Annotated in this window: 54 protein-coding genes and 2 tRNA genes (1 of these 56 cut by a window edge); 14 read left to right on the forward strand and 42 right to left on the reverse strand. The window is 66.1% G+C overall.

What is annotated here, in order from left to right; all coding sequences use genetic code 11:
- The 4 genes from infB to rimP all read right to left on the reverse strand — a co-directional run.
- Positions 1-2,815: translation initiation factor IF-2 (infB, locus tag AC5RWT_RS02430; RefSeq protein WP_494078995.1), on the reverse strand; the 2,815-nt coding region annotated here is incomplete at its 3' end.
- Positions 2,816-2,977: 162 nt separating this feature from the next.
- Entirely contained in the window at positions 2,978-3,334 is a 357-nt protein-coding gene (locus tag AC5RWT_RS02435) for a YlxR family protein (RefSeq protein WP_494078996.1), read from the reverse strand.
- 76 nt (positions 3,335-3,410) lie between these two features.
- Complete coding sequence (nusA, locus tag AC5RWT_RS02440) at positions 3,411-4,394, reverse strand: transcription termination factor NusA (RefSeq protein WP_493939729.1); 984 nt, start codon at positions 4,392-4,394, stop codon at positions 3,411-3,413.
- A gap of 1 nt (position 4,395) precedes the next feature.
- Positions 4,396-5,010 carry a ribosome maturation factor RimP gene (gene rimP, locus AC5RWT_RS02445; RefSeq protein ID WP_494078997.1) on the reverse strand — a complete coding sequence of 205 codons (615 nt, stop codon included), beginning with the start codon at positions 5,008-5,010 and terminating at the stop codon, positions 4,396-4,398.
- Between the two features lie 190 nt (positions 5,011-5,200).
- Between rimP and AC5RWT_RS02450 the strand changes: the two genes are divergently transcribed.
- Positions 5,201-6,187: a DUF4439 domain-containing protein gene (locus AC5RWT_RS02450; RefSeq protein WP_494078998.1), complete on the forward strand. Its 987-nt coding sequence runs from the start codon at positions 5,201-5,203 to the stop codon at positions 6,185-6,187.
- A gap of 8 nt (positions 6,188-6,195) precedes the next feature.
- Positions 6,196-7,161: an aminoglycoside phosphotransferase family protein gene (locus tag AC5RWT_RS02455; protein ID WP_494078999.1), complete on the forward strand. Its 966-nt coding sequence runs from the start codon at positions 6,196-6,198 to the stop codon at positions 7,159-7,161.
- Positions 7,162-7,180: 19 nt separating this feature from the next.
- Here the strand turns inward: AC5RWT_RS02455 and AC5RWT_RS02460 are convergent, their stop codons facing one another.
- The 8 genes from AC5RWT_RS02460 to dxr all read right to left on the reverse strand — a co-directional run bounded on the left by AC5RWT_RS02460 (position 7,181) and on the right by dxr (position 16,865).
- Positions 7,181-7,981 carry a sulfite exporter TauE/SafE family protein gene (locus tag AC5RWT_RS02460; protein ID WP_494079000.1) on the reverse strand — a complete coding sequence of 267 codons (801 nt, stop codon included), beginning with the start codon at positions 7,979-7,981 and terminating at the stop codon, positions 7,181-7,183.
- A complete protein-coding gene (locus tag AC5RWT_RS02465) occupies positions 7,978-9,777 on the reverse strand; it encodes a proline--tRNA ligase (RefSeq protein WP_494079001.1) in 1,800 nt (599 codons plus the stop codon). Before AC5RWT_RS02465 ends, AC5RWT_RS02460 begins: the two co-directional genes overlap by 4 nt.
- 152 nt (positions 9,778-9,929) lie before the next feature.
- Complete coding sequence (locus AC5RWT_RS02470) at positions 9,930-10,778, reverse strand: GNAT family N-acetyltransferase (protein ID WP_494044801.1); 849 nt, start codon at positions 10,776-10,778, stop codon at positions 9,930-9,932.
- A 28-nt stretch (positions 10,779-10,806) separates the two neighbouring features.
- A complete protein-coding gene (ispG, locus tag AC5RWT_RS02475; RefSeq protein WP_494079002.1) occupies positions 10,807-11,973 on the reverse strand; it encodes a flavodoxin-dependent (E)-4-hydroxy-3-methylbut-2-enyl-diphosphate synthase in 1,167 nt (388 codons plus the stop codon).
- 93 nt (positions 11,974-12,066) lie between these two features.
- Positions 12,067-12,357, reverse strand: a complete 291-nt coding sequence (locus AC5RWT_RS02480; protein WP_494044799.1) for a YciI family protein — start codon at positions 12,355-12,357, stop codon at positions 12,067-12,069.
- Positions 12,358-12,391: 34 nt separating this feature from the next.
- Entirely contained in the window at positions 12,392-14,125 is a 1,734-nt protein-coding gene (locus tag AC5RWT_RS02485) for a hypothetical protein (RefSeq protein WP_494079003.1), read from the reverse strand.
- A 176-nt stretch (positions 14,126-14,301) separates the two neighbouring features.
- Positions 14,302-15,654 carry a M50 family metallopeptidase gene (locus AC5RWT_RS02490; protein ID WP_494044797.1) on the reverse strand — a complete coding sequence of 451 codons (1,353 nt, stop codon included), beginning with the start codon at positions 15,652-15,654 and terminating at the stop codon, positions 14,302-14,304.
- Entirely contained in the window at positions 15,651-16,865 is a 1,215-nt protein-coding gene (dxr, locus tag AC5RWT_RS02495; RefSeq protein WP_494079004.1) for a 1-deoxy-D-xylulose-5-phosphate reductoisomerase, read from the reverse strand. The genes AC5RWT_RS02490 and dxr overlap by 4 nt, the downstream gene beginning before the upstream one ends.
- Before the next feature lie 486 nt (positions 16,866-17,351).
- On the opposite strand from dxr, the gene AC5RWT_RS02500 reads away from it, so the two are divergent.
- Positions 17,352-17,549: a transcriptional regulator gene (locus tag AC5RWT_RS02500; RefSeq protein ID WP_494079111.1), complete on the forward strand. Its 198-nt coding sequence runs from the start codon at positions 17,352-17,354 to the stop codon at positions 17,547-17,549.
- Here the strand turns inward: AC5RWT_RS02500 and AC5RWT_RS02505 are convergent.
- The 7 genes from AC5RWT_RS02505 to AC5RWT_RS02535 form a co-directional block, all read right to left on the reverse strand.
- Positions 17,546-18,364 carry an HpcH/HpaI aldolase/citrate lyase family protein gene (locus tag AC5RWT_RS02505; protein ID WP_494079005.1) on the reverse strand — a complete coding sequence of 273 codons (819 nt, stop codon included), beginning with the start codon at positions 18,362-18,364 and terminating at the stop codon, positions 17,546-17,548. The genes AC5RWT_RS02500 and AC5RWT_RS02505 overlap by 4 nt on opposite strands.
- On the reverse strand, positions 18,361-18,954 hold the full coding sequence (locus AC5RWT_RS02510; protein WP_494044788.1) for a MaoC family dehydratase: 594 nt from the start codon (positions 18,952-18,954) through the stop codon (positions 18,361-18,363). The genes AC5RWT_RS02505 and AC5RWT_RS02510 overlap by 4 nt, the downstream gene beginning before the upstream one ends.
- Positions 18,951-19,604, reverse strand: a complete 654-nt coding sequence (locus AC5RWT_RS02515; RefSeq protein WP_494079006.1) for a CoA transferase subunit B — start codon at positions 19,602-19,604, stop codon at positions 18,951-18,953. The genes AC5RWT_RS02510 and AC5RWT_RS02515 overlap by 4 nt, the downstream gene beginning before the upstream one ends.
- Before the next feature lie 12 nt (positions 19,605-19,616).
- Positions 19,617-20,396, reverse strand: coding sequence for a CoA transferase subunit A (locus AC5RWT_RS02520; RefSeq protein WP_494079007.1), 780 nt, complete (start codon positions 20,394-20,396; stop codon positions 19,617-19,619).
- A gap of 74 nt (positions 20,397-20,470) precedes the next feature.
- On the reverse strand, positions 20,471-21,634 hold the full coding sequence (locus AC5RWT_RS02525; RefSeq protein ID WP_494079008.1) for an acyl-CoA dehydrogenase family protein: 1,164 nt from the start codon (positions 21,632-21,634) through the stop codon (positions 20,471-20,473).
- Positions 21,635-21,636: 2 nt separating this feature from the next.
- Positions 21,637-23,706: an acetyl/propionyl/methylcrotonyl-CoA carboxylase subunit alpha gene (locus tag AC5RWT_RS02530; RefSeq protein WP_494079009.1), complete on the reverse strand. Its 2,070-nt coding sequence runs from the start codon at positions 23,704-23,706 to the stop codon at positions 21,637-21,639.
- The gene (locus AC5RWT_RS02535; protein ID WP_494079010.1) at positions 23,703-25,307 is read right to left on the reverse strand and encodes a carboxyl transferase domain-containing protein; all 1,605 of its coding nucleotides are present in this window, start codon (positions 25,305-25,307) and stop codon (positions 23,703-23,705) included. Before AC5RWT_RS02535 ends, AC5RWT_RS02530 begins: the two co-directional genes overlap by 4 nt.
- Positions 25,308-25,479: 172 nt before the next feature.
- Here AC5RWT_RS02535 and AC5RWT_RS02540 point away from each other — a divergent pair, with 172 nt between their 5' ends.
- Both AC5RWT_RS02540 and AC5RWT_RS02545 read left to right on the forward strand, forming a co-directional pair.
- Positions 25,480-26,100: an SACE_7040 family transcriptional regulator gene (locus tag AC5RWT_RS02540; protein WP_494044782.1), complete on the forward strand. Its 621-nt coding sequence runs from the start codon at positions 25,480-25,482 to the stop codon at positions 26,098-26,100.
- Positions 26,101-26,135: 35 nt separating this feature from the next.
- The gene (locus tag AC5RWT_RS02545) at positions 26,136-26,603 is read left to right on the forward strand and encodes a GNAT family N-acetyltransferase (protein ID WP_205754357.1); all 468 of its coding nucleotides are present in this window, start codon (positions 26,136-26,138) and stop codon (positions 26,601-26,603) included.
- Positions 26,604-26,674: 71 nt separating this feature from the next.
- Here AC5RWT_RS02545 and AC5RWT_RS02550 read toward each other — a convergent pair whose 3' ends face one another.
- From AC5RWT_RS02550 to pdhA, 3 genes are read right to left on the reverse strand one after another with little or no spacing between them, the layout of a single operon-like run.
- Complete coding sequence (locus AC5RWT_RS02550) at positions 26,675-28,147, reverse strand: dihydrolipoamide acetyltransferase family protein (protein ID WP_494079011.1); 1,473 nt, start codon at positions 28,145-28,147, stop codon at positions 26,675-26,677.
- Positions 28,148-28,151: 4 nt separating this feature from the next.
- Positions 28,152-29,159: an alpha-ketoacid dehydrogenase subunit beta gene (locus AC5RWT_RS02555; RefSeq protein ID WP_494079012.1), complete on the reverse strand. Its 1,008-nt coding sequence runs from the start codon at positions 29,157-29,159 to the stop codon at positions 28,152-28,154.
- On the reverse strand, positions 29,156-30,280 hold the full coding sequence (gene pdhA, locus AC5RWT_RS02560; RefSeq protein WP_494079013.1) for a pyruvate dehydrogenase (acetyl-transferring) E1 component subunit alpha: 1,125 nt from the start codon (positions 30,278-30,280) through the stop codon (positions 29,156-29,158). Before pdhA ends, AC5RWT_RS02555 begins: the two co-directional genes overlap by 4 nt.
- Before the next feature lie 189 nt (positions 30,281-30,469).
- Here pdhA and AC5RWT_RS02565 point away from each other — a divergent pair, with 189 nt between their 5' ends.
- Complete coding sequence (locus AC5RWT_RS02565; protein WP_494079014.1) at positions 30,470-30,946, forward strand: Lrp/AsnC family transcriptional regulator; 477 nt, start codon at positions 30,470-30,472, stop codon at positions 30,944-30,946.
- 128 nt (positions 30,947-31,074) lie between these two features.
- Positions 31,075-32,160, forward strand: a complete 1,086-nt coding sequence (gene ald / locus AC5RWT_RS02570) for an alanine dehydrogenase (protein WP_494044777.1) — start codon at positions 31,075-31,077, stop codon at positions 32,158-32,160.
- A gap of 96 nt (positions 32,161-32,256) precedes the next feature.
- Here the strand turns inward: ald and AC5RWT_RS02575 are convergent, their stop codons facing one another.
- Positions 32,257-33,882, reverse strand: a complete 1,626-nt coding sequence (locus tag AC5RWT_RS02575; RefSeq protein WP_494079015.1) for a monocarboxylic acid transporter — start codon at positions 33,880-33,882, stop codon at positions 32,257-32,259.
- A complete protein-coding gene (locus tag AC5RWT_RS02580) occupies positions 33,879-34,247 on the reverse strand; it encodes a DUF485 domain-containing protein (RefSeq protein ID WP_494079016.1) in 369 nt (122 codons plus the stop codon). The genes AC5RWT_RS02575 and AC5RWT_RS02580 overlap by 4 nt, the downstream gene beginning before the upstream one ends.
- Before the next feature lie 178 nt (positions 34,248-34,425).
- On the opposite strand from AC5RWT_RS02580, the gene AC5RWT_RS02585 reads away from it, so the two are divergent.
- From AC5RWT_RS02585 to AC5RWT_RS02600, 4 genes are read left to right on the forward strand one after another with little or no spacing between them, the layout of a single operon-like run.
- A complete protein-coding gene (locus AC5RWT_RS02585; protein ID WP_494079017.1) occupies positions 34,426-35,640 on the forward strand; it encodes a histidine kinase in 1,215 nt (404 codons plus the stop codon).
- Between the two features lie 54 nt (positions 35,641-35,694).
- On the forward strand, positions 35,695-36,417 hold the full coding sequence (locus AC5RWT_RS02590; RefSeq protein ID WP_494079018.1) for a LytR/AlgR family response regulator transcription factor: 723 nt from the start codon (positions 35,695-35,697) through the stop codon (positions 36,415-36,417).
- Positions 36,414-36,893, forward strand: coding sequence for a hypothetical protein (locus tag AC5RWT_RS02595; protein ID WP_494079019.1), 480 nt, complete (start codon positions 36,414-36,416; stop codon positions 36,891-36,893). The genes AC5RWT_RS02590 and AC5RWT_RS02595 overlap by 4 nt, the downstream gene beginning before the upstream one ends.
- Entirely contained in the window at positions 36,890-38,404 is a 1,515-nt protein-coding gene (locus tag AC5RWT_RS02600) for a sodium/solute symporter (protein WP_494079020.1), read from the forward strand. The genes AC5RWT_RS02595 and AC5RWT_RS02600 overlap by 4 nt, the downstream gene beginning before the upstream one ends.
- A 40-nt stretch (positions 38,405-38,444) precedes the next feature.
- Here the strand turns inward: AC5RWT_RS02600 and AC5RWT_RS02605 are convergent, their stop codons facing one another.
- From AC5RWT_RS02605 to rpsB, 6 genes are all read right to left on the reverse strand, one after another.
- Positions 38,445-39,035, reverse strand: coding sequence for a DivIVA domain-containing protein (locus AC5RWT_RS02605; protein WP_452037938.1), 591 nt, complete (start codon positions 39,033-39,035; stop codon positions 38,445-38,447).
- Positions 39,036-39,132: 97 nt separating this feature from the next.
- Positions 39,133-40,059 carry a phosphatidate cytidylyltransferase gene (locus AC5RWT_RS02610; RefSeq protein ID WP_494044770.1) on the reverse strand — a complete coding sequence of 309 codons (927 nt, stop codon included), beginning with the start codon at positions 40,057-40,059 and terminating at the stop codon, positions 39,133-39,135.
- Positions 40,059-40,616 carry a ribosome recycling factor gene (gene frr / locus AC5RWT_RS02615; protein ID WP_494044769.1) on the reverse strand — a complete coding sequence of 186 codons (558 nt, stop codon included), beginning with the start codon at positions 40,614-40,616 and terminating at the stop codon, positions 40,059-40,061. Before frr ends, AC5RWT_RS02610 begins: the two co-directional genes overlap by 1 nt.
- 94 nt (positions 40,617-40,710) lie before the next feature.
- Entirely contained in the window at positions 40,711-41,451 is a 741-nt protein-coding gene (gene pyrH / locus AC5RWT_RS02620) for a UMP kinase (protein ID WP_127511776.1), read from the reverse strand.
- A gap of 171 nt (positions 41,452-41,622) precedes the next feature.
- Positions 41,623-42,462 carry a translation elongation factor Ts gene (gene tsf / locus AC5RWT_RS02625; RefSeq protein WP_494044768.1) on the reverse strand — a complete coding sequence of 280 codons (840 nt, stop codon included), beginning with the start codon at positions 42,460-42,462 and terminating at the stop codon, positions 41,623-41,625.
- A 118-nt stretch (positions 42,463-42,580) separates the two neighbouring features.
- Positions 42,581-43,519: a 30S ribosomal protein S2 gene (gene rpsB, locus AC5RWT_RS02630; protein ID WP_494044767.1), complete on the reverse strand. Its 939-nt coding sequence runs from the start codon at positions 43,517-43,519 to the stop codon at positions 42,581-42,583.
- 377 nt (positions 43,520-43,896) lie between these two features.
- Here rpsB and AC5RWT_RS02635 point away from each other — a divergent pair, with 377 nt between their 5' ends.
- Complete coding sequence (locus tag AC5RWT_RS02635; protein WP_494044766.1) at positions 43,897-44,406, forward strand: M23 family metallopeptidase; 510 nt, start codon at positions 43,897-43,899, stop codon at positions 44,404-44,406.
- On the opposite strand, the gene AC5RWT_RS02640 is transcribed toward AC5RWT_RS02635, so the two are convergent.
- Entirely contained in the window at positions 44,403-45,593 is a 1,191-nt protein-coding gene (locus tag AC5RWT_RS02640; protein WP_494044765.1) for an acyl-CoA dehydrogenase family protein, read from the reverse strand. The two genes, AC5RWT_RS02635 and AC5RWT_RS02640, sit on opposite strands and share 4 nt — an antisense overlap.
- Before the next feature lie 629 nt (positions 45,594-46,222).
- On the opposite strand from AC5RWT_RS02640, the gene AC5RWT_RS02645 reads away from it, so the two are divergent.
- Positions 46,223-46,498 (forward strand): hypothetical protein, encoded by a 276-nt coding sequence (locus AC5RWT_RS02645; RefSeq protein WP_494079021.1) that lies wholly within the window; start codon positions 46,223-46,225, stop codon positions 46,496-46,498.
- A 168-nt stretch (positions 46,499-46,666) separates the two neighbouring features.
- Here the strand turns inward: AC5RWT_RS02645 and AC5RWT_RS02650 are convergent.
- The 5 genes from AC5RWT_RS02650 to AC5RWT_RS02670 form a co-directional block, all read right to left on the reverse strand.
- Positions 46,667-46,740 (reverse strand) — tRNA-Ile (locus AC5RWT_RS02650).
- Positions 46,741-46,804: 64 nt separating this feature from the next.
- On the reverse strand, positions 46,805-48,001 hold the full coding sequence (locus AC5RWT_RS02655; protein ID WP_494044763.1) for a glycosyltransferase: 1,197 nt from the start codon (positions 47,999-48,001) through the stop codon (positions 46,805-46,807).
- Between the two features lie 55 nt (positions 48,002-48,056).
- Positions 48,057-48,971, reverse strand: a complete 915-nt coding sequence (locus tag AC5RWT_RS02660) for a DMT family transporter (RefSeq protein WP_494079022.1) — start codon at positions 48,969-48,971, stop codon at positions 48,057-48,059.
- A 42-nt stretch (positions 48,972-49,013) separates the two neighbouring features.
- The gene (locus AC5RWT_RS02665; RefSeq protein ID WP_494044761.1) at positions 49,014-49,643 is read right to left on the reverse strand and encodes a CDP-alcohol phosphatidyltransferase family protein; all 630 of its coding nucleotides are present in this window, start codon (positions 49,641-49,643) and stop codon (positions 49,014-49,016) included.
- Positions 49,644-49,731: 88 nt separating this feature from the next.
- Positions 49,732-50,514: a phage holin family protein gene (locus AC5RWT_RS02670; RefSeq protein WP_494079023.1), complete on the reverse strand. Its 783-nt coding sequence runs from the start codon at positions 50,512-50,514 to the stop codon at positions 49,732-49,734.
- 202 nt (positions 50,515-50,716) lie between these two features.
- On the opposite strand from AC5RWT_RS02670, the gene AC5RWT_RS02675 reads away from it, so the two are divergent.
- Positions 50,717-52,138, forward strand: coding sequence for a GH1 family beta-glucosidase (locus AC5RWT_RS02675; protein ID WP_494079024.1), 1,422 nt, complete (start codon positions 50,717-50,719; stop codon positions 52,136-52,138).
- Between the two features lie 46 nt (positions 52,139-52,184).
- Here AC5RWT_RS02675 and AC5RWT_RS02680 read toward each other — a convergent pair.
- The 6 genes from AC5RWT_RS02680 to glnT form a co-directional block, all read right to left on the reverse strand.
- A tRNA-Asn gene (locus tag AC5RWT_RS02680) sits at positions 52,185-52,257 on the reverse strand.
- A 167-nt stretch (positions 52,258-52,424) separates the two neighbouring features.
- Positions 52,425-53,759 carry an FMN-binding glutamate synthase family protein gene (locus tag AC5RWT_RS02685; protein ID WP_494079025.1) on the reverse strand — a complete coding sequence of 445 codons (1,335 nt, stop codon included), beginning with the start codon at positions 53,757-53,759 and terminating at the stop codon, positions 52,425-52,427.
- Positions 53,759-54,469: a glutamate synthase gene (locus AC5RWT_RS02690; protein ID WP_494079026.1), complete on the reverse strand. Its 711-nt coding sequence runs from the start codon at positions 54,467-54,469 to the stop codon at positions 53,759-53,761. The genes AC5RWT_RS02685 and AC5RWT_RS02690 overlap by 1 nt, the downstream gene beginning before the upstream one ends.
- A complete protein-coding gene (locus AC5RWT_RS02695; protein WP_494079027.1) occupies positions 54,457-55,287 on the reverse strand; it encodes a class II glutamine amidotransferase domain-containing protein in 831 nt (276 codons plus the stop codon). The genes AC5RWT_RS02690 and AC5RWT_RS02695 overlap by 13 nt, the downstream gene beginning before the upstream one ends.
- A 162-nt stretch (positions 55,288-55,449) precedes the next feature.
- A complete protein-coding gene (locus tag AC5RWT_RS02700; protein ID WP_494079028.1) occupies positions 55,450-56,598 on the reverse strand; it encodes an ammonium transporter family protein in 1,149 nt (382 codons plus the stop codon).
- A gap of 42 nt (positions 56,599-56,640) precedes the next feature.
- Positions 56,641-57,394: the 3' portion of a type III glutamate--ammonia ligase gene (gene glnT, locus AC5RWT_RS02705; protein WP_494079029.1), read on the reverse strand. 644 nt of this gene lie beyond the right edge of the window; 754 of the gene's 1,398 nt are visible here — the last part of the coding sequence; the start codon falls outside the window, past its right edge; its stop codon occupies positions 56,641-56,643.

A 57,394-nucleotide genomic window follows, 5' to 3' on the forward strand; every position in this document is an offset into this window, starting at 1 on the left:
GGTCGTTGAACGACCCAAGTCCGATACCACATTCGAATCCTTCGCGGACCTCGGTCGCGTCGTCCTTGAACCGCTTGAGCGAATCGACGGTGAGGTTGTCACCGATGACCTTGCCATCGCGGGTGACTCGCGCCTTGGAGTTACGGCGGATGGTGCCCGAGCGGACGATGGAGCCGGCGATGTTTCCGAACTTGGAGGAACGGAAGATCTCGCGGATCTCGGCGGTGCCGAGCTGCGCCTCTTCGTACTCCGGCTTCAGCATGCCCTTGAGCGCCAGCTCGATGTCATCGATGGCCGCGTAGATGACCGAGTAGAAGCGCATGTCCACGCCTTCACGCTCGGCCAGTTCGGCCACCCGCTCGGCGGGCTTGACGTTGAAGCCGATGATGATGGCGTTGTCCACCGTCGCCAGGTTGACGTCGTTCTGCGTGATCGCGCCGACACCGCGGTGGATAACCCGCAGCTGGACATCCTCGCCCACATCGATCTTGAGCAGCGAGTCTTCCAGGGCCTCCACGGCACCGGACACGTCGCCCTTGAGGATGAGGTTGAGGGTATCGACCTTGCCCTCGGCCACAGCCTTGTCGAAGTCCTCCAGGCTGATGCGCTTGCGGCGCTTGGCCAGCGCAGCGTTGCGGTCCGCGGCTTCACGCTTCTCGGCGATCTGGCGGGCGGTGCGCTCGTCGTCGGTCACCAAGAAGGTGTCGCCGGCGCGCGGCACCGTGGACAGGCCCAGCACCTGGACCGGACGCGACGGCTCGGCATCGGTGACCGATGCACCGTCCTCGTCGAACATGGCGCGCACACGGCCGTGGGCGCTGCCGGCAACGATCGCGTCGCCCACCCGCAGCGTTCCGGACTGGACCAGCACGGTTGCCACCGCGCCGCGGCCCTTGTCCAGGTTCGCCTCGATCGCGATACCGCGGGCGTCCTTGTTCGGGTTGGCCCGGAGGTCCAGGGCGGCATCCGCGGTCAGCAGCACGGCCGAGAGCAGGTCGTCAATGTGCAGGCTCTCGCGGGCCGACACGTCGACGAACATGGTGTCGCCACCGTATTCCTCCGGAACCAGTCCGTACTCGGTCAGCTGGCCACGGATCTTCTCCGGGTTGGCGCCGTCCTTGTCGATCTTGTTCACCGCGACGACGATCGGCACGCCGGCCGCCTGCGCGTGGTTCAGGGCTTCAACGGTCTGCGGCATGACGCCGTCGTCCGCGGCCACCACCAGGATGGCGATGTCGGTGACCTTCGCGCCGCGGGCACGCATGGCGGTGAACGCCTCGTGGCCCGGGGTGTCGATGAAGGTGATCTTGCGCTCACGGTCATCGTGCTGGAAGTCGATCTGGTAGGCACCGATGTGCTGGGTGATGCCGCCGTGCTCGCCTTCGCCCACCTGGGTGTTGCGGATGGCGTCCAGCAGGCGGGTCTTACCGTGGTCGACGTGGCCCATGACCGTAACAACGGCCGGGCGCTTCTCCAGATCATCTTCGCCCTCGGCCTCAAGCTCTGCGTCGAGGTCGATGTCGAACGAGTCAAGCAGTTCGCGCTCTTCGTCCTCCGGGGAGACAACCTGGATCTTGTAGCCCAGTTCCACGCCCAGCAGTTCGAAGGTGTCTTCGTCCAAGGACTGGGTGGCCGTGGCCATCTCGCCCAGGTGGAAGAGCACGGTGACCAGCGCTGCCGGATTCGCCTCGATCTTGTCGGCGAAATCGGTGATCGAGGAGCCGCGGCGCAACCGGACAACGGTGCTGCCGTCGCCGCGGGGTACCGAGACACCGCCCAGCGACGGTGCGCTCATCTGCTCCAATTCCTGGCGCTTGGCGCGCTTCGACTTGCGCTGCTTGCCGCGCCCGGCGCCTCCCTTGCCGAAGGCACCCTGGGTACCGCCGCGACCGCGGCCTCCCTTGCCGAAGCCACCGCCGGCCGGCGCTCCACCGGCACCCGGACGGCCCGGGGCGCTGCCCGGGGCACCCGGACGGCCGGGAGCACCACCGCGGCCGGCCGGGGCCGGGCGCTCGGTGCGGTTAGGCATCATGCCGGGAGTCGGACGGGCACCACCGGGTCCACCACCGGGACGCGGAGCACCCGGGCGGGGTGCGCCCGGACGCGGTGCACCCGGACGAGGTGCGGCGCCGCCGGGACGGGGCGCAGCCGGACGCGGACCGCCCTGGCCTGCGGCAGGACGCGGCCCACCCGGACGCGGCATGCCCTGCGAGGTGGCAAACGGGTTGTTGCCTGGACGCGGTGCGCGCTCGGCATCCCGGTCGCCGCCACGGCCGCGGGGCATGCCCTGCGAGGTGGCGAAGGGATTGTTGCCCGGGCGCGGGCCGCCGGGACGCGGAGCACCCGGACGCGCAGCGGCGGGGCCGCCGGGACGCGGAGCGGCAGAGGCGGGCTTTGCTGCCGGAGCTTCAGCCGGCGCCGGAGCTTCAGCCGCTGCGGCAGCAGGAGCTGCCGGAGCCGGCTTGGCCGATTCTGCTGCCGGAGCCGGTGCTGCGGGGGCAGCCGGAGCCGGTGCTGCGGGGGCAGCCGGAGCCGGTGCTGCGGGTGCAGGTGCTGCCGGAGCCGGCGTTGCCGGGGCTTCCGGTGCTGCCTTCGCAGCGGGCTTCGCGCCGGGTTTGGGTGCTGCCTTGGGGGCTGCCGGCTCACTCTTCGGAGCGGCAGCGGGGAAGGCGTCGCGAAGCTTCTTCACGACGGGGGCCTCAATGGTGGATGAGGCGGAACGGACGAATTCGCCCAGTTCCTGCAGTTTGGACACTGCGTCTTTCGAGGTAATACCGAGCTCTTTTGCCAGCTCGTGTACGCGGACCTTGGCCACATTTCTCCTGTCTCGGTCCGCACGAGGCAGGGCTGCCGGGCACGAACCGTCTATTTCTTGCTGCGGCTTTCAGCAGAATCGGCTGAAATACCGCGGGCAGAGCACAATGAAGTACTCATCACTTGGCACTCATCGGGTTTCCATCAGTTTTCTGACCCGCTTTCAGGTTGGACGGTTGGGGTGACGAGGGCCGGCCGTGGTGGCGGCCTCGTCGTGAGCACGGAGCTGATCCACAACGGCACTGCTGTCGACATTGGCCCGGAAGGCCCTGCCGAAGGCACGCCGTTTGACTGCCAGCTCCACACATTCCGGTTCGCGGTGCATCCAGGCACCGCGTCCGGGCCTGCGGCGAACAGGATCGACGACGACGGTGGCAACACCACCGATTTCCTCGACTGCCAGCCGCAGCAGAATGGCCTGGTCTTCCCGGCGCCGGCAGCCTATGCAGGTCCGCTTCGGCGGCACGGCCTCGTGGGCACGCGCCTGCATGGGTTTGTGACTGTCGGGAAACCCGGCCATGGATATTCTACCGCTTCCAGTGCCCGGCCAACGAACCGGGCGTGTTTCAGGCGCGTGGCCTGGTTGGTCTTGGCTTCTACCGCCGTTGTTCTGCGGTGGCAGCGTCCGACACGATGTCGATCCGCCAGCCCGTCAGTTTAGCGGCAAGCCGGGCGTTCTGCCCTTCCTTGCCGATGGCCAGGGAGAGTTGGTAGTCCGGCACCACAACGCGTGCGGAACGGCTCTCGGCATCCGTAATGGTCACCGAGCTGACGCGCGACGGCGACAGCGCGCTGGCGATGAACGTCGCCGGATCCTCGCTGAAGTCCACAATGTCGATCTTTTCGTCGTGCAGCTCGGTCATCACGGCCCGCACGCGGGAACCCATTTCGCCGATGCAGGCACCCTTGGCATTCAGCCCCGGCACATTGGCCTTGACGGCGATCTTGGTCCGGTGTCCGGCCTCGCGGGCGAGGGCAACAATCTCCACGCTCTTGTCCGCGATCTCCGGTACTTCAAGTTCGAAGAGCTTGCGTACCAAGCCGGGGTGCGAACGGGACAGCGTGATCGACGGGCCCTTCATGCCGCGGTGAACATCCACCACGTACGCACGCAGGCGGGTGCCGTGCAGGTAGCTCTCTCCCGGCACCTGTTCGGGCGGCGGCAGGAGTGCTTCGACTGTGCCAAGGTCCACCTGGACCATGTGGGGGTTGTGGCCCTGCTGGATCAAACCGGAGACCAGTTCGCCCTCCTTGCCGCGGAAAGCGCCCAGGACGTTGTCGTCTTCGGCGTCGCGCAGACGTTGCAGGATGATTTGCCGCGCTGTGCTGGCGGCGATCCGGCCGAAACCACTGGGCGTGTCGTCGAATTCACCGACCACGGTGCCGTCGTCGTCCAGCTCTGCGGCCCAGATGGTGACGTGTCCGCTCTTCCGGTCCAACTCGGCACGGGCCCGCTCGATCGACCCCGGGGACTTGTGATAGGCCACCAGCAGGGCCTGCTCGATCGTGGGGATCAGCAGGTCCAGCGGAATTTCGCGTTCGCGCTCAAGCAGCCGCAGGGCGCTCATATCGATATCCATCTCAGGCCTCCTCCTCGTTCGCCAGCTCGCCGTCGGCCTCGCCAGCCAATTCTTCGTCCAACCGCGCAAACTCCACTTCCACCTTGGCGGAGCGGATGTTCGCGAATTTCACCTGGACCGGTTCCCCGGGGCGGGGCTTCATGCCCTTTTTCGGTGCTTCTTCCGTCTGCACGGTCACGCCGTCGCCGCCGACTTCCAGCAGGCGGCCGGTGATGTCGTCACCGGCTACCAGCTTGACCTTGACCAGTCTGCCCACGTTCCGGCGCCAATGGCGCGGCTGCGTCAGCGGCCGGCTGAGGCCCGGCGACGAGACTTCCAGACTGTAGGGCCGGCCGTCGTCCTGCGGGTCCTCGTCCAGGGTCTTGGAGAGAGTCTGTGAAACTTCGGCGATAGCGTCCAGTCCGACGCCGCCGGTCTGGTCCTCAGGCAGGTCAACGATGACGTGGATGGTCCGGAGCGCTCCGGCAACCCGGATCTCCACGTCCTCAAGGAACAATCCGTGGGATGCCACGGCCTGTTCCAGCAGCTCTTTCAGGCGTGCGGCCTCCGCGAACGTGTCGGTACCGGTTTTCCCTCCGGTAGTGGGCACGCCGCCGTGATTGCGCCGCTGGGCCATGCTGTCTCCCTGTTCTGGTGAGTCTGACTTCTAGACTAGCGACTTTACCGTGACTGGTGGCCTCCCGCCGCCAGCTGCCGCTCCCGGCCGTGCAGCGGAAGCCAAAGCCGTGACATCATCGTCAGTTGTGGGATCTACTTCAAGGCGCCGGGACGGCGGACTATCCACGCCATCCCGGGCATGGCGACGGGTGCCGTTGTTGGTGCTCACCGCGGCGATCGTGGTCAGCACCGGCACCGTGGTGGCGAGCATCACCGCTTCCGCGCCACCGCCGAGCACCACCGAGCAGGCACGCCTGGACGCCTTGGCGGGAATTGAGGGCCTGGCGGCTGCCTTTGAGGAGCACGACGACGGCGACTCCCCCACCGCTGCCCTGCTCCACAGCCAAGCCGACCTGCTGACGCTGACCACGTCGTGGCCCTCGGGTTCCCCTGCTGCCGCGGGGAGCACCGGAGATCCTTCTCCCGCAGACTCTGGCGCACCGTCGGCGACGCAGCAGCCCGGCGCGGAAGACTTGGCCGAGCTGGCCGGTGGCCTGCTCGCCGACGCTCGAGAGGCCGATCCAGGACTCGCCCGGCTGCTTGCGTCGATCGGTTCCGCCCTCTATGCCCAAGCGCAGACGCTGCCCGGCGGAACCGATGTGGCCCAGCCATGGGAAGATCCGGAGATACCGCTGGAGCCGGCCGGTTGTCCCGCGGCGGCCCCTGGGGATGGTGAAAGCGGGTCGGCAACGCCCGCTGCGCCGACGACGGCGGAGGCTGTTGCCCGCGTCGTACTCAGCCAGGAACGCTTGGTCTACGCCTATGAAACGGCGTTGCCGCGCCTGGCCGGCGCGGAACGTGGGGCTGCCGCTGCCCGGCTGGCCGCCCATACCGCATTGGCGGAACACTGGCGATCGCTGGCGGTGGCCGAGTGCCTTGACCTGCCGTTGCCCGAACCGGTGTATGCCCTGGGCAGCAAGTTCGCCAGCGACCCGCTGCCGGCACTCCAGGATGCGGAGGGCGCCGCCCTCGCCCCACTGGCCGACCTGGTCTCGCTCAGCGACGGAACGGTCCGGGAACACGCGGTGGCTGGCCTTGCCGAGGCCACCACGGAACTGGCGGCCTCAACCGGCGTGGTTCTGCCCGCACCGGGACTGGACGACGAACTGCTGGCTGCTCCCTCCGCCGCCCCATGAACGCCGACGTGGACCTACCCCCGGGACTGCGCCGCAGCGCGGCCGGTTCCGCTGCCGGCCGGGAATGGCTGCGGGGCTTCAACGACCTCCATGCCGAGGCCATGCGGGACTGGAACCTGCAGCCCGCGCCCGGCGGTCCGTGGTTCGGCCAAACGGCGGCAGTCTTCCCCGTGCTGGCGCCCGATGGTTCTTCCGCCGTCCTGAAGCTGACCCTTCCGCATCCAGAGGCCGACCGCGAAGCCATGGCCCTCCGGCTCTGGGACGGACGCGGCGCCGTCCGGCTGTTGGCCGAACGCGGCCCCTTCGTGCTGTTGTTGGAACGCCTCGATGCCGGCCGGCCGCTCTCAACAGTGGCGCTGGATGAGACCATCGGCATCTGGGGCGGACTCGTCCGGCAATTGCAGCGGCCTCGAGCTTCCAGCCCGGCAGCCAGCTTCGATCAGGTGTCGGCCTTGGCGGAAGAATGGACAGACACTCTCCCGGCCCGCTGGCTGGAGCTGGGCAAGCCGTTCCCGACCTGGCTGATGGAGTGTGCCCTGGAAGTCTGCCAGGTCCGCGGCAGCGTTGGCCGGCGCGAGGACCGCGACGTACTCCTGCACAGCGACCTGCACTATGGGAACATCCTGGCCCGCCTCGATTCCCCGGACCGTTTTGCCGCCATTGACCCCAAGCCGCTGGTCGGCGAAGCCGAATTCGCCGTCGCGCCGATGCTCTGGAACCGGATCCCAGAGTTGTCCGCCGCCGATCCCGGGCGCCACCTCGACAGCCGGTGCGTGGATCTGGCCAAGGCGGCCGGACTGGACCCGGACACCGCCCGGGAATGGGCCGTGGCGCGTGAAGTGGATAATGCCCTGGACTACCTGCAGCACCGCGCGACCGGCGACGCCGCGCGGTCGCTCTGGGTCGCCTCCACGCTGGCCGGCAGCACCCTGCCGGATCTGCCGGCGGCGCACGCCTTGCCGGCACCGGCCTGAGCCGCCGGGCTGCCGCTGCTTATCGGCCGAGCACGTTCTCCTGCAGCACGTCGTAGCCGAGCTTGAGGATCAACGCGGCGACGACGAACAAGAAGACCACCCGGATGAACTTGCTGCCCTGGGTGACGGCCATCCGGGCACCGACATAGCCCCCGGCCATGTTCACCAGGCCCAGCACCAGTCCGAGTCCCCACAGCAGCGCGCCGCTGGGCAGGAAAAAGGCCAAGGCGCCGAGGTTGGTCGCCATGTTGACGATCTTGGCTTTTGCGCTGGAGGCCAGGAAGTTATAGCCGAGCAGCGCCACCATCGCGATGATCAGGAATGAGCCGGTGCCGGGCCCGATCAGGCCGTCATAGAAACCGATGACCAGGCCGATTCCCGCGGCAGCACCCAGGTGCCGGGCGCCCTTGTACCGCAGCTGCGTCAAGGTCCCGGCCGTCGGTCGCAGCGCGGTGAAGACGGCCACCGCAATCAGCGCCACGACGATGATCGGCTTGAAGACCTCGGCCGGCAGGACGGTGGCCACGATGGCGCCGCCGAAACTGCCCAGCAGCGCTACGCCCGCCATCGGAAGGGCCGTTTTCAGGTCGGGATGCGCCCTGCGGTAATACGTGACCGCGCTGGTGGTGGTGCCGAAGATGGACCCCATCTTGTTGGTGGCCAACGCCTGGACGGGGCTGATCCCCGGGACCAGCAGCAGGACCGGCAGCTGGATCAGGCCGCCGCCTCCCACCACGGCGTCCACCCAGCCCGCAGCAAAGCCACCCACCACCACGAGGGCGAGGGTGGCCAGCTGCAGTTCTTCGAGTCCGGACGTCACTTCCCGGCGAGGGCGACCAAGTGCATCGCCGCCATGCCCACCGGCACGTTTTCGGCCTGGCCGGTGGCCCGGTCCTTTACTTCGACCACGCCGTCGGCCAAGCCTCGGCCGACCACCACGATGGTGGGTACGCCGATCAGTTCGGCATCGGAGAACTTCACGCCCGGGGACACCTTGGGCCGGTCGTCGTAGATGACCTCGACGCCGGCCTCGGACAGCTCCTCGGCCAGCTTGTTGGCCGCCTCGAAGATGTCCTCGCCCTTACCGGTGGCGACAATGTGCACCTGTGCCGGGGCCACGTTGCGGGGCCAGACCAGGCCCTTGTCGTCATGGTTCGCCTCGGCCAGGGCCGCCACCGCTCGGGTGACGCCGACGCCATAGGACCCCATCGTCACCGTGGCCAGTTTGCCGTTGCGGTCCAGCACCTGCAGCCCCAGCGCCTCGGCGTACTTGCGGCCGAGCTGGAAGATGTGGCCCATTTCGATACCGCGGGCCGCCTCCAGCGGGCCGGAACCGTCGGGGGCCGGATCTCCTTCACGGACTTCGACGGACTCGATAATGCCGTCCCAGCCGAAGTCGCGGCCGGCGACCAGCCCGAACACGTGCTTGCCGTCCAGGTTCGCGCCGGTGATCCAGCGCGAGCCCGACACCACCCGGGGGTCCACCAGGTAGAGCAGCCCGGTGGCGGACTCGGTTCCCAGCAACGGGGCGTCCGCGCTGTTGCCCGGACCGATGTACCCCTTAACCAAGCCGGGGTGCTGCTTCAGGTCGTCCTCCGAGGCAGCCTCGACCTCGACTTCCCCACCCATCGGCAGGAAGGAGCCGATGTTCGCCTCAACGCGCTTGAGATCGACGGCGCGGTCGCCGGGCACCCCGATGACCACGATGGTCCGCTCGCCGGTGGGCAGTTTGACCGCCAGGACCACGTTCTTCAACGTGTCCGCGGCCGTCCACTCCCCCTCCGCGCGCGGGGCCAACTGGTTGGCCGCGGCCACCAGGGTCTCGATGGTCGGCGTGTCCGGGGTGTCCTTGACCTCGGCGGCCGGTGCGTCGGCATAGTCGATCGGCTCCGGCGCCACGGTGGCGACGGCCTCCACGTTGGCTGCGTAACCGCCCGGGGAACGGACGAAGGTGTCCTCACCGACCACGGTGGGATGCAGGAACTCCTCGCTCTTGGACCCTCCCATGGCGCCGGATGTCGCCCTGACGGTGACGACTTCCAGGCCCAGCCGCTCGAAGATTCTCAGGTAGGCGCGGCGGTGCGCGTCGTAGCTGATGTCCAGGCCCTCGTCGTCGATATCGAAGGAATAGGAATCCTTCATGATGAACTCGCGGCCGCGCAGCAGGCCGGCGCGGGGCCGGGCCTCGTCGCGGTACTTGTTCTGGATTTGGTACAGGGTGACGGGCAGGTCCTTGTACGAGGAGTACAGGTCCTTGACCAACAGGGTGAACATTTCCTCGTGCGTCGGTGCCAGCAGGTAGTCGGCGCCCTTGCGGTCCTGCAGGCGGAACAGACCCTCACCGTATTCGGTCCAGCGGTTGGTCGCCTCGTACGGTTCGCGCGGCAGCAGCGCCGGGAAGTGCACCTCCTGGGCGCCGATGGCGTTCATTTCCTCGCGGACGACCGCCTCCACCTTGGCCAGCACCTTCAACCCCAGCGGCAGCCAGGAATAGATGCCGGGGGCGGCACGGCGGATGTAACCGGCGCGCACCAGCAGCTTGTGGCTGGCCACCTCGGCGTCGACCGGGTCATCGCGCAGGGTGCGCAGGAACAAGCTGGACAGGCGAAGAACCACTGCAGGAATCCGTTTCTCAAGGCTTGGGCCAGCCGGCCCGCGAAAACAACTGCCTTCTAATCTACTGGCTCCGTGCGCATGCTTGCGACAGCCCGCGGCCGTAAGGCAGCTGCCGGCGGATCCTTGACGCGGTGTGGCGGCAGGAACCCGGTCTAGAACAACACGGTGGCGAAGGTGCCGACCTGCCGGAAACCGACCGATGTGTAGGCGGCCATCGCCCGGTGGTTGTAGTCATTGACGTACAGGCTGGCGACGGGGGCGTATTTCCGCGACAGTTCGACGACTGCGGCCATGCACCCGGCGGCCAGGCCCTGGCCGCGGTAGTCGGGGTTCACCCAGACGCCTTGAATCTGCACGGCGGCGGCGCTGACGTTGCCCAGTTCTGCCTTGAAGACCACCTGCCCGTGGCCGTCCCGGCGGATGAGCGAGTGGCCCTTCCGGATCAGGGTGGCCACGCGCTGGCGGTAGTGCTGGCCGCCTCCGGTCAGCGGCGAGTATCCGACTTCTTCCTCGAACATTGCCACGCAGGCGGGCACCAGCACGTCAAAATCGTCCTCGGTGGAGAACCGCACCTGCGGGTCGGCGGGCACGGCCGGGGTGCCCCGCAGTTCGAGCAACGGCTGGTTGGGGCGGACGTCGAAGGCCCGCGGATGCGCGTGCCGGAACGAAGACCAGATGCCCAGCACGCCTTCTGCCGGGCCGAAAATCGAGGACATGCGGCGGTTGCCGGCGGCCAGATGGGCGCCCAGCCGCGCGCCTTGTTCGGCGTCCAGCCCGACCGGGACCGCGTTGACCCCCGCCCAGCAGGCTCCGGTGAGGGCACCGCCGTCGTACATCCCCAAAATCTGGGCCCCGGACGGGGTGGGGCCGGCGGTTCCGGCGGACTCCAGATGGGCAGCCAGAAAAACGTTGGCTACCGGATCGGCGCGCACCAGCTCCCAGAGCGACTCGGTGTCCGCATGCTCCAGCGGCCGGATCCCGGCATACGGATCGGCGGGCACGGCACCGGCCGCACCCGCTGCCTCTCGGCTAGCTGACGTTAACCACGGGGCTACCCTTGACAGCATTTTCGCCATCGGAGTCACCCATTTCCTCGGCAATCCTCATTGCTTCTTCAATGAGTGTCTCAACAATCTGGTCTTCCGGAACAGTCTTGATGACCTGGCCCTTCACGAAAATCTGGCCTTTCCCGTTTCCGGAAGCTACGCCCAGATCGGCTTCGCGGGCTTCACCCGGCCCGTTGACCACACAGCCCATGACGGCGACCCGCAACGGCACTTCCATGCCCTCGAGACCGGCGGTGACCTCGTCGGCCAGCTTGTACACGTCCACCTGCGCGCGGCCGCAGGACGGGCAGGAAACAATCTCGAGTTTGCGCTCGCGCAGGTTCAGCGACTGCAGGATCTGCAGGCCAACCTTGATCTCTTCAACCGGCGGGGCGGACAGCGACACGCGGATGGTGTCGCCGATGCCCCGCGAGAGCAGCGCGCCGAAGGCGGTGGCGGACTTGATGGTTCCCTGGAACGCGGGGCCGGCCTCGGTGACGCCAAGGTGCAGCGGCCAGTCGCCGCGTTCGGCCAGCAGTTCGTACGCGCGGACCATGACTACCGGGTCGTTGTGCTTGACCGAAATCTTGAAATCGTGGAAGTCGTGTTCTTCGAACAGCGAGGCTTCCCAGACGGCGGACTCCACCAGGGCCTCCGGGGTGGCCTTGCCGTACTTTTCCATCAGCCGCGGGTCCAGTGAGCCCGCGTTGATGCCGATCCGGATGGAGGTGCCGGCGGCCTTGGCGGCGGCGGCGATTTCCTTGACCTGGTCATCGAACTTGCGGATGTTGCCCGGGTTCACCCGGACCGCCGCGCACCCGGCGTCGATGGCGGCGAAGACGTACTTGGGCTGGAAGTGGATGTCCGCGATCACCGGGATCTGGGACTTCTTCGCGATGATCGGCAGGGCCTCGGCGTCATCGGCGCTGGGGCACGCCACCCGGACGATGTCACAACCCGACGCCGTCAGTTCGGCGATCTGCTGCAGGGTGGCATTGATGTCAGTGGTCGGCGTGGTGGTCATCGACTGCACGCTGATCGGCGATTCCGAGCCGACCCCGACCGAACCGACCTTGATCTGCCGGGTCTTCCGGCGCGGTGCCAGGACAGGCGGTGGTGAAGCTGGCATTCCAAGATTGACCGAGGTCAAAACGTCCTCCATGTGCCGGTCGGCAGTTGCTGAACAGATTTCATTATCCCCCTCGCGGCACGGCGATGGCACATGCGGCGGGGGTGGTGTGGATCATGCGTAGTCGGCGAACGCGCCGGTGACGGGCGCCCATTCGGTGATTTTCAGTCCGGAGACAAAGTTGTTGACGTTGAACGGATCCTGCTTCAGTTCATCGAGCAGGCTGTTTTCGCTCTCGGCGGTGAAGATCAGCAGCGCGCCGGTGCCGTCCGCATAGGGCCCCGAGGCCAGCAGGCGGCCCTGGTCCACGAAGCTTCCCAGCCAGGCGCGGTGGGCCGGACGGTGCTCGTCCCGGCCGGCCTCCGAATCGGGGGCATACACGTATTCAACGGCGAAAACACTCATGGCCTTCACCTTACCCGGCGCCGGATGGCGGACGTTACTGATAGGAAACGAACCAGGGCGCCGGCTTCACCTCGGTGTAGGTGCGCTCGGGGCTGAACGTTGGGGTGTCCTCGTCGTAGAAGTTCTTCCAGCCCATCCGGATATTCTTCGGCAGGTCATGGCGGAGCGCCCGCCAGGTCTCCATCTTTTGGCCGGGATTGCCATGGCCGTCGGCGTGCAGCACCATGGCCAGTTCCGGGTGTCCGGTCTCCAGCTTCTGCCGGTCCGAGATCATCTGGTACTGGAACTGGTGCAGGATCAGCACCTTCTGGGGAAGCGAGTTTTTCCGGGTCAGCTCCGCCAGCCAGTCGCTGACCTTGTTGATCTCGGCGGCGCTGACCGATCCGATCTGCTCCATGTGCCGCTCCCCCTTGCCCAGCCGCCATTCCGGATCCAGCGCGAGTCCCACATGCGGTTCCTTCAGCAGGTCCGCATACAACTTGGCCTGGGCCAGGAAGTCCGATCGCCCGGGCTGCAGGTCCAGCACCACGTACACCCCTGCTTTGCCGGCGGCATCGATCCAGGGGCGCAGTTCGTCCACATCCGTCTCCGCCGAATAGTCGCCGTCCTTGCCGGCCGACGAAGAGGCGATCGTGGCGATGATTTCGAACGCCGGAACCACCGGTTCCTTGCTGTGCGGCTGGTAGCGCTTGGCCAGTTTCTTGGCGCGCTGGACGGACTCCTTGATGCCTTGTTCGCCGAGCGCGCCGAGGGCGGGTCCCGCGGGATGTCCGTACAGCGCCACCATCCGCCGCGAGGGGAACACTAGTTGGCCCCCGCCTGGTAGTTCCGGCACTTCCAACGCCGCCTGGACCCGGCGGCCAAACGTGTCATTGTTCCCGAAAGCTTTGCCGATGCCGAGCACCCGACGATCCGGCTCTGCGCGGAGGAAATCGATGGTCGCGCTGCTCTGCCGCGGATCCGCTTTCGGGTCCTCGAAGACGCGGGCGCCGGCCGCCTCTGCTACCGCCAGCGTGGCCGGATAGTCCTGCTCGCCGTCCCGATCGATCAGCACCGAGGCGGCCGCTGGCTCCGCCGCGCCGTCGGGCAGGTTGAGTTCTCCGTCCGGCGGCAGGACCTCAACACCCGGCAGCAGGGCGGCCCACCCGGTGATGCCGCCGTCGGAACCGGTACCGGACCCGGCAGCTGCGGCGGAGGTGGAGCCGGAAGCGGAGGCTGAGGCGGCGCCGGAGGTGGAGGAATCGCCGTCCGGCGAGCTGGCGGCAGCGTCATCCGCCGCACTGCTGGGGTTGGCGGCGGGATCCGCCGGCGGCTGCCCAAAGACCTTGACCTGGCGCACGCCAAGCCGCTCCAACTCGCTTTCCAGGCCCTCGCCGGCCAGCAGCAGTGGCACGCCCAGCGGCACCGACTCGGCCTCTGCGGCAGCTACCGCCTTGGCATCGTCCGCCGCGGCCACGAACGCCACCGGACTGGAAGCGAACAACGCCTGGCTGGCGGCCAGTGAGGCTTGCGCATCGGAGCCAGGAATGACCTGAGGTTCGGCTGCTGCCGTGTTCAACTGCACCCGGCCCGGGGCAGCAGCGCTCGACGCGGCTGGCGAGCCCGACCCCGGTGCTGCGTCCGGAACGGTGCAGCCCGCCAGGGCCACGGCCACTGCCAGTGCTCCGGCGACGCCGGCCCCGACCCGTGTTCGGCCGTGCGCCTTGGCCGACCGGATGGCGGACCGGTGGCTCGGTTCGGTACGGACTGTCCGCTGTGCTGCGCTCACGGAGTGTGGCTCCCTTCGCCGGTTCGGGCCAGTCTAACCACGGCTGCCCGGCCACCCCAGCCCCATGACGGCGCGCCACGCGGCCGGGGCGGCAATCGCCGTCGTCGTTCAGCAGGGCAGCGTTCGGCGGGTCAGCATGACGGCGCGTCCTCAGCCCGGTGGTTGCCGTGCAGGCGTCAACCGAAGATATTGACCGGTTTGACGATGTCCGCGTAGATCAGCAGCGCGCCCATGCCCATCATCACCACCGCCACCACGTAGGTCAGCGGCAGCAGCTTGGCAATGTCCACCGGTCCCGGATCCGGGCGGCGGAACAACTTGGCCACGCCCCGGCGCACGGCTTCCCAGAGCGCGCCGGCCACGTGGCCACCGTCCAGCGGCAGCAGCGGGATCAGGTTGAACACGAACAGGGCCAGGTTGACCGAGCCGACCAGTCCGATCAGGGTGGCGGCCCGCGCCTCGAACGGAATTTCATGCATCGAGCTGATCTCGCCGGCAATCCGGCCCACGCCCACCACGCTCATTGGCCCGTTCGGGTCGCGGGGAGCATCGCTGAAGGCGGCTTCGGCCACGTCGGCCAGCCGCTGCGGAAGATGCAGCACCACGCCGGTGATCGCCTGCAGGTTCTCCCCCACCGCCGGAAGCACCTCGGTGGCTGGCCGCGGCACCAATGCCGTGACGGCACCCATGCCGACGAAGCCGGCCTGTTCGGTCACCGGCTCGCCCTGGCCGTCCAGCACCGGCTGTCCGGCGTCGTCGTACACCGGGCGTTCGGTGAGGATCGGGGTGATGCTCGTCTGGATTTCCTTGCCGTCGCGCAGCAGCGTGATGGGCGTCTTCTCCCCCGCGGCCTCCCGGATCCAAGCGGTCAGCTGGGTCCAGTCGGTGACCGGTTTCCCGGCGAAGGCGGTGACGGTATCGCCGGGCCGGATGCCGGCCGCCGTGGCCGGGGCCTCGGGGTCGCTGGGCAGGCAGTCGGTCTGCCCGGTTTCGGCGGCTTGCGACGCCGGGACCACGCACTTGTTGACCTGCGAAATGGTGGTGGTGGCCTGCGCGGTGCCGAAACCCACCAGCACAATGCCGATCAGCACCGTGCCGATGACCAAGTTCACGAACGGGCCGCCCAGCATGATGATGATGCGTTTGTAGACCGGCAGCTTGTAGAACATCCGGGTCTCGTCGCCGGGCTGCAGCCGCTCCGCTTCCGCCTGCCGGGCGTCGTTGGCCAGTTGCTGGAACATGCCGGTGCTGGACCGCCGGACGGCGCCGGCGCCGTCGTGGCCGTCCTTGGCCGGCGGGTACATGCCGATCATCGAGACGTAGCCGCCCAGCGGGATGGCCTTGACCCCGTACTCGGTCTCGCCCCGCCGTCGGGAAAAAAGGGTCTTGCCGAAGCCGACCATGTACTGGGTCACCCGCACCTTGAACAGCTTGGCGGGCAGCAGGTGGCCCACCTCGTGCAGGGCGATGGACACGGCGATGCCGACGGCCACGAAGAGGACGCCGAGAAGGAAAAGCAGAATGGTCACAACATAGCCAAACGTTCGTGGGCCCGCGAGCGTGCCCAATCTTCTGCGGCCAGCACCGTGGCCACGGTCGGTTCGCCGGACGGCGTGTGCTCTTCCACCACGTCCGCGACCGTCTGCACGATCTGGTCGAAGCGGATCCGGCCCTCGTGGAAGGCATCCACGGCCTCTTCATTGGCCGCGTTGTAGACGGCCATGAAGGTGCCGCCGCGGGCAGCCGCCTCCTTGGCCAGCCGCACCGCGCCGAACACCTCTTCATCCAGCGGCTCAAAGGTCCAGCTGGTGGCTTGGCTCCAATCGCAGGGCCGCGCCGCACCCGGCACCCGCTCCGGCCAGGCCATGCCGAGCGCAATCGGCAGCCGCATGTCCGGCGGCGAGGCCTGCGCAATGGTGGATCCGTCGGTGAACTGCACCATCGAATGCACCACGGACTGCGGGTGCACCACCACATCGATCCTGTCCAGCGGGACGTCGAAGAGCAGGTGCGCCTCGATGACTTCCAGCGCCTTGTTGACCATGGTTGCCGAGTTGGTGGTGACCATCCGGCCCATGTCCCAGGTGGGGTGGGCCAGTGCCTGCGCCGGGGTGACGCCGCGCAACTGCTCCTTGCTGAAGCCGCGGAACGGGCCTCCGGAAGCGGTCACGATCAGCCGGTCCACCTCGCCCGCCGTGCCCGAGCGCAGCGCCTGGGCAAGCGCCGAATGTTCCGAATCCACCGGCACGATCTGCCCCGGCCGCGCCGCCTCCCTGACCAGCGGACCGCCCGCAATCAGGGACTCCTTGTTCGCCAGGGCCAGCACGTGCCCGGCTCCGAGCGCCGCCAGCGTCGGCGCCAGGCCGATGGACCCGGTAATGCCATTAAGCACGACGTCGGCGTCCTGCCAGGCGGCGATCCTCGCCGCGGCGTCGGGCCCGGCAAAGAGCTCCGGCGAGTAGCCGGAGACTCCTGCGTCCGCCGCTGCCGTCTTGATGGCCGTCGCCAGGTCATCCACCGTTCCGGCGGCGGCGCCGACGGCCTGCGCCCGGGTGTGGACAGCCTGCCGGGCCGCCAGTTCCAGGTTGCCGCCGGCGGCGAGCGCCGTGACCTCGAAGCGTTCCGGGGCCGCGTCCACCACGTCGATGCCCTGCGTACCGATCGACCCGGTGGAGCCCAGCAGCACCACCTTGCGACGGGCGGGTTGCGTGGCGGCGTGGGGCGGATCGCGGAACTCCATGCGGTCAATTATCCAGCACCGCGGCGGCTCCGAGTGAGCTCGTCCGTTGGCGCCGGTGGCGTGCGTTGTTCGGGAGACTCCTTGGCTACTAGAGCACCCCGCCGCGCCGAGACCTTCCTCTAGCGCCGAGATCTCCCGCTGGCGCAGAGATCTCCCGCTGGCGCCTTCCCCCCTAGCGCCGAGATCACCGCCTGGCTTCGAGATCACCGGGTACAGGGGGTGATTCCGACGCTATCCCCTGTGCTCGTGGCGAGATGACCCTCTGTAACAGGACATCTCGACGGCAACCCCTGTCCTCGACCGGCGCAACCAGTTACAGCTGTCTGCCATAACCCACCCGGCACTGGGACAGGGAAAATCCGCCAGGGCAGGGTTGGTGGAACCTGCCCCGGCGGCGAAACCGTGCTGAGGTGAAACAGGTGGCCCTCAACGCGTGCGGCGCACTGACCGTGCGGCGCGCCGGAGTCAGGGCTGTCCCTGCCCACCCTGGAGGCTGTCATCGCGGATCTGAACGCTACCGGGTCTGCGTCGTCGGCTTCCGAGGTCGCCGGCCGGCTTGGGCTGGCACGCGTGAGTGCTCGGCGCTATCTGGAGTACCTGGTGTCGCGCGGCGAAGCCCGGATCACGCCGCGGTACGGCGCCGCCGGCCGGCCGGAGAAGTTCTACCTGCTGACCGGCGGCTAGGAACTCATCTGCCTGGCCCGCCGCAGGGTCAGCTCCGCGTGCTTGAGCAGCGGTCCGTCGATCATCTTGCCGCGGAACCGGAAGGCGCCAGGTTCGTTGGCGGCGGCTGCCAGCAGGGCGGCCGCGTAGTCCGCCTCCGCCTGGCCGGGACGGTAGGCGCCCCTGACGACGTCGGCCTGGCTCGGATGGATGATGGCCTTGGCCGCAAAGCCCGACGCGGCCGCGTCCTCCGCTTCCGCCGCCAGCCCGTCCAGGTCCGCTATGTCGATGTAGACCGAGTCGATCGCCGCCTTGCGGTGGGCGCCGGCCGCCAGCAGCACCTGCGAGCGCGCCTGCCGGGCGACGTCCCGGTAGGTCCCGGACGCGAGCCGGCTGGAACTGCCGCCCAGCGAGGCGACCAGGTCCTCGGCGCCCCACATCAGCGCCGTGACATTGACGCAACCGGCCAGCTCGGCGGCACGCAGCACGCCGAGGGCCGTCTCGCAGAGCGCCACCACCGCATACTCCCCCAGTCCCTGCACCGCCGACGGGTCCTCCGCTTTGGCCAGCATGATGGTGCGGTAGCCGGACCGGCCGACGGCCGCCAGGTCCAGGGCGTGGTCCGCGGTGCCGACCGCGTTGACCCGGACCATGGTCCGGGCCGGATCCAGCGGGTGGCCGAGGATGGCGTCCCGTGCCGCGGCACGGTCCGCCGGCGCCACCGCGTCCTCCAAGTCAAGGATCACCGCGTCGGCGCGTTCGGCGGCCTTTCCGTAGCGGTCCGGCCGGTCTGCCGGACAGAACAAGATGGCCGGCCCCATCTCGAAGTCGGTCACCGGTGCCCGCCTTCGGGCCGGCCGTCCCACAGTTCGGCGTCGCTGGTTTCCGAGCCCGCAATGGCGGCGGCGTGGCCGTCCTCGGTCCACATCAGGCAGCTGCGCGTCACCGTCGCCACCACATCGCCGTGCTGGTTCCGGCCGGTGTGGTGCATGGTCACCACGCCGGTCCCGGGCCGGGACTTGGAGAGCCGCTTGTCCGTGACCACCGTCTCCGTATACAGCGTGTCCCCGTGGTAGAGCGGATGTGGGAAGGTCACGTCCGTGAGGCCCAACTGCGCCACGATGGTGGACTGGGTCAACTGGCCGACCGACTGGCCCACCACCGTGGCGAGGGTGAACATGGAGTTCATCAGCCGCTGCCCGAACGGCTGTTGGGCCGCCCAGGCCGCGTCCAAGTGCAGGGCCTGGGTGTTCATGGTGGCGGTGGTGAAGAACACGTTGTCCGCCTCCGTGACGGTCCGGCCCGGACGGTGGGCGTAGATGACATCCGCCTCGATCTCCTCGAAGTACAGCCCGCGCTGGATGATCACCTTCTGGGCACCGGCTGCTTCGGAGGGGGTAGCCGCCGCCCCGGCGTCGGTATTCACCGGGCACCTGCCTGGAGCTGGTCGATCCGGAGGTCGGCGCCGGTGGCGGCCACCACGTCCTGGACGTCCACGCCCGGGGCCGTCTCGCGCAGCACCAGGCCCTGCTCGGTGACGTCGATGACGGCGAGATCGGTAATGATCTTGTCCACGCAGGCCTTGCCGGTGAGCGGCAGCGTGCATTCGGTGAGGATCTTGGGGTTCCCGCTCTTATCCACGTGCTCCATCATGACGATCAGCTGCTTGGCACCGAAGACCAGGTCCATCGCTCCGCCCATGCCCTTGACCATCTTGCCCGGGATCATCCAGTTGGCCAGGTCCCCATTCTGCGCCACCTGCATGGCACCGAGGACGGCCACGTCCACGTGCCCGCCGCGGACCATGCCAAAGGATGCGGCCGAGTCGAAAATGGCCGCACCGCGGTTGAGCGTCACGGTTTCCTTGCCCGCGTTGATCAGGTCCGGATCGAGCTTGTCTTCGGTGGGATAGGGTCCGACGCCCAGTATGCCGTTCTCCGAATGCAGGATGACTTCCACATCGTCAGGAATGTAGTTCGGAATCAGCGTGGGCATCCCGATGCCGAGGTTGACGTACTGCCCGTTTTCCAGCTCCTGGGCCACGCGAGCGGCCAGCTCGTTGCGCGTTAGTGCCATGGCGTGCTCCTTCTACTTCCCGGTTGCGCCGGTGCCCCGGCCGGCCAGCTGCACCGTGCGTTTTTCGATCCGCTTTTCCACGTCCGGCGCCAGCACCACTCGCTGGACGAAGATGCCCGGCGTGTGGATCTGCTGCGGATCCAATTCGCCCGGTTCCACCAGTTCCTCCACCTCCGCAATCGTGATCTTGCCGGCCATCGCGCACAGCGGATTGAAGTTCATCGCCGTGACGTGGAAAACCAGGTTCCCCAGCCGGTCGCCCTTGGCGGCGTGGACCAGCCCGAAATCCGGACGCAGCGATTCCTCCAGCACGTAGTCGGCGCCGCCGAAGCTGCGCACCTCCTTGGGTTCCGATGCCATCGCGACCGACCCATCGGCGTCGTACTTGCGCGGCAGGCCTCCCTCGCTGATCTGGGTGCCGACCCCGGCCGCTGTGTAGAAGGCAGGGATCCCGGCACCGCCGGCGCGCAGCTTCTCCGCCAGCGTGCCCTGCGGAGTCAACTCCACTTCCAGCTCGCCGGCCAGGAACTGCCGGGCGAATTCCTTGTTCTCACCCACGTAGGAGCTGATGGTGCGCCGGATCCGGCCATCCGCCAGCAGCACGCCGAGGCCCCAGTCGTCCACGCCGCAGTTGTTGCTGATGGTCTCCAAGTCAGTGGTGCCCGCGTCGTGCAGCGCCTGGATGAGCGCCACCGGAATGCCGCACAGGCCGAAGCCGCCCACCGCCAGCGAGGCGCCGTCGGGGATGTCCGCCACCGCCTCCGCGGCGGTTGCTACTACCTTGTTGATCACTGAGTCCTCCTCGGTCTTGCATCCGGTCCCTGATCTCCACGCGGGCCCGGCACCCCTTGGTCGATCACCGGGGGTTACAGGCCCAGCTCGCGGGCAATCAGCATGAGCTGCACTTCGGTGGTCCCTTCCCCGACCTCCAGGATCTTCGAATCGCGGTAGTGGCGGGCCACCCGGAACTCGTTGATGAAACCGAAGCCGCCGAAAATCTGGGTGGCATCGCGGGCGTTGTCCATGGCGGCTTCGCCTGCCACCATCTTGGCAATCGCGGACTGCGTTTTGAAGTGCTTGCCGGCCAGCATCCGGGCGGCCGCGTCGTAGTAGGCCAATCGGGCGGTGTGCGCACGGGCCTGCATCCGGGCGATCTTGAACTGGATGGCTTGGAAGGCGCCGATGTTGGTGCCGAAGGCCTGGCGCTCCTTGGCGTAGCGCACCGCCTCATCCACGCAGCCCTGCGCCGCGCCGGTGGCCAGCGCCGCGATGGCGATCCGGCCCTCGTCGAGGATTTGCAGGAAGTTGGCATAGCCGCGGCCCCGTGCTCCCAGCAGGTTCTCCTCCGGGACGCGGACGTTGTCCAGCGTGAGCGGATGCGTGTCGGAGGCGTTCCAGCCCACCTTGTTGTAGGCCTTCTCGGCGGTGAAGCCCGGGGTGTCGGTGGGAACCAGGATGGTGGAGATTTCCTTCTTGACCGAGCCGTCTGCGCGCTCGGAGGTGCCCGTGACGGCGGTGACGGTGACCAGCTTGGAGATCTCGGTGCCGGAGTTGGTGATGAACTCCTTGTGCCCGTTGACCACCCACTGCCCGTCGGCCAACTCGGCCCGCGTCTTCGTGCCGCCGGCGTCCGAGCCTGCCTCGGGTTCGGTCAGCCCGAAGCCGGCGAGCGCTTCGCCGCTGGCCAGCATCGGCAGCCACTGCTGTTTCTGTTCCTCGGTGCCGAAGCGGTAGATCGGCATCGCGCCCAGCGAGACTCCTGCCTCCAGGGTGATCGCCACCGATTGGTCCACCGCACCGAGTTGTTCCAGCGCCAGGGCGAGCGCGAAATAGTCGCCGCCCATTCCGCCGTACTCCTCCGGGAACGGGAGTCCAAACAGACCCATCTCGCCCATCTGTTCCACCACCTTGTACGGGAAGCTGTGCTCCTCGTCGTGCTTGGCGGAGACCGGTGCCACCACCTCGCGGGCAAAGTCGCGGACCGTCTCCACCAGGTCCTGATGGTCCTCGCTCAGGGAAAACTCAGGCATGGTCATGCCCCTTTCTGTTCTGGTCCCGGGGCAGGATCTGCTGCCCGCACGACGGCGACAATCTGGTCGGCCTTGACCAGATCGCCGGGTTTAAGGTTGATGCTGACTTCGCCGGCGATCCCGGCGCTCAACTGGTGTTCCATCTTCATCGCTTCCACCGTGAGCAGCGGCTGGCCGGCCGACACCTGTTCGCCGTTGGCCACCGCCACGGAGGTCACCGTGCCCGGCATCGGCGAGCGCACGTCGGGCGATACCTGCCCCTCGGCCTGCTGGATCCCCGCCAACGTGTCCGCGAGCCGGCTTTCCCGGCTGCGGACCGCTAACCGGGCCGACCAGCCTGCGTCGCCCAGCCAGATGGTTCCGTCCTCGCCGAAGGCGTGACGCAGCGGCCGGCGGACCCCGTCCACTTCCACGGCCTGCCCATCGCGGTCAGGCACGACGGCGTAGCTGCCGCCGCCTGTGGTGACAACGGCACCGCCGGGCGGGCCGGCTGCCGTCTCGCCGGCCCAGGCGACGGCCACCTCCCGGTGCTCGCCGCCGCCCAGATCGAAGCTGACGGTGCGCGGGCGCGGTCCGCTCAACCGCCAACCGTCACTCCGCCAGGCGGACCCGGCCCGTCCGGCCGCCCCGGTCTGGCTCAACGTCTCCCGTTCCCGGAGCAGCCAGTCCACGGCGGCCACGGCCAGTTCCACGTCGTGGGGGCGCCGGAACTGCTGGTGCACGATCTTCCGGTCGATCAGCGTGGTGTCCAGCCGCCCGGCGTGCACATCGTCGTCGGCTAGCAGGCTGCGCAGGTGTTCAATGTTCGTGTGGATGCCCAGCACGCTGGTCTCGGCCAGCGCGCCGTCCAGCCGCGCGAGGGCCTGCTGCCGGTCCACGCCCCACGCGATCACCTTGGACAGCAGCGGGTCGTAGTCGGAGGGGATGGCCAGGCCCGGCAGCAGCGAACTGTCCACCCGGACGCCCTCGCCGGCCGCTTCGGCCAGCTCCAGCACCGTACCGGCCGACGGCAGGAACTGCTGCGCGGGGTCTTCGGCATACACGCGGGCTTCCACCGCGTGCCCCGTGAGCACGACGCCGGACTGCACCATCGGCAGCGCCTCGCCGGCCGCGATCCGCACCTGCCATTCGACCAGGTCCAGCCCGGTCACCAGTTCGGTGACCGGATGTTCCACCTGAAGCCGGGTGTTCATCTCCATGAAAAAGAACTCGTCCGGTGTGTCGTCGGAGACCAGGAACTCCACGGTTCCAGCGCCGGTGTAGTCCACCGAACGGGCGGCCTCGCACGCCGCCTCGCCAATCCTGGCGCGGGTGGCTTCGTCCAACAACGACGACGGTGCCTCCTCGATGACTTTCTGGTGCCGGCGCTGCAGCGAGCACTCGCGCTCGCCGAGGTGGATGGCGTTGCCGTACCGGTCACAGAGCATCTGCACCTCGATGTGCCGGGGCCGGGCGATCAGCCGCTCCAGGAACAGCGTGTCGTCGCCGAAGGCGGAGGCGGCCACGCGCCGGGCGGCGGCGAGCGCGGCGGACAGTTCCTCGGGCCGCTGGACGGCCACCATGCCCTTGCCGCCGCCGCCGGCCGACGGCTTGATCAGCAGCGGATAACCGACTTTTTCGGCGGCCAGGACCAGGCGGTCGTCGTCGAGCCCGGGTTCATCGATCCCGGGAACCACCGGAACCCCGTGCGAGGCCACATGGTTCTTGGAGCGGATCTTGTCCCCCATGATGCCGATGGCCCCCACGCTGGGCCCGATGAAGACAATGCCCGCGGCCTCCAGGGCCTGGGCAAAGTTCACATTCTCGCTGAGGAAGCCATAACCGGGATGAACCGCCTCGGCACCGGTGGCCTTGCACGCTTCGATCACTGCGTCGATCCGCAGGTAGCTCTCGGCAGCGGGCGCAGGGCCGATCCGCACCGCGACGTCGGCCTCGCGCACGTGCCGGGCCCCGGCGTCGGCATCCGAATAGATGGCGGCGGACCGGATCCCCATTCCGCGCAGCGTACGAATGACGCGGCAGGCAATTTCGCCGCGGTTGGCTACCAGGACGGTCTCGAACACTTCACTCACATCCTGAACAGGCCGAAAGCGGATTCCGGCAGCGGGCTGTTGGCGCAGACATCGAGGGCGAGTCCGAGCACCGTGCGGGTCTGCGCCGGGTCGATGATGCCGTCGTCCCAGAGCCGGGCGGTGGAATAGTACGGGTTCCCCTGGGCCTCGTACTGCTCCCGGATGGGCGCCTTGAACTCTTCCTCGGCCTCGGCGCTCCATTGCTCGCCGCGGGCCTCCATCTGGTCGCGCTTGACGGTGGCCAGGACCGAGGAGGCCTGGTTGCCGCCCATCACGGAGATCCGCGCGGCCGGCCACATCCAGAGGAAACGCGGCGAGTAGGCGCGTCCGCACATGGAATAGTTGCCGGCGCCGAACGACCCGCCGATCACCACGGTCAGCTTCGGCACGCGCGCGGTGGCGACCGCGGTCACCATCTTGGCGCCGTGCTTGGCGATGCCGCCGGCCTCGTAATCGCGGCCCACCATGAAGCCGGAGAGGTTCTGCAGGAACACCAGCGGGATGCCGCGCTGGTCGCACAGTTCAATGAAGTGCGCGCCCTTGAGCGCGGATTCGGAAAAGAGCACGCCGTTGTTCGCCACGATCCCCACCTGGTGTCCGTGGAGGCGGGCGAAGCCGGTGACCAGGGTGCTGCCGTACTCCCGCTTGAACTCATGGAAGCGGCTGCCGTCCACCAGCCGGGCGATGACCTCGCGGACGTCGTAGCCGGCATTCACGTCCACCGGCACGGCGCCGTAGATTTCCTGCGCTTCGGCTACCGGCGCCTCGACAGGCGCCGTCTTCCACGCCGGCGCCGTGCACGGGAGCGTGGAGACAATGTCGCGCACGATCTCCAACGCATGCAGGTCGTTCTCCGCCAAGTGGTCCGTCACGCCGGAGGTCCGGGCATGCAGTTCGCCGCCGCCCAACTCCTCGGCGGTGACCACTTCGCCGATCGCCGCCTTCACCAGCGGCGGACCGCCCAGGAAGATGGTTCCCTGGTTGCGGACAATCACCGTCTCATCGCTCATCGCCGGGACGTACGCGCCGCCGGCGGTGCAGGAACCGAGCACCGCGGCAATCTGCGGGATCTTTGCCGCCGACATCCGCGCCTGGTTGTAGAAGATCCGGCCGAAGTGCTCGCGGTCCGGGAAGACATCGTCCTGCTTGGGCAGGAAGGCGCCGCCGGAGTCCACCAGGTAGATGCAGGGCAGGTTGTTCTCCAGCGCCACTTCCTGGGCACGCAGATGTTTCTTGACCGTCATGGGATAGTAGGTGCCGCCCTTGACGGTCGCATCGTTGCAGACCACCAGCACGTGGCGACCATGGACCAGGCCGATGCCGGCGATCATCCCGGCGCCGGGCGAATCGCCGTTGTACATGCCTTCCGCGGCCAGCGGGGCGATCTCCAGGAAGGGGCTGCCGTCATCCAGCAGGGTGTCCACCCGTTCCCGCGGCAACAGCTTGCCGCGGTCAACGTGGCGGGCGCGCGCACTCTCCGGCCCGCCCAGCGCTACCGAGGCCAGGCGGTCGTGCAGTTCCGCCGCCAGCTTGCGCTGCGCAATATCGTTGGTCCGGAAGCTTTCACTGGTAGTGTCCACCCGGGAAGCCAGTGTCTCCATTGACACCTTCCTGGCCGAAGCCGTTGCGCATCCCGCAGCCGCCGCCGATCGCAGCAGAAACAACTGGCCTGCAAGACGCATTTTGGTTAGTCTGTACTAACTGAAATCAGGCTAGTAGCCGCTCACCGTCTTGTCTAGCACTCATCCAGCATTTGCCCGAGGGAGCCGATCCATGCCGAGCGCACCGCATGCCGACGCCGAGATGCGGCAGACCGGACGCAGCCGGGCCAAGGCGACCCGCCGGGCCGCGCTGCTGGATGCGGCCGCCCGGCTCTTCGCCGAGCGCGGCTTCAACGGCGTCTCGATCGAGGACCTGGGCGCGGCCGTAGGCGTCAGCGGCCCTGCCGTCTACCGGCATTTCAACAGCAAGCATGCCGTGTTGGCCGCGCTGCTCACGGGCGTCAGCCAGGACCTGCTGGACGGCGGCCAGGAAGTGGCGGCCAGCCGGAACGACGCCGAGGAAGCCCTCCGCGGGCTGGTCGCCTTCCACGTGGACTTTGCCTTGAAACATCCGGACGTCATCCGCGTCCATGACCGGGACCTGGACAGCCTGCCCGCCGACGATTCGACCATCGTCCGGACGCTGCAGCGCACCTACGTGGAAGTGTGGGTTTCCGTGCTGGCGCGGCTGCTGCCCGAGGCCGACGCGGCACAGTTGCGGGTGCGCGCGCACGCCGCTTTCGGACTGATCAACTCGACCCCGCATTCGACCCACCGGAGCCGGCCGCTGCGGGAAGCTTGGCGCCGCAATCTGCTGGAACAAATGGCATGGGCGGCGTTGAAAGCCGAGTAGGGTGTATCAGATACCAACTAGCCGAAAGGTCTACTGTGATTGAGCTTCGTCCTGTAGAACCTGCCGACCTCGACGAGTTCTTCGAGTACCAGCAGGATCCCGACGCCAACCATATGGCCGCATTCGCCGCCAAGAATCCCTCTGACCGCGGCGTCTTCAACCTGCACTGGCAAAGCCTGCTCGATGACGAGACCATCACCGTTCGCACCGTCACCGTCGACGGCGAAGTGGTGGGAAGCGTGCTGGCCTATCCGAACGAGGGATACCCGGAACTCAGCTACTGGACGGCCAAGTCGCAGTGGGGCAAGGGCGTCACCACCGCGGCCGTCGAGGCGTTCCTGAAGGAATTCACCGCCCGCCCCATCCGCGCCCGGGTGGTCAAGGACAACCTGGGCTCGGTCAAGGTCCTGCACAAGCTGGGCTTCCGGACCGTCGGCGAAGCCCAAGGCTTCGCCAACGCCCGCGGCGCCGTGGTCACCGAGGAGATCCTCGAACTGGCCTGATGGCCCGCCAGCTTGAGTCGGCTTGAGCGGCTGGGCGCCGCTCGAGTCAGCCTGGCCTCGGTCCGGGTGCATCACACCATGGTCAGGACCATCCCGGGGTCGGACAGGATGGTGCCGACGTCGGCCAGGAAGCGCCCTGCCTGCTCACCGTCCACTACCCGGTGGTCGAAGGACAGGCTCAGCGTCACCACCTCGCGCAGCGCCACGTCACCGCGGTACTCCCACGGTTGCCGGCGCACTGCGCCGACGGCGAGAATGGCCGACTCCCCCGGATTGAGAATGGGAGTGCCGGCATCGATGCCAAAGACACCGATGTTGGTAATCGAGATGGTCCCGCCGCGCAGGTCGGCCGGAGCGGTCTTGCCGGCCCGGGCGGTTTCGGCCAGCTCCCCCAGGGCCTCGGCCAGCCGGCGCAGATCCAGCCGGTGCGCGTCCTTGATGTTCGGTACTGTCAGTCCGCGCGGGGTGGCCGCTGCAATGCCCAGGTTCACGTAGTTTTGCTGCACGATCTCGCCGGCCGCCTCGTCCCAGCGGGCATTCAGTTCCGGATGGCGCCCCAACGCCAGGCACACCGCCTTGGCCGTGATGGTCAACGGTGTGAGCTTCAGCCCGGCGAACGCCTTGTGCTCTTTGAGCCGCTGGATCAGTTCCATGCTGGCCGAGGCATCGATGGTCAGGAATGACGACGCATGGGGTGCGGTGAACGCGCTGGCCACCATGGCCGCGGCCGTCAGCTTGCGCACTCCCTTGATCGGAATGCGCGTCTCCGCCTCGGCCGCGCCGGCCAGCCAGCCGCCGCCTGCCCCTGGGGCCGGAGCCTCCGCCGGGGCGGCCGAACCGGCGTCGTGGAACTTCTGCACATCCCCGCGGGTAATCAGCCCCCGGTCGCCCGTTCCAACGACCTGCGCCAGGTCAACGCCGAGATCCTTGGCCAGCTTCCGCACCGGCGGAGTGGAGCGAGGCCGCTCCGCGGCCGGTTCGACGGCCCCTTGCTCCGTGGCCGGTTCGGCGATCCCTTGCTCTGCAATCGGGGCAGCCGGCGCCACATGGGGTACGGCCTGGCTGCGGCCGAACGCCAACGCCCCCGCCATTCCGCTATGCTCAGCGGCCCCGGCACGCCGCGGCACGGTCTCGACCACGACAGACGGCACGGATGTGGCGCCCGCTGCCGCGGCCGTCCGGCGCGGCCGTCTGGCCGGTCGACCGTTCCTCTCGGCCGCAGCGCCGTAGCCCACCAAGTTCGGTTGCCGCTGCGCCGCCGGCTCGCCCGGAGCCTTCCCGCCGTCGTCCTGCTGTCCTGGCTCATCCACTTCAATGGAAACGATCGGTTCTCCCACGCTGACCGTGGTCCCCGGACCTTCGTGCAGCGTACGGACCACGCCGGTGAACGGCGAAGGCAGCTCCACCACGGCCTTGGCCGTTTCGACCTCGCCCAGGATCTGGTTGAGCTGCACCGCATCGCCTTCGGCCACATGCCAGCTGACGATCTCCGACTCGGTGAGCCCTTCGCCCAGGTCCGGCAGTTTGAATACCTTGATCCCCACGGGTTCAGTCCTCCAGTCCGGTCAGCGAGTTGGGCCGGCCGAGCACCCGGTCCACCCCGTCAAGGATGCGGTCCAGGTCCGGCAGATGGTGCCGCTCCATCTTGGCTGGCGGATACGGAATGTCCATCCCGGTGATCCGCACGGGGGCGTGTTCCAGGTAGTAGAAGCAGCGCTCGGTCAGGCTGGCCGCGATCTCCGCGCCGAGTCCGCCGGTCTGTGCCGCCTCGTGCGTGACCACCAGGCGGCCCGTTTTGCGCACGGAGGCCTCCACCGTGGGAAAGTCCAGCGGCGACAGCGAGCGCAGGTCGATGACTTCCACCGAAACGCCGTCGTCTTCGGCCGCCTGTGCCGCCTCGTGGGCGGTCTGGACCAGCGCGCCGTAGGTCACCAGCGTCACGTCGGTGCCGGTCACTTCCACCCGAGCGCTGTCCATCGGCAGTGCGTCCTCCAGAGCAATCTCGTCCACCTCGCCCTTGGAGTGGTACCGCCGCTTCGGCTCGAAGTAGAGCACCGGATCATCGCTGGCAATGGCCTGCTGGATCATCGTGCAGGCGTCCTGCGGATTCGACACCGCCACGACGCGCAGTCCGGAGGTGTGGGTGAAATATGCCTCCGGCGATTCGGAGTGGTGTTCGGCCGCGCCGATCCCGCCGCCGAAGGGCACCCGGATGGTCAGCGGCATCCTGACCCGGCCGCGGGTGCGGTAGTGCAGTTTGGCCACCTGGCTGACAATCTGGTCGAACGCCGGGTAGATGAACCCGTCGAACTGGATTTCGCAGACCGGCCGGTAGCCGCGGTAGGCCATCCCGACGGCGGTGCCCAGGATGGCTGATTCGGCCAGCGGAGCGTCGATCACCCGGTGCGCCCCGAAGTCCTTCTGCAGTTCATCGGTGATGCGGAAGACGCCGCCCAGGGCGCCAATATCCTCGCCGATAATCACCACCTTGGGGTCGTTCTCCATGGCCTTGCGCAGCCCGGTGTTGATGGCCCGCCCGAACGTCATGGTGGTCATCGCTGGCCCCCTTCGGCAGCTTCGAATGAATCAAGGTAGCGCTCGTAGTGCCGGCGCTGGCGTGCCAGCACCGGATGCGGTGCGGCGTAGACGTTGTCGAACAGTTCAAGGTCGGCGGGTTCGGCCATGTTGGTGCAGCCGGCGCGCATCTCGGCGGCGGCGGCGTCCGCGGCCTTCTGGACCCGTTGCCGCAGCCCTTCGTCGAGCAGCCCTTCGGCGCTCAGCAGGGCGGCCAGCCGGTCGATCGGATCGCGGCGCTTCCAGTCCTCGAGCTCGTTGGCGTCGCGGTAGCGGGTGGGGTCATCCGCCGTCGTATGCGGCCCCATCCGGTAGGTGACCGCCTCGATGAAGGACGGACCGCCGCCGAGGCGTGCGTGGTGGAGCGCCTTGCGGGTCACGGCCAGACAGGCCAGGACGTCATTGCCGTCCACCCGGTAACTGGGAATGCCGAACCCCGGGGCACGGTCGGATAGTTTGCCCTGGGCCTGCAGCGAGACCGGTTCGGAGATCGCCCACTGGTTGTTCTGGCAGAAGAAGATCACCGGGGCCTGGAAGCTCGCCGCGAAGACCATGGCCTCGTTCACGTCGCCTTGGCTGGTGGCGCCGTCGCCGAAATACGTGACGGCCACCGCGTCGTCGCCGTCGAATTTGGCGGCCATGGCATAACCGGTGGCATGGAGCGTTTGCGCCCCGATGATCACCTGCGGGGCGGCCATATTGATCTCATACGGATCCCAGCCGGAAGGCCTGTTGCCGCGCCACACCCGGATCATGTCCGTCAGGTCCACACCGCGGCAGTAAGCAACGCCGTTTTCGCGGTAACTGGAGAAGACGAAGTCGTCCTTGCGCAGGGCTCGGCCGGAACCGATCTGGGCCGCTTCCTGTCCCAGCAGCGGCGGCCACAAGGCCAGCTCTCCCTGCCGCTGCAGGGCGGTGGCTTCCTGGTCCAGCCGGCGGACCACCACCATGTCCTGGTAGAGGGCGGCGAGCCGGTCGCCGTCGATATCCTCCAGCCAGGGGTCGAACTCCTCGCTGGCTGTCCGCGTACCGTCCGGAGCGAGCAGTTGGATATAGCTTTCATCATTGAGCGGACCGGTCGGGTCCGTGCCTGGTAAGGACACTTTCGCCACTCCCTTTGCGTCTTCAGGCCGGTGGATCTTGTGGATCCCCGGCACCGAACAGCTCCGCCGGCACCTTTGCCCGCGGGTGTTTGTGACACTACTCACGTCCCGCAAGTAGCGCAATGATCAGCGGCAGGATTGAGCAGTGTGCCCTGTCCAGCTGGGAATGGGCGTGCTAGCCTGCGCATTATGCGGAACCTGGATGGCACCGACCTGCGACTGCTCGGAGCACTGGCGCAGGATCCCCGGCTGACCGTTGTGGCCCTGGCGCAAAAGCTCGGCCTCTCCCGCAACACGGTGCAGGCACGCATGTCCCGCCTGGAACAGGAACAGGTGTTCCTCTCCTTCGAGCGGCGGATCAATCCGGCCGCGCTGGGCTACCCGCTGGCGGCCTTCATCCACATCCACGTGCACCAGCCGAAACTGCAGCAAATCACCGACCAGCTGGCCCGCATTCCGGAAGTGCTGGAAGCCTTCGGCGTCACCGGGCAGGCGGACATCCTGGCCCGCGTGGTCTCGGAGGGCGCCGAGGACCTGTTCCGGATCAACGCAACCATCCTGGCCATCGACGGCGTCGAACGGACCGACACGTCGCTGGCCATGCACGAGCTGATCCCGTTCCGGATCGAGCCGCTGCTCTCCCGTGGAGCCCGTCCCGCCAACTAGCCGCAAGCGCGGCCGGCTGTAGGCGCGGCTGGCTGTAAGCTCGGTCCATCGAGCAAGTCCTATACCGCCGGCCCGGTGATGTTCGAACCCACTGCACGCCGGCGGCCCGACCAGAAGGGACGGCGTCCATGCGCATTGGAGTGCCACGCGAGGTCAAGAACAATGAATTCCGGGTGGCCATCACGCCGCCCGGGGTCCATGAGCTGAACACCGCCGGCCACCACGTCTTGGTGGAGGCAGGGGCAGGCCTGGGCTCCTCCATTACCGACGAGGACTACGCAGCGGCTGGCGCCAGCATCGTCGACTCGGCAGACGCCGTCTGGGCGGAGGCAGAGCTGGTGCTGAAGGTTAAAGAGCCGGTGGCGGAGGAATACCACCGGCTCCGCAGCGACCTGACGCTGTTCACCTATCTGCATCTTGCTGCCGACCCCGCACTTACCGAAGAGCTGTGCTCCCGCGGCACCACCGCAATTGCTTATGAAACCGTCCAACTGCCCGACCGGTCGCTGCCGCTGCTGGCCCCGATGTCCGAAGTCGCCGGCAGGCTCGCCACTCAGGTGGGTGCGTACTCGCTGATGCAGCCGCTGGGTGGACGCGGCGTGCTGATGGGCGGTGTGCCCGGCACCCAGCATGCCGACGTCGTGGTGATCGGCGCCGGCGTGGCGGGAGCCAATGCGGTGTCCGTGGCGGTGGGCATGCGGGCCAATGTCACCGTGTTGGACACCAACATCCGCCGGCTGCAGCAGCTCGACGACCAGTATCAGGGCCGGGTAGTGACGCTGGCCAGCAACGCGTTGGAGCTGCGGGAAGCCGTCCTGGCCGCGGACCTGGTCATCGGAGCGGTGTTGATTCCCGGCGCCAAAGCACCGAAGCTGGTGACCAACGAGATGGTCAGCCAGATGCGGCCGGGGGCGGTGCTGGTGGACATTGCCATCGACCAGGGCGGCTGCTTCGAGGACTCGAGGCCCACCACGCACGCTGATCCCACGTTCAAAGTCCATGATGCGGTCTTCTACTGCGTGGCCAATATGCCCGGGGCCGTCCCGCGCACCTCCACCTATGCGTTGACCAACGCCACGCTCCCCTACGCAAAACTGATCGCTGACGAGGGCTTCGACTCCGCGTCCCGGATACGGCCGGAACTGCTTCCGGGCCTCAGCACCCGGGAGGGCAAAATTGTCTCGGAACCGGTGCGTCTGGCGCACTCCGGCTGATCCCGAGGCAGAGCCACGCGGGCCCGGCAGTCACCTGCCGGGCCCGCGTGGTGGGGTGGCGGGGCACCGGGGCCGGTGCGCACCGCCGTCGTTGTTTTAGTGGTCCACCGCCTTCTCGGCACCGACGCCGGTGAGCGAACGGACCTCCATCTCGGCCTGCTTGGATGCGTCCTCGCGGTTCTTGTCCAGCACGGTGCCCAGCCAGCCGAGGAAGAACGCGAGCGGGATGGAGACGATGCCCGGGTTGTTGAGCCCGAAGATGGCGAAGTCCGCGCTGGGGATCATCGACGTCTCCTTTCCGGAGACCACCGGCGAGAACACGATCAGGACGATGGCCGCGCCGAGGCCGCCGTACATGCTCCACACCGCACCCTGGGTGGTGAAGCGCTTCCAGAACAGCGAGTAGACGATGGTGGGCAGGTTGGCCGAGGCGGCCACCGCGAAGGCCAGCGCCACCAGGAAGGCCACGTTCTGGCCCTGCGCGCCGATACCGCCGAGGATCGAGACGACGCCGATGACCACCACGGTGCGGCGGGCCACCTTGACCTCGCCGGCCGAGTCGACCTGGCCCTTGCGCACCACGTTCGCATATATATCGTGCGCGAAAGAGGCAGCCGCGGTGATGGTCAGCCCGGCCACCACAGCCAGGATGGTGGCGAAGGCCACGGCCGAGATCAGGCCCAGCAGCACCGGACCTCCCAGTGCGAAGGCCAGCAGCGGTGCGGCGGAGTTGACCCCGCCCGGGGCGCTCTTGATGGCTTCCGGACCGATCAGTGCAGCGGCGCCGTAGCCCAGCACCAGGGTGAAGAGGTAGAACGCGCCGATCAGCCAGATGGCCCAAACCACGGACCTGCGGGCCTCCTTGGCCGTGGGCACGGTGTAAAAGCGCATCAGCACGTGCGGCAGGGCCGCGGTGCCCAGCACCAGGGCCAGCGCCAGCGAGATGAAGTCCAGCTTGGACGCCTCCGAGACGCCGTACTGCAGGCCTGGGTTGAGCAGCTCGGGGTTGCCGGCGGTTTCCACGGCGGCACCCAGCAGCTCGGACAGGTTGAAGCCGTGCAGCGCCAGCACCCACACGGTCATGATAAACGCACCGGCGATCAGCAGGCAGGCCTTGATGATCTGCACCCAAGTGGTGCCCTTCATGCCGCCGACCAGTACGTAGAGGATCATCAGTGCGCCGACGACGGTGATCACCAGCGACTGTCCCAACCTGGAGTCAATCCCGATCAGCAGCGAGACCAGGGCGCCGGCTCCGGCCATCTGCGCCAGCAGGTAGAAGAAGCACACGGCCAGCGTGGTGATGGCCGCGGCAATCCGCACCGGGCGCTGCCGCAGCCGGAAGGAGAGCACGTCGGCCATGGTGAACTTGCCGGTGTTGCGCAGCAGTTCGGCCACCAGCAGCAGGGCCACCAGCCAGGCCACCAGGAAGCCGATCGAGTACAGGAAGCCGTCGTACCCGTTGATCGCGATCGCGCCGCAGATGCCCAGGAAAGACGCCGCCGAGAGGTAGTCGCCGGCAATGGCGGTACCGTTCTGGCCGCCGCTGAAGGACCGGCCGGCCGCGTAGTAGTCGGCCGCGGTCTTGTTGTTCCGACTGGCCCGCAGCACCACTACCAGGGTCACGCCGACAAACAGGGCGAAGATCAGGATGTTGATCCAGGTGGAATCCTTGATGTCATCCGCCGTGACGGCCAGCGGAATGTGCACGGCGTGGCTCATTTGGTGTCCTCCGGTAGGCCGACGCCCTCGTCTTCGAGGCTGTGGCGGATGTCAGTGGCGATCGGGTCCAGCTTTTTGTTCGCGTAGCGGACGTACCAGGTAGTGATGGCGAACGTGCTCACGAACTGCAGCAGGCCCAGCACCAAGCCGACGTTGATGTTGCCCCAGAGCTTGGTGGACATGAAATCGTGCGCGTAGTCGGCCAACAGCACATAGGCGAAATACCACAGCAGGAAGGCCACTGCCATCGGGAACACAAACGAACGGTGGCGCCTGCGGAGTTCGGTGAACTCCGGACTGCTCTGGACCACCTGGAAGTCCACGGCCGCGGCGGTGCCGGCGTCCGGGTTGGGGTCGTTACCCATTTTTTCCTCCTCATCGGGCACACGCAGAGTGTGACTGCGCTCACTCTGCTAGCTCGCGGTTCCGGAGACCAGCGGCCGTGCGGAGTGCATCGCTCAACGGTTCTCCGGCTGCGGTGAACGGCGCTCATCTGCGACGAACTGCACGCCGCCGAACGGGCCTGCCGCTAGGCTTGTCAGCATGCTCAGCCCGGCCGTGGACATCGCGATCATCGCCGCCATTGCCGCCGTGGCCGTGGTGACGATTGCGCTGGTGGGGTTCAAGCTGACCCGGTCGCACCGGGACCTGGGTTCCGAGGCGGATCGCGCCACCTATGCCACGCTCCACACCGCCGGACTCGCCGGACAGTACCTGCGCTCCGGGCTGACGCCAACCGGCGCGGCCAAGGCCAGCAGGCATCTGCGCGGGTTGTTGGGATCCGACGTCTTGGTACTGACCGGCCCGGACGATGTGCTCGGCTGGGACGGGGCCGGCCAGCCACCGGAGTCGGCCCTGCGGCTGGCCGGCAAGACGATGAAATCCGGACGCACCCAGGTATTCCGCGGCAATCAACTGCTGCCGGACGGCCGGGTCCCGCCGGATACCGGCGCCCGGCACGAATTGCCGGAAGCGGTCTTCGCCCCGATCCGGGTCCAGGACCGCGTGGTGGGCACCGTCGGCGCCTATACCGGACACGTGGCGGCTTCGTTGGTGCGGGCCACCACCGAAGTCGCGGCCTGGGTGGCCACCCAGATCGAGCTCGCCGAGCTGGACACCTCGCGAACCTTGTTGATGGAGGCCGAGGTCAGGGCGCTCCGGGCGCAGATCAGCCCGCATTTCATCTACAACGCGCTGAACGCCATCGCGTCCTACATCCTCACCGATCCTGCGCGCGCACGGGACCTGGTGATCGAGTTCGCCGACTTCACCCGCTACTCCTTCCGCCGGCACGGCGACTTCACCACGCTGGCCGAGGAGCTGAAGTCGATCGACCGCTACCTGCTGCTTGAACGTGCCAGGTTCGGCGACCGGCTCAAGGTCAGCCTGCAGATCGGTCCGGAGGTGCTCAGCACCGTCATCCCGTTCCTGTCCCTGCAGCCGCTGGTGGAAAACGCAGTGCGGCACGGGCTGGAAGCCAAGGAAGGCCCCGGCCGGATCACCATCACTGCCCAGGACGCGGGCGCCTATGCCGAGGTGACCATAGAAGACGACGGCGTGGGCATGGATCCGGAGCGGCTGCGCGCCGTGCTGGCCGGCCACACCGAAGGCGACCACGTGGGCCTGCGCAATGTGGACGTGAGGCTGCGCCAGGTCTACGGCGAAGAACACGGACTGGTCATCCACACCGCCCCCGGCGCCGGTACGCTGGTCACCCTGCGGGTGCCGAAGTTTCAGCCCGGCAACCGGGTGGAATAAGCCTGCCCGCGGCGGGAGCCGCGTGGCCCGCTTCAGCCTAATAGACTGTGGCCCATGGTCAATGTGGTTGTCGCCGATGACGAAGCCCCCGCCGTCGAGGCCCTGGCGTACTTGCTGGGGCAGGATTCCCGGATCGGGGAAATCCACAAAGCCACCAGCGGGGCCGAAGCACTCCGCGCACTGGAGCGGCACGACGTCGATGCGCTCTTCCTGGACATCCACATGCCGGCGTTGACCGGGCTGGACATCGCCAAGGTCATTTCGCGCTTCAGCCGACCGCCCGCCGTCGTGTTCGTGACCGCCGACGAGGACAAGGCGCTGCAGGCGTTCGAACTGGCGGCCGTGGACTATTTACTCAAGCCCGTGCGCGCAGACCGGCTGGCGGAATCGGTGCGCCGGATCTGCGAACTGATGGAAGACGGCAGTGCGGCCAAGCCGGAAGTCATCACCGTGGACCAGGGCGGCGTCACCAAGATGATCCGGCGCGACGAGATCAAATACGTGCAGGCCCAGGGCGACTACGCCCGGCTGCACACGGCCGAAGCAAGCTACCTGATCCGTGTGCCGTTGAACGACCTGGAGCGCCAGTGGGCCGACGCCGGCTATATCCGGATCCATCGTTCCTATCTGGTGGCCATGGACCAGATCCAGCAGATGCGGATGAGCGCCGGCAGGGCCAGCATTCTGGTCGGCGGCGCCGAGCTGCCGGTTAGCCGCCGGCACCTGCCCGCCGTCCGGGACAAGCTGGAAGCCACCCGGGTCAGGCCCCGCGGATGAGCTGTGGCCCGGACCGTGGCAAAGAGGCCTGGCTTCCCGACGGCGGTGCCCCGCTGCCCGACGGCGATGCCGAGCTCCCGTCGGGCAGCTTCCGCCGGCGTGTCCGCGTCGTGGCGCCACGGTCGGCCGCACCTCAGCCGCCCGGCGGCTACACCTTCTCGCATGAGCTGGCCGAGCAGTCCGAGATCGGCGAGCTCTTCGTCCGGTCCTTGGTCCGTTCCCAACTGCGCCTGGCCGTCGTCGTGGCGGCCGGCTTCGGGCTGATCCTGCTGGGCGTGGCAGTACTGATTGCCGTGGTGCCTGTCACTGCCACCCTGACGATTGCCACCATCCCGCTCCCCTGGCTGCTGCTGGGCATCGGCATCTACCCGGTCATTCTGGCCTGCGCCGCGCTGTACAACCGTGCAGCCGCACGCAACGAGCGCAAATTCCGCGAATTGACGGCAGACTGGACCGATCCGGGGACCAAGCAGTGAACACGGCCGTCGGTCTGGCAGCGGTGGCAGCGGTGTGTGCCGCCACCGTGCTGATTGGGATCTACGGACTGCGGATTTCCCGAACTACCGGCGACTTTTATGTCGCCTCGCGGACGGTCAAGCCCTGGTGGAACGCGTCAGCAATCGGTGGTGAATACATCTCCGCGGCCAGCTTCCTAGGCGTGGCCGGGCTGATCCTGATCTCGGGCATCGACGCACTGTGGTTCCCGGTCGGCTATACCGCCGGCTACCTGATGCTGCTGCTGTTCGTGTCCGCACCGCTTCGCCGCTCCGGCGCGTACACGATTCCGGACTTCGCCGCGGCCCGGCTCGACTCCACCGCGGCCCGGCGCGTGACCAGTCTGCTCGTGGTTGCTGTCGGCTGGCTCTATATTGTGCCCCAGCTGCACGGGGCCGCCCTCACCATGCGCATCGCCACCGGGTTGCCGGGATGGGCCGGCGCCGTCATCGTCGTCGTCGTGGTGGTGCTGTCGGTGGTGACGGGCGGCATGCGCTCCATCACCTTTGTCCAGGCCTTCCAGTACTGGCTCAAACTCACCGCCTTGGCCGTCCCGGTGGTCTTCATCCTGCTGGTCCTGACCGGTTCGGGCCAATCGCCCACCGGCGGCGGCGCGGCCTTCGATCCGGCGCTGGACGTCTCCGGCGATGCATCACTCTACCGGAATATTTCGCTGATCGTGGCGCTGCTCTTCGGCACCCTGGGCCTGCCCCATGTGTTGGTTCGCTTCTATACCAACCCCGACGGCGCCGCGGCCCGCCGCACCACGCAGCTGGTGCTGGGCCTGCTGGCGCTGTTCTACCTCTTCCCCACCATCTATGGCGTGCTCGGCCGCCTGCATACGCCCCGGCTTGCGGACGGGGGCCAGTCCGATGCCACCGTGCTGCTGTTACCGGGGCGGATTGTGGACGGGCTGGCCGGCGACCTCATGAGCGCGTGCGTGGTGGCGGGCGCTTTCGCCGCGTTTCTCTCCACCACATCCGGGCTGGTGGTGTCGCTGGCCGGAGTAGTCAGCCAAGATCTGTTCCGCGGCAATGTCAAGGGTTTCCGGCTGGCCGCGGTGTTGTCGGCCATCGTCCCGCTCGGCATCGCGATGGGCACCGAATCGCTGGGCTTGGCCGGCAGCGTCGGCGCGGTGTTCGCCTTCACCGCGTCCACAATCTGCCCGTTGCTGCTGCTGGGCATCTGGTGGCGCGGTCTCACCGACATCGGCGCGATGGCAGGCATGGTGTCCGGAGCCGTGCTCTGTGGCGGTTCGCTGCTGGCGGCCACCGTGGCCGGGCCGGCCCTGGGCGGGTGGGCGGAGCCGCTGGGTCAGCCTGCAGCGTGGACCGTCCCGGCGGCGTTCCTGGTCACCGTGGCCGTTTCCCGGGCCACCGCCAGGCGCAGGCCGGCGACGGTTGCCCGGGTGATGGCGCGGCTGCACACCCCCGAACGTGCAGAAGACCGGGATCCGGTCGGCCGGCCCGGCAAGGCCGGCCCCGCGCTCTGACCCCGGTCCCGCGAATTGATCCGGGCCGCGGGTTGGTTAGTTAGTCGATGGACGCCATCAGCTCGACCACGCCGTCCAGGAAGGCATCCACCTGGTTTTCCTCGTAGCCGTCCTTGCCCTTGGCTTCGCGGAACACGGCGCGGCGGACCACGTCCACGCTCATCGGCTGGTCGTGCTCAAAATAGCCCAGTAGTTCCACGCAGAGCGCGTCCACGTCCTCGATGTCATAGCTGACCGCATTCCGCTTCGTGGGGCGGCGGAAGCGTTCTCCGGGGGCGCGGTGCAACCGGGCGCGCAGCATTGCGGAGGTGCGGCCAATCTGCGTCAGCCAGGCTTGCTCGCCCTCACGCCTGATCAGCGCGTCGCGTTCCCGCTGGGCGAAAACGTCCTCCAGCCGGTCGAGTGCGGCATCCACCGCGCGCGGGTCGTAACCGCCCTTGGCCGGATCGAACGTCATGGCCCGCACATCGCGGCTGGTGATCGGGACGTCGTCGGGCTCGGGGTTGTTGTAATACTCCCTGGCCCGTCCGAGGAAGTCGTCCACTTGGCGGGCGTTGTAGCCGAAGTCCCGCCGGTCCACATGGTCGAACGGGGCACTGCCCTTGCCGGCTTCAATGGTTCGTCGCGCCATGGTGTCCTGTAAGTTCCTGTTCCTTCAAAACGGTTCCGCTTGTCTACGGTGCCCAGTCTATGCCGGGATGGTGCCGATTCCGGGGCATCCGGCGCACCTACACGGCTCCCGGGGCGAGCAGCGATGCCAGCAGGTAGGCGACCGGAGCCGCAAACACGATGGAATCCAGCCGGTCCATCACCCCGCCGTGGCCCGGCAGGATGTTGCTCATGTCCTTGATGCCCAGTTCGCGCTTGACCATGGATTCGGCCAAGTCGCCCACGGTGGAAGCGGCGACGGTGGCGACCGCAAGCACCAGCCCGAACCACCACTGCAAGTCCAGCAGGAGAACGGAGCACAGAACGCCGACGAGAATGGCGCCGCAGACCGAACCGGCAAAACCTTCCCAAGACTTCTTGGGGCTGATCTTGGGCGCCATCGGATGCTTGCCAAACAGTACGCCCACGATGTAGCCGAAGGTGTCGTTGGAGACCACCAGCAGCAGCATGGTGGCAACCTTCAACGCACCCGATTCCTCCAGCAGCAACAGCAGCGCAAAGCTGATGAAGAACGGCACCCAGCAAAGGATGAAAGTGCCACTGAGCACGCTGCGGACCGCGCCGTCGGTACTGTCTAGGCACTTCCACACCATCAGGGCCACACACGTCACCACCAGTGCGAAGGCCAGCCCCTCCGGTCCGCCGTAGTAGGCGGCCACGGGCATGGCCAGGGCTCCGGCGAACAGCGGCGGCAGCGGCACCTTGATGTTTTTCACCGTCAGGGCCCGGGAAACCTCCCAGACGCCGACGGCGGAGAACCCCGCCACCACCACGACGAGCGTACTGGGCAGGAGGAATAGCCCGACCAGGACAATAGCCATCAGGGCGAGTCCGACGGCGATGGCTGCCGGCAGATTGCGTCCGGCGCGGGAAGGCTTGGCGGCGGCACGCAGCGCACGCCGGCCGGGCCTGCCCGGCTGGGATCCCGGACCAGCCGCCGGAGTGGGCGAACCGCCAGCCACGGGTTGAGGCTGGTCCGTACTCATCAGACCTCGAGCAGCTCGGCTTCCTTGCGCTTGAGGAGCTCGTCCACGTTGTCCGTGTGCGACTTGGTCTTGGCGTCCAGGTCCTTTTCGGCCCGGTTGCCCTCGTCTTCGCCGACGTCGCCGTCCTTGACCATCTTGCCGATGGTGTCCATCGCCTTGCGGCGGATGTTGCGGATGGAAACCTTGGCGTCTTCGGCCTTGCCCCGGACTACCTTGACGTACTCCTTGCGGCGTTCCATGGTCAGCTCGGGCAGGACCACGCGGATCACCACGCCGTCGTTGGCCGGATTCGCACCCACATCGGAATCGCGCAGGGCCTTCTCGATATCGTTCAGCGCCGCCTTGTCGTACGGGGTGATCAGCAGCGTGCGGGGTTCAGGGTTCTGGAAAGACGCCAGCTGCTGCAGCGGGGTCGGCGAACCGTAGTAGTCCACCGTGACCTTGGAAAACAGCGACGGATTGGCGCGGCCGGTGCGAATGGTGGCGAAATCTTCCTTGGCCACTTCGACTGCTTTGTCCATCTTTTCGGCAGCTTCGCGCAGCGTCTCGTCTATCACGGTCTCTCCTTCACGTCCTTCGTTCACTCCGCGGTGTCCGCGGTCCTGGCTCTGCTTTCCATCCTAGGCTATCCGGCCGCTGGGCCTGCGACGCTCAGGCGGTGACGTAGGTGCCGATCTGCTCGCCCAAAATGGCGCGCGTCACGTTGCCTTCGCCCTCCATCCCGAAGACCACCATGGAGAGCTTATTGTCGCGGCACAGGCTGAAGGCGGTCTGGTCCATGACCCGGATGTTCCGGCGCATCGCTTCGTCGTAGGTCAAGGTGTCCAGCTTTTCGGCAGCCGGGTCCTTCTTGGGATCCGCCGTGTAGACGCCGTCCACGCCGTTCTTGGCCATCAGGACGACGTCGGCGTGCACCTCGAGTGCGCGCTGGGCGGCCACCGTGTCCGTGGAGAAATAGGGCAAGCCGGCGCCGGCGCCGAAGATGACCACGCGGCCCTTTTCCATGTGCCGGATGGCCCGGCGCGGAATGTAGGCCTCGGCCACCTGACCCATGGTGATGGCGCTCTGCACGCGGGTGTCCACGCCGGCCTGCTCGAGGAAGTCCTGCAGGGCCAGGCAGTTCATCACGGTACCGAGCATGCCCATGTAGTCGGCCCGGGAACGGTCCATGCCCGACGTCGAGAGTTCGGCCCCGCGGAAGAAGTTGCCGCCGCCAACGACGATCGCTACTTCCACCTGCTCCACGGTGGCGGCGATTTGCTTGGCGATACCGCGGACGGTGTCCGGATCGACGCCGAGCTTGCCTCCGCCGAATACTTCGCCGGACAGCTTCAGCAGCACACGGCGGCGCTTGACGGTATCGGTGGTGGTCTGGGTGGTCTGGGATTCCATGGTGCCTCCCGGCGTGCGTGGTTCTGGGGAAAAGATTACGTGAAGGCTTAGCGGCTGCCGCGCGGTGCGGCCAGCTGCTGATCCGGACATGAAAAAGGGATGGTCACCGGTTGGTGACCACCCCCTCGTCATGTGAAATCAGTCAGTTCGCCTTTGGCGGTTGGACCGAGGTTACGCTCCGACGCGGAAGCGGGCAACGGCGGTTGCGTTGACGCCGGCCTCTTCCAGCACCTTGCCGACGGACTTCTTCGGGTCCTTGGCAAACGGCTGGTCCAGCAGCACGATCTCCTTGAAGAAACCGTTCAGCCGGCCTTCGACGATCTTGCTGAGCGCGGCCTCGGGCTTGCCCTCGGCGCGTGCGGTCTCGTCGGCGATGCGGCGTTCGTTCTCCACCGTCTCGGCCGGGACCTCTTCGCGGGTCAGGTAGGTCGGTGCGAAGGCAGCGCTGTGCACTGCGACGTCGTGGGCGGCCTCGAAGGCCGAGTCACCTTCGCCGTCGACAGCGAAGAGGACGCCAACCTGAGCCGGCAGATCCTTGGACGTCTTGTGCAGGTAAGCATCGACGGTCTTGCCTTCGATGCGGGCCACGCGACGGACGATGACCTTTTCGCCCAGCACAGCGCCTTCTTCGACGACGACGTCGCCCAGCGGCTTGCCGTCGGCGTTTGCCGCCAGCAGCGACTCGAGGTCCGCGGCACCTGATTCAACGGCCACGGCCAGTACCTTGTCAGCGAGTTCAATGAACTTGGCGGACTTGGCGACGAAGTCGGTCTCGCAGTTGACCTCGATCATGACACCGACGGTTCCGTCGATGACCTTGGCAGCAACCAGGCCTTCGGCGGTGGAGCGGCCTTCGCGCTTGGTGGCGCCCTTCAGACCCTTGATGCGGATCAGCTCAATGGCCTTCTCGGCATCTCCATTGGCCTCGTCCAGGGCCTTCTTGACATCCATCATGCCGGCGCCAGTGCGCTCGCGCAGTGCCTTGATATCAGCAGCGGTGTAGTTCGCCATTTGGACTCCAGTCCTCCCGTAATACGTAGTGTGCGGTGCCGCTGGCGGCGGGCCGTCAATGGGCCCGGCCGCCAGCGGAAGTCCGGCGGCGCACAAGGCGCCGCCGGTTGAGTCGGATTTACTTCTCGGTGTCCGCGGCGGGTGCTTCGACAGCCGGGGTCTCAGCAGCCGGTGCTTCGGCGGCGGCAGCGTCGGCAGCCGGGGCCTCAGCAGCCGGTGCTTCGGCGGCGGCAGCGTCAGCAGCCGGTGCTTCGGCTGCCGGAGCACCGGCAGCGGCGGCCGGTGCTTCGGCTGCGCCCTCGAGCAGTTCGCGCTCCCACTCGGCCATCGGCTCGGCCGGAGCTTCGGCGTTGCCGGCGGCGCGGTTGTTACGGGCGATGAGGCCCTCGGCAACGGCGTCGGCGACCACGCGGGTCAGCAGGTTGACGGAGCGGATGGCGTCGTCGTTGCCCGGGATCGGGAAGTCGACCTCGTCCGGATCGCAGTTGGTGTCCAGGATGGCAACAACGGGGATGCCGAGCTTCTGGGCCTCGTCGACGGCCAGGTGTTCCTTCTTGGTGTCCACAATCCAGATGACCGAGGGGGTCTTGGTGAGGTTGCGGATGCCGCCCAGCGTGGTTTCGAGCTTGTTCTTCTCGCGCTGCAGCAGGAGCAGTTCCTTCTTGGTGCGGCCGGAGGCAGCAACGTCGTCGAAGTTGATCTCTTCGAGTTCCTTCAGGCGCGAGATGCGCTTGGAGACGGTCTGGAAGTTGGTCATCATGCCGCCGAGCCAACGCTGGTTGACGTACGGCTGGCCAACGCGGGTGGCCTGCTCGGCGATGGCTTCCTGGGCCTGCTTCTTGGTGCCGACAAAGAGCACGGTGCCGCCGTGGGCAACGGTGGCCTTGACGAACTCGTAGGCGCGGTCGATGTAGGACAGCGACTGCTGCAGGTCGATGATGTAGATGCCGTTGCGCTCGGTGAAGATGAAGCGCTTCATCTTCGGGTTCCAACGGCGGGTCTGGTGACCGAAATGCACGCCGCTGTCGAGCAGCTGGCGCATGGTAACGACTGGCATGTCGTCACTCCTTCCGGCAGCATCCGGCGGTGCCTGGTCTGCTGCCTCATAGACGGTTATTAGCTTCTCGCCCGGCGGGCGAAGCTCCTGGCGTCTGTCGGCTCCGCCTGGACGGCGGTGCATGCGCCCGGACCGGGTTTCCGGACCGCCTGGGCACATTCCATCGCAGCGAAATTGCGACGGTGGATTTCAGACACGCGTAGTCAGCCTCTGTCCGGACATGCGTCATGGACGGAAAACTGCTTCGCCCAGTGTACTACAGGAGGCGGACCGTTCCCGCCCGTACCGGTCCTCCACAGCCGCCAGCCCCGGCGGATTTGCGCACACGGTGGGCAAGCATCGACACCGAGCCTGCGCCTGCGGTGACGATGGGTGGCATGAAGCAATCCTTCACTCGCTGCGCAGCCGCCGCGGCCTTAGCCATGCTGTTGCTGGCGGCCGGTCCGGTCATCCCGGCCGTCAACACAGCCGATCCGCCGTGGAACTGGCCCGTCACCCCGGCACCCGCCGTGCTGCGCAGCTTTGACCCGCCGCCCGAACCATGGTCGAGCGGCCATCGCGGGGTCGACTTAGCCGTTCCGGCAGGGACCACGGTCCTCTCTCCCGCCGACGGCCGAATCAGCTTCTCCGGCTGGGTCGTGGACCGCCCGGTGATCACGGTTGATCATGGCAACGGGCTGCGCAGCAGCTTACTGGCGGTGGAATCCGAGCTGCGGGCCGGCGACGCTGTCTCCGCCGGCGAACCGGTGGGACAGGTGACCGAAAGCGGACATTGTCCGTCCGCCTGCTTGCACTGGGGAGTGCGCCGCGGCGAGACCTATATCAATCCCCTGCAGTTCGTCCTGGACCTGCGGCCGTCGGTGTTGCTGCCGGTGCCGGACGGTTAGACGAACGCTGCCAGTCCGGTAATGGCCCGTCCGGTGACCAGAGAATTGATTTCGTGGGTCCCTTCATAGGAGTAGATGGCTTCGGCGTCGGCAAAGATCTTGGCCATCTCATAGTCGGCAACGATGCCGTTTCCGCCCAGGATGCCACGGCCCAGAGCAACGCTTTCGCGCATCCGCGCCGTGGTGAACGCCTTGGCCAGCGCCGAGTGCTCGTCCTTGGCTTGGCCGGCGTCCTCCATCTGCGCCAACCGGACCATCATGCCCATCGACGCCACAGCATTGCCGAGGATCTGAACCAGTTGATCCTGCACCAGCTGGAAGGACGCCAGCGGCTTTCCGAACTGGTGCCTCTCCACTGCATAGCGCCGCGCCACATCGAAGGCAGCCAACTGCTGCCCTACCGCCTGCCAGGCCACCCCGAGCCGGGTTACCTTCAGGACCTTGTTGGTGTCCCGGAAACTGTTGGCGCCCTTGAGATGGAAGTCATCGGACACCACGAGGTTCTCCAGCGTGATGTCCGCGTTCTGCACCGTCCGCAGGCTGATCTTGTTCTCGATTTTTGTCGCGCTGTATCCGGGCGTGGATGTATCCACCAGGAAGCCCTTCACCTGATTGTCGGCCACGTCGCGAGCGTAGATGACCACCCAATCCGAGAAGGTCGCGTTGCCGATCCAGCGCTTGGCGCCGTTCAGGATCCAGTTGCCTCCGTCGCGCTGGGCGGTGGTGCGGGTGCCGCCTGCGACGTCGGAGCCGCCCAGCGGTTCCGTGAGGCCGAAGGCGCCGATCTTCTTCATGGCATAGATGTCCGGCAGCCAGGCGTCCTGCTGCTCTTTCGACGCCAGCGCTTCAATTGATCCGGTGAACAGCCCGTCATGGACGCCCATGAACGTGGCAATGGAGGCGTCCGCGCGGGTGAATTCTGCGTGCATGAGGCCGGCGAACAGATTCGAGCATCCCTGCCGACGGACCGGGCTGACTATGTCCAGCTCCGCCAGTTTCGGGATGATTTCCATCGGGAACTCAGCCCGGTTCCAACAGTCGACCGCGATCGGGCGGACTTCCTTGGCCAGCCAGTCACGCACATCGCGCAGCCGGGCACGTTCCGCCTCAGAGAGCAGCGACTCGAAGGCATAGAAGTCTCCGTCGGCGTAGGGAAGATCGTTCGGATCGATGACGCGCTGGCCCATGCTGGCTTCCTTTTCAGTCTGGCAGGCGCCGGGGCAGATACGAGCGGGGCGCCGCGAAGTTACTGAGCAGTAACATAGCGTAAGAACGAGGCCCCAGGCAACGGTTTCACCCTCTTCCGCCCTGAGGCGGTTGCGGTATCCGTTCTCCTCATTCGGTTCCATCAGCGGGCTCTGCCGATTTTGGTGCCAACGGGGCGCAACAACGGCGCTGAAGTTTCGGGCGGACGAGCACCAGATGTTGCCTGATAGAACGTTAATATTCGGACGTGTTTGGTGCGCTTTAGCAACCATGCCAACCCGCTTATTAGAGCCCCACGCAACTCGCAGTTGCACATTTAACCGCGCGTTTCATCCGCTGGCGTGTCGCGACGGTTCACCTCGTAACAAATGCTTTAACTGGTGATGCCCATCACAGGGCTGAGTAGCGTTTTTCTTGTCCGGAACTACAGCGCAGAATCCATCCGCTGTAGAGGTAAAACGGGAAAAGAGATACACCATGTACTACACAAAGCTGCGCATTGTCGGGTCCTCGCTGCTTGTTGCTGCATTCGGCTTCACGGGCTTGGCAATGACCGCCGCTCCTGCGTCGGCGAGCACGGTTCAAAGCGTGTCCACCAGCAACTACGGTCATGACCACGACCGGGGCAGAGACCACGACCGGGGCAGAGACCACGACCGGGGCAGGGACCACGACCGAGACCACCGGGGCGACCGGGGCGACCATCGCGACCATCGTGACCATCGTGACCACGACCGGGGACACCGTCGGCATCACGACCGGTGCGACTGGGAATACGGCTGGCACCGCCACCACGGTGACTGGGATTACGGCTGGTACAGGGACTGCGATAACGGGCACCATCACCATGACTATGACTAGACCAGGCACGATCCACCCGGAGTGAGGCTCCGGCCCAGATGTGCGGAACGGCGGGAGCAGTCACCCGTTGCTCCGCACATTTTTGTGACTGGGCAGCTTGTTGTCTCAGGCTGCTCCCCTCTGTATTCCGCCCTACACGAAAGCGGACCGGATTCAGGAGCTGGTTCCCAAATCCGGTCCGTGTTCCACGCTGTAGGGCGGGTGGGGCTTGAACCCACGACCGAACGATTATGAGTCGTTTGCTCTAACCGACTGAGCTACCGCCCCGTGCCCTACGATGTTACTGAATGCAGGCCACGATGTTGAAACCGGCGCTGCCCGTAACGGCGGCCTAGTTAAGATAATCGTCCGCGGAACCGCCGCGGTAGAGCCGCTCAAAGGTGTCCATAGTCTCGTCGATGCCGTGCCGCACCGCCTTCGCATGGCTTGCTTCACCCATCGCCTCGATCTGCTCCGGGCTCTGCGCGAGGACCGCATTGAGCTTGGCCGCCAGGTCAGCAGGGTCGCGGGGAGCAAACAAGTACCCGTTGACTCCGTCCTCCACGAGGTGCGGCAAGGCCATCGCATTGGCCAGCACCACCGGCTTGCTGGCGGACATGGCCTCCAGCGACACCAGGGACTGCAGTTCGGCGGTTCCCGGTTGGCAAAAAACAGTAGCGCGCAGGTAAGCCCGGCGCAGCTCGTCGTCGTCGACATGGCCGAGGAAAGTCACCCGCCGGCCTAGCCCCATGGCGGCAACCCTGCCTTCGAGGTTTTTCCGCTCGTCGCCGTCGCCGACTATTTCGAGATGGACATTCAGGGCGGGGTCGGTCATGGCCAGCGCCTCGATCAACGTGTCCACGTTCTTCTCCACCGCGAGCCGACCTGCAAACAACACCGTGGGATGCTCCGGTTTGTCGATGGTCTCCCCCGGCGCCAATTCATAGGCGGCAGCATCAATACCGTTGGACAGGGGCAGCACTTTGTGCAGGAAGGCATGGTCCCGCATCGCCTTGGCGGCCAGCGGGGTCGGCGTCGTGACAACGGCTGCCTTGCCCATAATCCTGCCCATGTCGCGCCACGAATTCTTGGCCACTATGTTCAGGAACCACTGCGGGAATGGCAGGAACGGCTCCAGGTTCTCCGGCATGAAGTGATTGGTGGCAATGGTGCGGATGCCGCGCCGCACCGCTTCGGCAATGGTGGCCTGTCCGATCATGTAATGGCATTGGATGTGCACGACATCCGGCTGCACCTCATCGAAGATCTGTTTGATGTCGCGCTTGATTTCCCAAGGCAGGCAGATGCGCCACGTCTCATGCGTCGGCACGGAGTGCGAGCGCAGCCGGTGCACTTGGGCCTCCGGGCGCTGTTCCACGAAGGTCGGGCCCTTGTCGCTTCTCCCGGCGATGATGTCCACGCTGTGTCCGCGCTTGGTCATCGCTGTGGCCAAACGGAATCCGAAAACCGCCGCTCCGTTGACGTCCGGCGGGTAGGTATCGGCAGCAATCAGGATCTTCAGGGGTTTAGGTCCGATGTCGTCGCTCACCTGCGGCAGGACTCCTTGGTTCGTTGTGACAGTTTTCTCCATCGGCGCTTGGGGCCTACGGCTTCTTGCCCGGGGCATGGGCCCGGCGCCGGGCTTCTTCTTTTTTCTGCAGGACGTCGGGATGGTGCCTTGAGAGGGCGATGACCCCAACAATAGCAACCAATCCCGCTCCCACCATGCCTATCGCGAAGACCGGCTCGACGTCGGGCCTGAGTTCGCCGAGGATAAAAATGCCGATCGAGATGCCCACCAACGGGTCGATCACGGTCAGTCCGGCGATCACCAAATCGGGCGGCCCGCTGGCGTAAGCACTCTGCACAAACCAAGACCCCAAGCCGGCTGCGGCGGCGACGGCAATAAGGGTATAGATGGGCACGTTGGCAATGAAACCACCGCCCGGTTCGAGCAACCGCAGGCCGATGATCCGCACCAGTACGGCGACGAAACCGAACAGCATGCCGGCGCCCAGAATGTAAGCGAAGGCATTAAGCCGGCGACGGAACATCAGTTCCAATGAGAGGAAGACGGCAATGACAACGGCCAGCAGCAGGACTGCCGAGAGTTCCTCATCTGCCCGCACCTGATGGCTTGCGCCGGTGACGTTGACGGCCAGCAGGACAAAGACGGCGCTGCCTGCCACGCAGGCCGAGATGGCCACTACGGTGATGCGGTTGAGCCGGATCCCCTGGTCCTTCGAATTGATAATGGTGGTGATCACCAAGGCGATGGCGCCGATCGGCTGCACCACGGTCAGCGGTGCGCTGACCAAGGCGAAGACATTCAGGCCCATGCCGACGGCCAACATCAACAGCCCCAGAACCCAGCGCGGGTTCCGGAGCATCCGCACCAAGCCGGACACACTCATGGCCAGGCCGCCCGTGTTGGCTTGCACCGCACTGGCTTGGCGCTGCGTTCCAAGCGCGAGGAAGAAGGCGCCGAGCAGGGCGGAGAAGATCGCTAACCAGACCATGAGGCCCCGTCGGCAGGGGCCCGGTGTCGGACCAATCCCGGCTCAACCACGGCTTGGCCCATCCCCGGCAGCCGCCCGCTGGGCCTTGTATTTCCGCCATGCCGCCCGCATATAACCCAACCAGGCGAGGACATGGCCGGTGCACCCCGCCGCCAGGATGATGTAGGACACTGCCAGAAGCCAGTCGTGGCCGAAGCCTTCAACCCTGTGGAGCAGCAGCAGCGGAGTTCCCACCAGCAGCAACGCGGTGCGGACCTTGCCGATATTCGTGACGGGAAGATCCGGGCTGCCATGGAAAAGGATCAGGGAGAACACCAGCAGGATGGCATCCGGAATGATGATGGACAGCAGCAGCCACCACGGTGCAATGCCCGCAGCAACGAAGGTGATAGCCACGATGATGAGCGCCAGCCGGTCGGCGACGGGGTCCAGCCACTTGCCGACGGAAGACATCTGGTTGAAGCGCCGCGCGATATAGCCGTCAACCCAGTCCGTGGACCCCAGCACCACCAGTGTGATGGTGGCAGCACCGTACGCCTCCCCGGCGATGAACCAGACGAACAGCGGCACCGCAAGGAAGCGCAGCACGGTGATGAGGTTCGGGATGGTCCAGAATGTGTGCAATTCACGGTACTCGAAATCGCGCCGCGTCCCGGCACCGATAATCCTCAACGCTGTCCCTCCCCTCAGCCGTCGTTCCACGCTTGGCAGCCGACTGCCCCGCAGCCGGCTCACATGCCGCTGTGCGGCACTGCATGCGTTACTTGTTCAGCAACCGCCGGAGCATGACGCCCATCGCCGTCAGCGAGACTGCCAGCGTAGCCAGTGGCTTCCAGCGCTCCTTCAACTCCGGGGCGGCCTCGCCGACGGAATCCGCCCCGGCAACCAGCCGCTCGGTGGCCGCATCTGCTGCATGCTTCGCCCGGGCCTTGGCCTGCTCTGCCCGGGGACGGGGGTCGACCCGGCGGCCGAGATCGTCTCTGAGGGTCGCCAGATGATCGCGGCGTTCGGACGTGCGGGCACGCAGTTCTTCCAGCGTCGGAGCCGGCGGCTTGGGTTCCTCCCGCTCCGCCTTCTCCAGCTTGGCCTCCTTCTCCGGCTTCTCCTCCAGCGTCGCCGGATCGAAGCTGCTGCCCTCACGCAGCACACCGACGTCGTATCTGACGCCACGGATGGCTTCCGCCGGCACGAGGGGCATGCTCCTCTTCACCGCTGAATATCCGATCAGTGCCAGAATGCTTCCCACGACCAGGAAGACCGCCGCCACGATCAGCGCCGCCAGCCAGGCAGGCATGACGAGCGCCAGCCCCATGATCGCCGCCACCAAGAGGGAAATGGCCATCGAGGCAAGGAACACCACGGCCGCCAGCACGATCCCAGCGGCAACGCCGACCTTGACGCCCTTGCCTTTGAGCTCGAGCAGGGCCAGCGAGAATTCGTCCTGGAGTTGGCGGGGTGTCAGCTGGCCTGCAACCCGTGCCAGTTCCACTGTCGACATCTTCGCACCGGTTGCGGTGCTCCTAGGGCCTTCCGGACCGGTCATGGCTCTGCCTCCATCATTGTCGGTAGTGCGCGAGTGTCCACACCATCAAATTATCATTCTGCCCCAGCTCGGCTCCTCAGTCGTAGGGAGGACATTTATAGAAGTGCCGTGGGACAAAAAATATGAGTAAACGCTTACGTTCGTTTTCCGCGCCATCTAGGCTGGCAGGCAGTCCTTGTCCGCCGGCGCTGGAGATCAACACATGAGCAAGGTGCTGCACTTTCCGAAGAGATTCCTTTGGGGCGCGGCAACGGCCGCTTATCAGATTGAAGGCGCGTCGGACCAGGACGGCCGAACCGATTCAATCTGGGATGCCTTCTGCAGGCTGCCCGGAGCCATAGTCGACGGCCAGACCGGCGGGACAGCATGCGACCACTACCACCGGTACAGCGAGGACGTTGCACTGATGTCCTCGCTGAATCTGGGCGCCTACCGGTTCTCCACGTCGTGGCCGCGGATCAAGCCGGACGACGCCTCGTTAAACCCGGCCGGTCTGGATTTCTATTCACGGCTCGTGGATGAACTGTGCGCCGCGGGCATCAAGCCCTGGCTCACGCTCTACCACTGGGACCTGCCTCAGGCGCTGCAGGAACTGGGCGGGTGGGCCAACCGGGACACGGCCTTCCGCTTCGCAGAGTATGCGCTGGGCGTTCACGAGGCACTCGGGGACCGGGTGCAAGCCTGGACCACCCTCAATGAGCCGTGGTGCTCGGCTTTCCTCGGCTACGGTTCAGGTGTCCATGCGCCTGGAATACGGTCGCGGCCCCAGGCTCTGGCCGCCATGCACCACCTGCTCCTCGGTCACGGCCTGGTCGTCGACGAACTGCGCCGCCGCGATCCGGGCGCCAACCTCGGCCTCACCCTGAACTTCACGGTGGCGGATCCACTGGACCCGGGCGACGAGGTCGACGTCGATGCCGCCCGCCGCATCGACGGCCAGTTCAACCGCGCTTTCCTCGACCCGGTCTTCCACGGGTCATATCCGCCCGATTTTCTGGCGGACGTGGAGAAGTACGGACTGGAGACCTGGATTCGGGACGGAGACCTTGACCTTATCCGGACCCGGATCCACACACTGGGGGTCAACTACTTCCACGGTGAAGCGGTGACCGGCCATCCCCGCGAGGATGCCGAAAACACCCATGCAGCCCCGGTGGGGCGCCCGGCAGCGCCGGCCTACCCCGCAGCCGACCATGTCAGTTCTGTTTCCCGCGGCCTGCCAACGACGTCGATGGGCTGGGAGGTCCAACCCGAGGGGCTGTACCGACTGCTCCTGCGACTGCAGCACGAATACAGCGGGCCGGCAGGGACGGCGCTCTACATTACGGAGAACGGGGCGGCCTTCGATGACGAGGTCTCGGACGACGGCGCAGTCCACGACCCGCAGCGACTCGAGTTCCTGCGCGCCCACATCATTCAATGCCATCGCGCGATCCAGGCCGGCGTGGACCTTCGGGGCTACTTCGGCTGGTCCCTGATGGATAACTTCGAGTGGGCCTGGGGCTACGACAAACGCTTCGGAATAACGCGGGTGGACTACAACACCTTGGAGCGCACGCTCAAGGACAGCGGGCGCTGGTATGCGCAGGTCGCAGCCAGCAACCAGGTAGACACCGCCCCATAAAAAAGATCCCGCAACCGGTCAACGGTGCGGGATCTTTTCTCTCGAGCTCCCCCGACTGGACTCGAACCAGTAACCCTTCGATTAACAGTCGAATGCTCTGCCAATTGAGCTACGGGGGAATGAAGCGAATAAAACTCTAGCAGGACCGCGGCATGGAGACGAAATCGCCTTCCGGCCCCGCTCTCACGAAGTCCGGTCCGCGATGAGCCGCAGCACTTCCACCGCCCGCTTTCGCTCCAATCACTGGCGCTACTGGGTGCTTGATGAAACCTTCAACGGCGCAAGATCAATTGAAGTTGCTTGCACTCACCCCCGGAATCCACGAGGTTCCAGCCAACGGTACGCGTGCCATCGCCGAGGACTCGATGGTGAGGGCGACAAGATCCTCAGGTTCCAGGTGACGCAGGCGGGATTTTCCACACGCGCGGGCAATAGTCTGCGCCTCCAATGTGAGCACACGAAGGTAATTTGCGAGGCGTTGTCCTGCTTCCACAGGGTCGAGGCGTGCTGCCAGTTTTGGGTCTTGCGTCGTAATTCCTGCTGGATCCCGGCCTTCTTGAAAATCGTCGTAGTACCCGGCTGCAGAGCCGAGCTTCTCGTACTCTTCCGCATACTTCGGGTCGTTATCTCCTAGAGCAATGAGTGCAGCTGTGCCAATGGACACCGCATCCGCGCCCAGGGCAAGGGCTTTGGCAACGTCAGCACCGTTACGGATTCCGCCGGAGACAATCAGTTGCACTTTCCGATGCATTCCAACTTCCTGCAGTGCTTGAACGGCTAGCGGGAGTGCCGCCAGAATCGGGATGCCAACGTGTTCAATAAACACGTCCTGTGTTGCCGCCGTACCGCCCTGCATGCCATCAAGCACGACCACGTCAGCACCGGCTGCCACGGCCAGTTTGACGTCGTAGTAAGGCCTGGACGCACCGATCTTGACGAAAATTGGCTTCTCCCAGTCAGTGATCTCGCGCAGCTCCTGGATTTTGATGGTGAGGTCATCAGGCCCGGTCCAATCCGGATGACGGCAGGCGCTTCGCTGATCGATACCAGGCGGGAGGGTGCGCATTTTCGCCACCCGCTCCGAAATTTTCTGCCCGAGCAACATGCCGCTGCCGCCGGGTTTGGCACCCTGGCCGAGGACGATTTCCAACGCGTCTGCCGCCCGCAGGTGGTCGGGGTTCATCCCGTATCGGCTGGGCAGCAGTTGGTAGATCAGCTTGTCCGAGTGACCGCGTTCCTCTTCGGTCATGCCGCCGTCGCCGGTAGTCGTGGATGTTCCGACTTCGGATGCCCCGCGCCCCAGTGCCTCTTTGGCGTTCGCTGACAAAGCCCCGAAGCTCATACCGGCAATCGTCACCGGAGTTTGAACATGGATGGGCTTTGCTCCGTTACGGTCACCGAGTACGACGTCGGTGTCGCATCGTTCGCGGTAGCCTTCCAGGGGATAGCGCGACATGGATGAGCCGAGGAACAGCAAGTCGTCGAAATGGGGTACGGGTCGCTTAGCACCCCAACCCCGGATGTCGTAGACGCCGGTCTTTGCAGCATGCTGGATGGCAGCGATGGCTGCACGGTCATACGTGGCAGATTCACGGAGGCCACGGTCTTCTGGACTGCGCATCAATAGCTCCCCGATTGCTCGCTGTTAAAGTGGTACAAAGTTCGTGCGGAACCGAAACGGCGGAACTCCGCAATAAATTCTGGATTGTTGGCTTCATCAGTCATCCCGGCTTGCGTGAGCAGGTCAACGAGTTCGACAGTGTGTTCTTCACGCATCGGTTTCTCCACGCAGTCAGCCCCGAGTGAGCCGACCTTGCCGCGCACGTAAATTCGTGCCTCGTAGATCGAATCTCCCATGTCACTGCCGGCATCTCCGCATACCACGATGCGACCGGCCTGCGCCATAAAAGCACTCATTGCGCCGATATCACCGCGGACAACGATGTCGGCGCCTTTAAGGGAGATCCCGCACCGGGTGGAGGCGTTTCCTTCGATCACTAACAATCCTCCATGCGCCGTCGCCCCGGCAGATTGGGAGGCGTCACCCTGAATCCGCACGACGCCGGACATCATATTCTCGGCAACACCCGGGCCAGCCGATCCTTCCACCGTGATGCGCCCATCCTGGTTCATCCCAGCGCAAAAATACCCGACATCCCCTTGAATCGTGACATCAAGCTCTCCATCGACGCCGGCCGCGACTGCGTGAGCACCCATGGGGTTCTTCACCAGGTAGCGCCGGGCTGTCGGAGCATGCAACTCTGCATTCAGTTCGCGCACGTTTGAGGTGCTCAGGTCAATCTCGTAAGCGGTTTCCTTCAACGTTTCCATGCGTACACCCGTCCCGGTTCCGGCTCGAAAACATGTGCTTGATCGATCCCTGGCAGCGGTGCCAGGGCTTGGAACTCTGATGCCATAGCCACCCACTGGGGATGCTCAGCCACGATTGCCGGTTTGCATGCGAACTCATCTCGCACTACAGCGAAGCCATTTTCAGTAGTGACGAGCAGGGTGTAGAACCCGTCGAAACGTTCACCCAAGGCTATGAGCGCGGCTTCCAAATCGTCGCCCTCGGCCAGACAAGAAGCCACGAACCGGGCACCCACCTCCGTGTCATTCATTGAATCAAAGGACACACCCGAACTTTGCAGCTCGCGCCGGATTGAGGCGTGGTTCGAAAAGGAGCCGTTGTGCACCAGCCCCACACCGGTTCCAACCGAAAAGGGGTGGCAGCCTTCAGCGTCAACTGCTGATTCAGTGGCCAATCGCGTATGAGCGATCCCTTGCCACCCACTTGCGGAACGCAACCTATAGGTTTCCGCCAAATCGGTCGGGTGACCAACGCCTTTGTATACCACCATGTCTTCTCCAAGCCCGACTGCAACGGACTGTGGTGCGGCAGCGGCGACCGCCGCGGACAACTCTTGGGTTGTGACCTCCGCGGTGAGGACGGTGGTCTCCCCGACTTGTTCTACAGCGACTTGGTCAACGTTGGGGAGCTGCTTGGCGACAGCTTCTGCCACATCATCCGGCGCATTGAGCAGCGAGATGATTGAGTGCCCCTGGGGACAGCGTTCGCGGTCACCATAAATCGCGACCCCTGCCGAGTCAGGACCGCGGACTACGATTCCTTTCATCATTTCAGCCATGAGCGAGCCCAGCTGGTCGTAAAGTTCAGGGTCTTTGAGGTGAAGACCGATTATCCCGCACATGCACGTTGCCCCCTTCTATGTCAGGAATTTCGGCGACTAATGTTGGCACCCTTGCGGGCAAGCTCGAGAGAACCGCCTGGTCGGCGGCCGCATCCGTCATCACGCAGGCTCCGTCGCTCGCATCTCCTCGACCGGGAAAGATTCGGCGTCGTCGAGCATCTTGGTCGGGCTCTTGAACAACCTCAAGACCAGACCAGTGACGAGTCCTGTTGCCAGGGCAATGACGAATGTTCCTCCGATCGCCGCCAGTTGGCTCGTCGGTGCTCCCACGATAATGATGGGAAAAAGTCCGCCGATAATGCCCGGAATTCCGTGCAGATTGTGAACTCCCATGGTGTCCAGTACGCCGGTCTTGCGCTTGAGCCAGTCGTTGAGGTAGATGAAAGATAGTGTTGACGCCGCGCCACCGGCCAAACCGATCAACCACGCCTGCCATGGGGACGCGAGATCCACGGTCGCCCCGATGGCCACGCCTCCGGCCAAGATTGCGTAGGTATAAACTAACGGGTCGATCGTCCGTTTGAGCAAGTACAACAGCAGATAGGTGACCAGTGTGGCCGCTGTCAGCGCCAAGTACGTGTTGATCATTGCCGGAATGATTTTGTCCGGTGGAAGGAGGGCGGTAACGAACGAAGGCCACAGCACGAATAGCAGCATGCTCGCCAGCCATACGAAGGACACGCTGTGAACACTGGTCTTCATGGGCTCGGCATTGACGCGCCTGTTTCGCAGCCCGAGAATGACTCCCCACCCCCAGTAGGCTGCAAACATATGGACCAGGATGGATCCGCCAGCATCAAGGACGCCGTCGAGATATTGGAAGATAAACCACTCATTGAACATGTACGCCGGAACGAAGAGGACGGCGGCCAGAAGGTAGTGAATGGTCGAAATGTGTCCAAGAAAAACCCCAATGGCAATGACCAATGTAATGGACGCGAAACACGCCAGGATCACCGCCTCGATATTGAGTCCATTTCCGAAGATTCCAACTGACACAATCAAGTAGAGCGGCCAGCTGACTGCCAGCACTAACAGCGTGGCCAAAGCCACTCCCCACTCATAGCGTCGAATAAACAGCATGAGAAACGCTACGAGCATCAGCATGAAGAAGACGTCCTGTCCCCGGTGGTACTGGAACAGTTCGGCAGCCTGACTACCTTCCTCAACAACCGCAGCGGCAGGGCCGGCGGGCAAAATCATGACAATGCAGATGAGAAGCACGGTGATAAGTGAACGTTTGAGCATGCCGGCCTGCCTTACCTAGGTATGGAATGCTGCACCCATGGTTTACGGGAACTGGAGATAGCGCTGAACTTCATTGTCGGTGACCAAATCTGTGAGCTCGTGATATTCGTCGAGTTTGAGTCGCGCGTAGTAGTCAACGAAGTCTTCCGTCTTTGAGGACGGTTGACCGAAGGGCCCCTCGACGGGAACTTGTCCGAAGGCCTCGCGAAGCACGTTGTCGCGTCGAAGATAGTGAACAGATTCCAGGAGGCTGTGGGGCAGCATATTGATTCCGCGTTCCTCCAGATCATCCGGTGATGCTGCATAGAGGTTGCTTTCGTTGGGATCGCCCGGATCCAGCTCGCGTTGAATGCCGTCCAAGCCAGCGGCCAGAGCGGCGGCGAATCCAAGATAGGGACTTCCCGAGAAGTCTGGAGTTCGATCCTCAATGGCGCCTACTCTGGCAATCCGCAACATCTGGGTGCGGTTATTGCCGCCGTAGGTGATCGCCACCGGAACCCAGGTTCGCACCGATTCGGTTCCAGCTTTCATCCGTTTGTACGAGTTGACTGTCGGGGCCACCATAGCCATGTAGCCGCGGGCGTGATCCAGAAGGCCTGCTGCGAACTGGTACCCCAACTTGGACAGCCCCAATCCACGAGGATCACTCTTGTCCTCGAACAGATTGATATCTCGCTCCTTGTCCCACAGGCTCATGGTGTAGTGGAAGCCATTCCCAGTGTTATCGGTGAAGGGTTTGGGCATAAATGTGGCGATCGCCCCGTGTTCCTGGGCCAGGGTCTCTGTCATGTAGCGG

This window comes from Arthrobacter sp. Dra40 (assembly GCF_059091905.1).

Coding starts and splice junctions, on each gene's coding strand:
- AC5RWT_RS02580 (WP_494079016.1), bottom strand. CDS start 34,247: ATGGGTAACGACCCCAACCCGGACGCCGGCACCGCCGCGGCCGTGGAC.
- tsf (WP_494044768.1), bottom strand. CDS start 42,462: ATGGCGAACTACACCGCTGCTGATATCAAGGCACTGCGCGAGCGCACT.
- AC5RWT_RS02670 (WP_494079023.1), bottom strand. CDS start 50,514: ATGACCGGTCCGGAAGGCCCTAGGAGCACCGCAACCGGTGCGAAGATG.
- AC5RWT_RS02515 (WP_494079006.1), bottom strand. CDS start 19,604: ATGGCACTAACGCGCAACGAGCTGGCCGCTCGCGTGGCCCAGGAGCTG.
- AC5RWT_RS02645 (WP_494079021.1), top strand. CDS start 46,223: ATGACCACGACCGGGGCAGAGACCACGACCGGGGCAGAGACCACGACC.
- AC5RWT_RS02640 (WP_494044765.1), bottom strand. CDS start 45,593: ATGGGCCAGCGCGTCATCGATCCGAACGATCTTCCCTACGCCGACGGA.
- rimP (WP_494078997.1), bottom strand. CDS start 5,010: ATGGCCCAGCGGCGCAATCACGGCGGCGTGCCCACTACCGGAGGGAAA.
- rpsB (WP_494044767.1), bottom strand. CDS start 43,519: ATGCCAGTCGTTACCATGCGCCAGCTGCTCGACAGCGGCGTGCATTTC.
- AC5RWT_RS02435 (WP_494078996.1), bottom strand. CDS start 3,334: ATGGCCGGGTTTCCCGACAGTCACAAACCCATGCAGGCGCGTGCCCAC.
- AC5RWT_RS02535 (WP_494079010.1), bottom strand. CDS start 25,307: ATGGAGACACTGGCTTCCCGGGTGGACACTACCAGTGAAAGCTTCCGG.
- pyrH (WP_127511776.1), bottom strand. CDS start 41,451: ATGGAATCCCAGACCACCCAGACCACCACCGATACCGTCAAGCGCCGC.
- AC5RWT_RS02555 (WP_494079012.1), bottom strand. CDS start 29,159: ATGACCACCATGACGTTCGGGCGGGCCATCAACACCGGGCTGCGCAAG.
- AC5RWT_RS02540 (WP_494044782.1), top strand. CDS start 25,480: ATGCCGAGCGCACCGCATGCCGACGCCGAGATGCGGCAGACCGGACGC.
- AC5RWT_RS02695 (WP_494079027.1), bottom strand. CDS start 55,287: ATGGCTGAAATGATGAAAGGAATCGTAGTCCGCGGTCCTGACTCGGCA.
- dxr (WP_494079004.1), bottom strand. CDS start 16,865: ATGGAGTTCCGCGATCCGCCCCACGCCGCCACGCAACCCGCCCGTCGC.
- AC5RWT_RS02685 (WP_494079025.1), bottom strand. CDS start 53,759: ATGCGCAGTCCAGAAGACCGTGGCCTCCGTGAATCTGCCACGTATGAC.
- AC5RWT_RS02610 (WP_494044770.1), bottom strand. CDS start 40,059: ATGAGTACGGACCAGCCTCAACCCGTGGCTGGCGGTTCGCCCACTCCG.
- AC5RWT_RS02660 (WP_494079022.1), bottom strand. CDS start 48,971: ATGGTCTGGTTAGCGATCTTCTCCGCCCTGCTCGGCGCCTTCTTCCTC.
- AC5RWT_RS02690 (WP_494079026.1), bottom strand. CDS start 54,469: ATGGAAACGTTGAAGGAAACCGCTTACGAGATTGACCTGAGCACCTCA.
- AC5RWT_RS02605 (WP_452037938.1), bottom strand. CDS start 39,035: ATGGCGCGACGAACCATTGAAGCCGGCAAGGGCAGTGCCCCGTTCGAC.
- AC5RWT_RS02635 (WP_494044766.1), top strand. CDS start 43,897: ATGAAGCAATCCTTCACTCGCTGCGCAGCCGCCGCGGCCTTAGCCATG.
- AC5RWT_RS02480 (WP_494044799.1), bottom strand. CDS start 12,357: ATGAGTGTTTTCGCCGTTGAATACGTGTATGCCCCCGATTCGGAGGCC.
- AC5RWT_RS02565 (WP_494079014.1), top strand. CDS start 30,470: ATGCGGAACCTGGATGGCACCGACCTGCGACTGCTCGGAGCACTGGCG.
- AC5RWT_RS02575 (WP_494079015.1), bottom strand. CDS start 33,882: ATGAGCCACGCCGTGCACATTCCGCTGGCCGTCACGGCGGATGACATC.
- AC5RWT_RS02525 (WP_494079008.1), bottom strand. CDS start 21,634: ATGCCTGAGTTTTCCCTGAGCGAGGACCATCAGGACCTGGTGGAGACG.
- AC5RWT_RS02590 (WP_494079018.1), top strand. CDS start 35,695: ATGGTCAATGTGGTTGTCGCCGATGACGAAGCCCCCGCCGTCGAGGCC.
- ald (WP_494044777.1), top strand. CDS start 31,075: ATGCGCATTGGAGTGCCACGCGAGGTCAAGAACAATGAATTCCGGGTG.
- AC5RWT_RS02675 (WP_494079024.1), top strand. CDS start 50,717: ATGAGCAAGGTGCTGCACTTTCCGAAGAGATTCCTTTGGGGCGCGGCA.
- AC5RWT_RS02585 (WP_494079017.1), top strand. CDS start 34,426: ATGCTCAGCCCGGCCGTGGACATCGCGATCATCGCCGCCATTGCCGCC.
- AC5RWT_RS02700 (WP_494079028.1), bottom strand. CDS start 56,598: ATGCTCAAACGTTCACTTATCACCGTGCTTCTCATCTGCATTGTCATG.
- AC5RWT_RS02595 (WP_494079019.1), top strand. CDS start 36,414: ATGAGCTGTGGCCCGGACCGTGGCAAAGAGGCCTGGCTTCCCGACGGC.
- nusA (WP_493939729.1), bottom strand. CDS start 4,394: ATGGATATCGATATGAGCGCCCTGCGGCTGCTTGAGCGCGAACGCGAA.